This is a genomic window from Variovorax sp. GW460-12-1-14-LB1, assembly GCF_059423605.1.
The window spans coordinates 1-53766 of record NZ_JBWKYF010000046.1 but is presented as its reverse complement, the minus strand read 5'-3'; the positions used below and the strand labels follow the sequence as shown (position 1 = coordinate 53766).

61 protein-coding genes and 2 pseudogenes (1 of these 63 only partly in view) are annotated in these 53766 nt (G+C 62.2%); 32 read left to right on the top strand and 31 right to left on the bottom strand.

What is annotated here, in order from left to right; translation table 11 throughout:
* The 4 genes from AC07Y4_RS21830 to AC07Y4_RS21815 all read right to left on the bottom strand — a co-directional run.
* Positions 1–262 carry the start of a DUF7002 family protein gene (locus AC07Y4_RS21830; protein ID WP_495275074.1) on the bottom strand. Its footprint begins 392 nt before the window's first position, so the window shows 262 of its 654 coding nt (coding positions 1–262); it begins with the start codon at positions 260–262; its stop codon lies beyond the left edge, outside the window.
* A 12-nt stretch (positions 263–274) separates the two neighbouring features.
* A complete protein-coding gene (locus tag AC07Y4_RS21825) occupies positions 275–1834 on the bottom strand; it encodes an adenylosuccinate synthetase (protein WP_495275073.1) in 1560 nt (519 codons plus the stop codon).
* 82 nt (positions 1835–1916) lie between these two features.
* Positions 1917–3224, bottom strand: coding sequence for an ImmA/IrrE family metallo-endopeptidase (locus tag AC07Y4_RS21820; RefSeq protein WP_495275072.1), 1308 nt, complete (start codon positions 3222–3224; stop codon positions 1917–1919).
* Positions 3225–3787: 563 nt separating this feature from the next.
* A complete protein-coding gene (locus AC07Y4_RS21815; protein WP_495275071.1) occupies positions 3788–4189 on the bottom strand; it encodes a glycosyltransferase family protein in 402 nt (133 codons plus the stop codon).
* 187 nt (positions 4190–4376) lie between these two features.
* On the opposite strand from AC07Y4_RS21815, the pseudogene AC07Y4_RS21810 reads away from it, so the two are divergent.
* Positions 4377–4670, top strand: a pseudogene (locus tag AC07Y4_RS21810) (DUF2958 domain-containing protein); the annotation flags it as partial.
* Here the strand turns inward: AC07Y4_RS21810 and AC07Y4_RS21805 are convergent.
* Both AC07Y4_RS21805 and AC07Y4_RS21800 read right to left on the bottom strand, forming a co-directional pair.
* Entirely contained in the window at positions 4591–5082 is a 492-nt protein-coding gene (locus tag AC07Y4_RS21805; protein WP_495275070.1) for a hypothetical protein, read from the bottom strand. The pseudogene AC07Y4_RS21810 and the gene AC07Y4_RS21805 sit on opposite strands and share 80 nt — an antisense overlap.
* Before the next feature lie 288 nt (positions 5083–5370).
* Positions 5371–5745 carry a helix-turn-helix domain-containing protein gene (locus tag AC07Y4_RS21800; RefSeq protein WP_495275069.1) on the bottom strand — a complete coding sequence of 125 codons (375 nt, stop codon included), beginning with the start codon at positions 5743–5745 and terminating at the stop codon, positions 5371–5373.
* 167 nt (positions 5746–5912) lie between these two features.
* Here AC07Y4_RS21800 and AC07Y4_RS21795 point away from each other — a divergent pair, with 167 nt between their 5' ends.
* The 8 genes from AC07Y4_RS21795 to AC07Y4_RS21760 all read left to right on the top strand — a co-directional run bounded on the left by AC07Y4_RS21795 (position 5913) and on the right by AC07Y4_RS21760 (position 12322).
* Positions 5913–6326 carry a hypothetical protein gene (locus tag AC07Y4_RS21795; RefSeq protein ID WP_495275068.1) on the top strand — a complete coding sequence of 138 codons (414 nt, stop codon included), beginning with the start codon at positions 5913–5915 and terminating at the stop codon, positions 6324–6326.
* Positions 6327–6363: 37 nt separating this feature from the next.
* Positions 6364–7410 carry a toxin-antitoxin system YwqK family antitoxin gene (locus tag AC07Y4_RS21790; RefSeq protein ID WP_495275067.1) on the top strand — a complete coding sequence of 349 codons (1047 nt, stop codon included), beginning with the start codon at positions 6364–6366 and terminating at the stop codon, positions 7408–7410.
* Between the two features lie 190 nt (positions 7411–7600).
* Positions 7601–7762: a DUF2958 domain-containing protein gene (locus tag AC07Y4_RS21785; RefSeq protein WP_495275066.1), complete on the top strand. Its 162-nt coding sequence runs from the start codon at positions 7601–7603 to the stop codon at positions 7760–7762.
* 638 nt (positions 7763–8400) lie between these two features.
* Positions 8401–10263, top strand: coding sequence for a reverse transcriptase domain-containing protein (locus tag AC07Y4_RS21780; protein ID WP_064274675.1), 1863 nt, complete (start codon positions 8401–8403; stop codon positions 10261–10263).
* Positions 10263–10550 carry a DUF2958 domain-containing protein gene (locus AC07Y4_RS21775; RefSeq protein ID WP_495275065.1) on the top strand — a complete coding sequence of 96 codons (288 nt, stop codon included), beginning with the start codon at positions 10263–10265 and terminating at the stop codon, positions 10548–10550. The genes AC07Y4_RS21780 and AC07Y4_RS21775 overlap by 1 nt, the downstream gene beginning before the upstream one ends.
* A 108-nt stretch (positions 10551–10658) precedes the next feature.
* Positions 10659–11105, top strand: coding sequence for a hypothetical protein (locus AC07Y4_RS21770; RefSeq protein ID WP_495275064.1), 447 nt, complete (start codon positions 10659–10661; stop codon positions 11103–11105).
* A gap of 97 nt (positions 11106–11202) precedes the next feature.
* A complete protein-coding gene (locus AC07Y4_RS21765; protein WP_495275063.1) occupies positions 11203–11523 on the top strand; it encodes a DUF932 domain-containing protein in 321 nt (106 codons plus the stop codon).
* Between the two features lie 115 nt (positions 11524–11638).
* Positions 11639–12322: a YqaJ viral recombinase family nuclease gene (locus AC07Y4_RS21760; protein WP_495275062.1), complete on the top strand. Its 684-nt coding sequence runs from the start codon at positions 11639–11641 to the stop codon at positions 12320–12322.
* Between the two features lie 22 nt (positions 12323–12344).
* Here AC07Y4_RS21760 and AC07Y4_RS21755 read toward each other — a convergent pair whose 3' ends face one another.
* On the bottom strand, positions 12345–12578 hold the full coding sequence (locus tag AC07Y4_RS21755) for a hypothetical protein (protein WP_101493996.1): 234 nt from the start codon (positions 12576–12578) through the stop codon (positions 12345–12347).
* A gap of 251 nt (positions 12579–12829) precedes the next feature.
* Here AC07Y4_RS21755 and AC07Y4_RS21750 point away from each other — a divergent pair, with 251 nt between their 5' ends.
* The 6 genes from AC07Y4_RS21750 (at position 12830) to AC07Y4_RS21725 (ending at position 15859) form a co-directional block, all read left to right on the top strand.
* A complete protein-coding gene (locus AC07Y4_RS21750; protein ID WP_495275061.1) occupies positions 12830–13354 on the top strand; it encodes a hypothetical protein in 525 nt (174 codons plus the stop codon).
* Complete coding sequence (locus AC07Y4_RS21745; RefSeq protein WP_101493993.1) at positions 13351–13665, top strand: hypothetical protein; 315 nt, start codon at positions 13351–13353, stop codon at positions 13663–13665. The genes AC07Y4_RS21750 and AC07Y4_RS21745 overlap by 4 nt, the downstream gene beginning before the upstream one ends.
* On the top strand, positions 13662–13895 hold the full coding sequence (locus tag AC07Y4_RS21740) for a hypothetical protein (protein ID WP_495275060.1): 234 nt from the start codon (positions 13662–13664) through the stop codon (positions 13893–13895). The genes AC07Y4_RS21745 and AC07Y4_RS21740 overlap by 4 nt, the downstream gene beginning before the upstream one ends.
* Positions 13892–14122: a hypothetical protein gene (locus AC07Y4_RS21735; RefSeq protein ID WP_495275059.1), complete on the top strand. Its 231-nt coding sequence runs from the start codon at positions 13892–13894 to the stop codon at positions 14120–14122. The genes AC07Y4_RS21740 and AC07Y4_RS21735 overlap by 4 nt, the downstream gene beginning before the upstream one ends.
* A 134-nt stretch (positions 14123–14256) precedes the next feature.
* Entirely contained in the window at positions 14257–15003 is a 747-nt protein-coding gene (locus AC07Y4_RS21730; protein ID WP_495275058.1) for a DUF7227 family protein, read from the top strand.
* 415 nt (positions 15004–15418) lie between these two features.
* Positions 15419–15859, top strand: coding sequence for a helix-turn-helix domain-containing protein (locus AC07Y4_RS21725; protein ID WP_495275076.1), 441 nt, complete (start codon positions 15419–15421; stop codon positions 15857–15859).
* Between the two features lie 174 nt (positions 15860–16033).
* Here the strand turns inward: AC07Y4_RS21725 and AC07Y4_RS21720 are convergent, their stop codons facing one another.
* Positions 16034–16450, bottom strand: a complete 417-nt coding sequence (locus tag AC07Y4_RS21720) for a MarR family winged helix-turn-helix transcriptional regulator (protein ID WP_495275057.1) — start codon at positions 16448–16450, stop codon at positions 16034–16036.
* A gap of 228 nt (positions 16451–16678) precedes the next feature.
* Here AC07Y4_RS21720 and AC07Y4_RS21715 point away from each other — a divergent pair, with 228 nt between their 5' ends.
* From AC07Y4_RS21715 to AC07Y4_RS21695, 5 genes are all read left to right on the top strand, one after another.
* Positions 16679–17167 (top strand): tripartite tricarboxylate transporter TctB family protein, encoded by a 489-nt coding sequence (locus tag AC07Y4_RS21715; RefSeq protein ID WP_495275056.1) that lies wholly within the window; start codon positions 16679–16681, stop codon positions 17165–17167.
* Between the two features lie 9 nt (positions 17168–17176).
* On the top strand, positions 17177–18691 hold the full coding sequence (locus tag AC07Y4_RS21710; RefSeq protein ID WP_495275055.1) for a tripartite tricarboxylate transporter permease: 1515 nt from the start codon (positions 17177–17179) through the stop codon (positions 18689–18691).
* A 222-nt stretch (positions 18692–18913) separates the two neighbouring features.
* Complete coding sequence (locus AC07Y4_RS21705) at positions 18914–19315, top strand: murein hydrolase activator EnvC family protein (RefSeq protein WP_495275054.1); 402 nt, start codon at positions 18914–18916, stop codon at positions 19313–19315.
* Positions 19316–19426: 111 nt separating this feature from the next.
* Positions 19427–20353 (top strand): mechanosensitive ion channel family protein, encoded by a 927-nt coding sequence (locus tag AC07Y4_RS21700; protein ID WP_495275053.1) that lies wholly within the window; start codon positions 19427–19429, stop codon positions 20351–20353.
* Between the two features lie 347 nt (positions 20354–20700).
* Positions 20701–21042, top strand: a complete 342-nt coding sequence (locus AC07Y4_RS21695) for a hypothetical protein (protein WP_495275052.1) — start codon at positions 20701–20703, stop codon at positions 21040–21042.
* A 141-nt stretch (positions 21043–21183) separates the two neighbouring features.
* Here AC07Y4_RS21695 and pstS read toward each other — a convergent pair whose 3' ends face one another.
* The 4 genes from pstS to mltA all read right to left on the bottom strand — a co-directional run bounded on the left by pstS (position 21184) and on the right by mltA (position 25541).
* Positions 21184–22179 (bottom strand): phosphate ABC transporter substrate-binding protein PstS, encoded by a 996-nt coding sequence (pstS, locus tag AC07Y4_RS21690; protein WP_495275051.1) that lies wholly within the window; start codon positions 22177–22179, stop codon positions 21184–21186.
* A 525-nt stretch (positions 22180–22704) separates the two neighbouring features.
* Positions 22705–23061 carry a hypothetical protein gene (locus AC07Y4_RS21685; protein ID WP_495275050.1) on the bottom strand — a complete coding sequence of 119 codons (357 nt, stop codon included), beginning with the start codon at positions 23059–23061 and terminating at the stop codon, positions 22705–22707.
* A gap of 244 nt (positions 23062–23305) precedes the next feature.
* On the bottom strand, positions 23306–23647 hold the full coding sequence (locus AC07Y4_RS21680; RefSeq protein ID WP_495275075.1) for an SH3 domain-containing protein: 342 nt from the start codon (positions 23645–23647) through the stop codon (positions 23306–23308).
* 226 nt (positions 23648–23873) lie between these two features.
* Positions 23874–25541, bottom strand: coding sequence for a murein transglycosylase A (mltA, locus tag AC07Y4_RS21675; RefSeq protein WP_495275049.1), 1668 nt, complete (start codon positions 25539–25541; stop codon positions 23874–23876).
* Positions 25542–25889: 348 nt separating this feature from the next.
* On the opposite strand from mltA, the gene AC07Y4_RS21670 reads away from it, so the two are divergent.
* The 3 genes from AC07Y4_RS21670 to AC07Y4_RS21660 all read left to right on the top strand — a co-directional run bounded on the left by AC07Y4_RS21670 (position 25890) and on the right by AC07Y4_RS21660 (position 26891).
* Positions 25890–26165 (top strand): hypothetical protein, encoded by a 276-nt coding sequence (locus tag AC07Y4_RS21670; RefSeq protein WP_495275048.1) that lies wholly within the window; start codon positions 25890–25892, stop codon positions 26163–26165.
* 80 nt (positions 26166–26245) lie between these two features.
* Positions 26246–26545: a hypothetical protein gene (locus AC07Y4_RS21665; protein WP_495275047.1), complete on the top strand. Its 300-nt coding sequence runs from the start codon at positions 26246–26248 to the stop codon at positions 26543–26545.
* A gap of 184 nt (positions 26546–26729) precedes the next feature.
* Positions 26730–26891, top strand: a complete 162-nt coding sequence (locus tag AC07Y4_RS21660) for a hypothetical protein (RefSeq protein WP_495275046.1) — start codon at positions 26730–26732, stop codon at positions 26889–26891.
* A 108-nt stretch (positions 26892–26999) separates the two neighbouring features.
* Here AC07Y4_RS21660 and AC07Y4_RS21655 read toward each other — a convergent pair whose 3' ends face one another.
* From AC07Y4_RS21655 to AC07Y4_RS21640, 4 genes are all read right to left on the bottom strand, one after another.
* Positions 27000–28256: a putative Na+/H+ antiporter gene (locus tag AC07Y4_RS21655; RefSeq protein WP_495275045.1), complete on the bottom strand. Its 1257-nt coding sequence runs from the start codon at positions 28254–28256 to the stop codon at positions 27000–27002.
* Between the two features lie 454 nt (positions 28257–28710).
* Complete coding sequence (locus AC07Y4_RS21650; RefSeq protein WP_495275044.1) at positions 28711–29568, bottom strand: universal stress protein; 858 nt, start codon at positions 29566–29568, stop codon at positions 28711–28713.
* 12 nt (positions 29569–29580) lie between these two features.
* Positions 29581–31059 (bottom strand): SulP family inorganic anion transporter, encoded by a 1479-nt coding sequence (locus AC07Y4_RS21645; RefSeq protein WP_495275043.1) that lies wholly within the window; start codon positions 31057–31059, stop codon positions 29581–29583.
* Between the two features lie 354 nt (positions 31060–31413).
* A complete protein-coding gene (locus AC07Y4_RS21640) occupies positions 31414–31698 on the bottom strand; it encodes a hypothetical protein (protein WP_495275042.1) in 285 nt (94 codons plus the stop codon).
* Between the two features lie 183 nt (positions 31699–31881).
* On the opposite strand from AC07Y4_RS21640, the gene AC07Y4_RS21635 reads away from it, so the two are divergent.
* Complete coding sequence (locus AC07Y4_RS21635) at positions 31882–32247, top strand: response regulator (protein WP_495275041.1); 366 nt, start codon at positions 31882–31884, stop codon at positions 32245–32247.
* Positions 32248–32264: 17 nt separating this feature from the next.
* Here AC07Y4_RS21635 and AC07Y4_RS21630 read toward each other — a convergent pair whose 3' ends face one another.
* Positions 32265–33632: a chloride channel protein gene (locus tag AC07Y4_RS21630; protein ID WP_495275040.1), complete on the bottom strand. Its 1368-nt coding sequence runs from the start codon at positions 33630–33632 to the stop codon at positions 32265–32267.
* 433 nt (positions 33633–34065) lie between these two features.
* On the opposite strand from AC07Y4_RS21630, the gene AC07Y4_RS21625 reads away from it, so the two are divergent.
* On the top strand, positions 34066–34287 hold the full coding sequence (locus tag AC07Y4_RS21625) for a hypothetical protein (protein ID WP_495275039.1): 222 nt from the start codon (positions 34066–34068) through the stop codon (positions 34285–34287).
* Between the two features lie 137 nt (positions 34288–34424).
* Here AC07Y4_RS21625 and AC07Y4_RS21620 read toward each other — a convergent pair whose 3' ends face one another.
* Positions 34425–35066, bottom strand: a complete 642-nt coding sequence (locus AC07Y4_RS21620) for a DUF1109 domain-containing protein (RefSeq protein WP_095950940.1) — start codon at positions 35064–35066, stop codon at positions 34425–34427.
* Positions 35063–35611 (bottom strand): sigma-70 family RNA polymerase sigma factor, encoded by a 549-nt coding sequence (locus AC07Y4_RS21615; RefSeq protein WP_495275038.1) that lies wholly within the window; start codon positions 35609–35611, stop codon positions 35063–35065. The genes AC07Y4_RS21620 and AC07Y4_RS21615 overlap by 4 nt, the downstream gene beginning before the upstream one ends.
* Before the next feature lie 176 nt (positions 35612–35787).
* Here AC07Y4_RS21615 and AC07Y4_RS21610 point away from each other — a divergent pair, with 176 nt between their 5' ends.
* The 4 genes from AC07Y4_RS21610 to AC07Y4_RS21595 are packed head-to-tail and all read left to right on the top strand — an operon-like array spanning position 35788 to position 38221.
* Positions 35788–36075, top strand: coding sequence for a BufA1 family periplasmic bufferin-type metallophore (locus AC07Y4_RS21610; RefSeq protein WP_095743831.1), 288 nt, complete (start codon positions 35788–35790; stop codon positions 36073–36075).
* Between the two features lie 18 nt (positions 36076–36093).
* Positions 36094–36936: an MNIO family bufferin maturase gene (gene bufB, locus AC07Y4_RS21605; RefSeq protein WP_495275037.1), complete on the top strand. Its 843-nt coding sequence runs from the start codon at positions 36094–36096 to the stop codon at positions 36934–36936.
* Positions 36933–37745: an HvfC/BufC family peptide modification chaperone gene (locus AC07Y4_RS21600; protein WP_495275036.1), complete on the top strand. Its 813-nt coding sequence runs from the start codon at positions 36933–36935 to the stop codon at positions 37743–37745. The genes bufB and AC07Y4_RS21600 overlap by 4 nt, the downstream gene beginning before the upstream one ends.
* The gene (locus AC07Y4_RS21595) at positions 37742–38221 is read left to right on the top strand and encodes a DoxX family protein (RefSeq protein ID WP_495275035.1); all 480 of its coding nucleotides are present in this window, start codon (positions 37742–37744) and stop codon (positions 38219–38221) included. The genes AC07Y4_RS21600 and AC07Y4_RS21595 overlap by 4 nt, the downstream gene beginning before the upstream one ends.
* Before the next feature lie 252 nt (positions 38222–38473).
* On the opposite strand, the gene AC07Y4_RS21590 is transcribed toward AC07Y4_RS21595, so the two are convergent.
* The 7 genes from AC07Y4_RS21590 to AC07Y4_RS21560 all read right to left on the bottom strand — a co-directional run bounded on the left by AC07Y4_RS21590 (position 38474) and on the right by AC07Y4_RS21560 (position 45604).
* On the bottom strand, positions 38474–39676 hold the full coding sequence (locus AC07Y4_RS21590) for a YagK/YfjJ domain-containing protein (RefSeq protein WP_495275034.1): 1203 nt from the start codon (positions 39674–39676) through the stop codon (positions 38474–38476).
* Positions 39677–40521: 845 nt separating this feature from the next.
* Positions 40522–41943: a YfjI family protein gene (locus AC07Y4_RS21585; protein WP_495275033.1), complete on the bottom strand. Its 1422-nt coding sequence runs from the start codon at positions 41941–41943 to the stop codon at positions 40522–40524.
* Entirely contained in the window at positions 41940–42287 is a 348-nt protein-coding gene (locus tag AC07Y4_RS21580) for a hypothetical protein (RefSeq protein WP_495275032.1), read from the bottom strand. Before AC07Y4_RS21580 ends, AC07Y4_RS21585 begins: the two co-directional genes overlap by 4 nt.
* Entirely contained in the window at positions 42284–42502 is a 219-nt protein-coding gene (locus AC07Y4_RS21575) for a DNA-binding protein (RefSeq protein WP_495275031.1), read from the bottom strand. The genes AC07Y4_RS21580 and AC07Y4_RS21575 overlap by 4 nt, the downstream gene beginning before the upstream one ends.
* Positions 42503–42670: 168 nt before the next feature.
* Positions 42671–43519: a hypothetical protein gene (locus AC07Y4_RS21570; protein ID WP_495275030.1), complete on the bottom strand. Its 849-nt coding sequence runs from the start codon at positions 43517–43519 to the stop codon at positions 42671–42673.
* A complete protein-coding gene (locus AC07Y4_RS21565; RefSeq protein WP_495275029.1) occupies positions 43467–44885 on the bottom strand; it encodes a tyrosine-type recombinase/integrase in 1419 nt (472 codons plus the stop codon). Before AC07Y4_RS21565 ends, AC07Y4_RS21570 begins: the two co-directional genes overlap by 53 nt.
* Before the next feature lie 290 nt (positions 44886–45175).
* Positions 45176–45604, bottom strand: a complete 429-nt coding sequence (locus AC07Y4_RS21560) for a low affinity iron permease family protein (protein WP_095743449.1) — start codon at positions 45602–45604, stop codon at positions 45176–45178.
* Between the two features lie 266 nt (positions 45605–45870).
* On the opposite strand from AC07Y4_RS21560, the gene AC07Y4_RS21555 reads away from it, so the two are divergent.
* Together AC07Y4_RS21555 and AC07Y4_RS21550 are read left to right on the top strand one after the other, a co-directional pair.
* Positions 45871–46362: a ferritin-like domain-containing protein gene (locus AC07Y4_RS21555; RefSeq protein WP_095949439.1), complete on the top strand. Its 492-nt coding sequence runs from the start codon at positions 45871–45873 to the stop codon at positions 46360–46362.
* Positions 46363–46392: 30 nt separating this feature from the next.
* On the top strand, positions 46393–46719 hold the full coding sequence (locus AC07Y4_RS21550; RefSeq protein ID WP_495275028.1) for a hypothetical protein: 327 nt from the start codon (positions 46393–46395) through the stop codon (positions 46717–46719).
* Here the strand turns inward: AC07Y4_RS21550 and AC07Y4_RS21545 are convergent, their stop codons facing one another.
* Positions 46720–47157: a DUF1810 domain-containing protein gene (locus tag AC07Y4_RS21545; protein WP_495275027.1), complete on the bottom strand. Its 438-nt coding sequence runs from the start codon at positions 47155–47157 to the stop codon at positions 46720–46722.
* Positions 47154–49412: a hypothetical protein gene (locus tag AC07Y4_RS21540; protein ID WP_495275026.1), complete on the bottom strand. Its 2259-nt coding sequence runs from the start codon at positions 49410–49412 to the stop codon at positions 47154–47156. Before AC07Y4_RS21540 ends, AC07Y4_RS21545 begins: the two co-directional genes overlap by 4 nt.
* Positions 49413–49561: 149 nt before the next feature.
* On the opposite strand from AC07Y4_RS21540, the gene AC07Y4_RS21535 reads away from it, so the two are divergent.
* Entirely contained in the window at positions 49562–49924 is a 363-nt protein-coding gene (locus AC07Y4_RS21535) for a hypothetical protein (RefSeq protein ID WP_495275025.1), read from the top strand.
* Positions 49925–50056: 132 nt separating this feature from the next.
* On the opposite strand, the gene AC07Y4_RS21530 is transcribed toward AC07Y4_RS21535, so the two are convergent.
* The 3 genes and pseudogenes from AC07Y4_RS21530 to AC07Y4_RS21520 form a co-directional block, all read right to left on the bottom strand.
* Positions 50057–50710, bottom strand: a complete 654-nt coding sequence (locus AC07Y4_RS21530; RefSeq protein ID WP_492733702.1) for a winged helix-turn-helix domain-containing protein — start codon at positions 50708–50710, stop codon at positions 50057–50059.
* Between the two features lie 418 nt (positions 50711–51128).
* Positions 51129–51413, bottom strand: a pseudogene (locus AC07Y4_RS21525) (response regulator); the annotation flags it as partial.
* Between the two features lie 27 nt (positions 51414–51440).
* The coding region (locus AC07Y4_RS21520; protein WP_495275024.1) for an ATP-binding protein at positions 51441–53766 on the bottom strand (2326 nt) is incomplete at its 5' end.

The following is a 53766-nucleotide window of genomic DNA, read 5'->3' as shown; positions in this document are numbered from 1 at the left end:
CATCGATCAGCGCATCCTGCAAGCGCGATGGAAGCATGGGCTTCTGGTCGCGGATGAGTATCCCGCCAACAGTCGGCCCAACCAGCATTTTGTCTGGGCGATGCCCCTCTTCAAGACTCTGGCGTTCTGCGCCACTGACACTGAAGCGGTCCAAGACGGCCGTCGTGCTCAGCAGGCCACTGGCCTTGATGGAAGGCCATGTGTCTCTCTCCGCCATGTGATAGAGCGTTGGGTAATGCTCAACAAGGTCCTTGATTTCCATATGTGCTCCGCGCTACCACATGCGCCGGTCGATGATGTTTCGTTCGCTGAAATCCGTAGAGATAAGTGATACCGGCACGCCGCTCACCTTTTCCATCTCTTCGATGAACCGCAGGGTCTCCTCCGTCAGCTGCTCATATCTGAATGCCTTTCGGTTGGCCACGCCAAAGTAGTCCGCGAAAGTCAGAGCGATGTCGGTGCCGCCATTCAGCAGCAGAGAGCGCCGAAGTTGTGCCCAGTCGAACTCAGCCACGCGACGCCTTCGGCCAGAGACAGAGCCCACCTCCTTGTTGACCAAATTCTCTGGCGGAATGCCAGAGCGTCTGGCTATCTCTTCGAATGTGATTTCCTGGCTCATATAGCCCGATGTCCTGCCGTCGATTGAATCGCCGACCCGGATGGGATAGGTGCGGCAGACCGTCATGACGCGCCGGACATGTCGCGCGGCGAGACCAGCTTCCGCAAGACAGCCGGCCGCGGTGGTGGAGCGCGATGTGACGTGCGGGTAGTGGCCATGGTGAATGCTGAGCGATGTGCCCTGTGTACCTTCGAGCATGACTTTCTTGCCGCGGGATAGGCAGCTGGCAAAAAATTCGACCGTATCTCCAAGGTATCGCCTCAAGGCAGGCACGTCTCTGGCAAGCTGGACTTCGGAGTTGGGACGGCGGTACAGAATTTTGCGAGCAGTCGCGGCGCCTGTGCCCTGCGCCGTAGAACCGATCGCGCCTTTCAGAGTGCCGACTTCCCACTCAACGTCGGCGGCGTCGATGATCATTGCCTGCGGGTCAATCATGAGTTTGTCGTACGGCACGGCCAGTTCGCCGATCTCCCGAAGAAGAACATCGAGACCGATTACCGCGCCCGCGCCAATGACCAGCATCGCATCACGATTTCCCAGATAGCCTGAGGGAAGCTGGCGGAACGTGTAAGACCCGCTGTCGCCGCCGACGTATACCTGGTGACCCGCGTTGGGACCGCCTACGCGCACGAGAACGTCGTACTCAGGTGCGAGATAGTGGGCAATGTTGCCCTTGCCCTCGCTGCCATACTGGCCGCCGATGAGGATGTCAATATTGGGCTGAGCGATGACAGGGCGTGGCTGGAGGCGAGCGATCACGCGCGCGAACACGTCATCTGCGTTGCAGCGATCTGTGTCGATCACCACATCGGCAAGCTTGGCGAGGTCATTGACATGACGCTCGGACCATTTTGCAGAAAAATCTTGGTAAGAGCTGCCCTTGCTCTCGCGATCGAGCGACCGGTGGCGCTTCTCGAGAGCGGGTGTGCTGGCGTCCAGATGTACGTGCGTGACTGCCCAACCGCTTTGCCGCAGGAAGTGAACCTGCTGGGGAATGCGAACAGCATCGACCACCAAGAGGTCGAATTTCTCGTCGTTCATCAGTCGCCGATTCAATGCATCGGCGAGCCACCGGCCTCCAGTCGCGCGGTCGAGCCGCTGACCGGTACTTTGCAGGTGGCGACTGTCCCCATCCCTGCTTGTCGATTGCTCCTGAATAAGCTCCTTCGCTCTGATAAGCGTTGCGCCTGCCTTGCTTTGCAGTTGCGTCGCCAAAGCCGACTTTCCGGCACAGACCCTTCCTGACAAGACTACAGCTCTTGGTTTCATTGGCTCCTTGCTACTTGTCTACATGCACCTATCCCGGCCAGCGGTACACAGTTGTCGCAATCCCCTTGTCGACAAGCTCCTCGGCGATCAACTCTTTCACGATCTCCCAACTGGCGCCGCCATGGCCGGTCCCCACGCGCGGCATGTGAACTGATGCGCCGAGGTCTTCGGCAGCGCGTCGGACTTCGGTCAAGCACTTAGCCAGCGCTGCGTAACGAAGGCGCTGCGTAGGCGATGCTCCGATCCCTCGCTGCGCCACCATGTGGGCAACACAGATGTTGTCCGTCATCGCGCCAACAAAGACTTCACCCAGCTTCGGCACTCGATGGCGAGCTGTCGTTTCGGCTCTGAAGTCCGCCCAGACATCAGGAAATCGGCGTCGCAGTTGCGAAGCGAAGCCATTGCCTCCCCAAGCCGAGTTGGTGTCCGGAATGACATGTGCAATCAATTGAGGGCCAGTGCCCCTCGGCTTCAAAGCATCACCGTCGACTTCTAGAATTTCTGGTGCCTGATACTTGGTTCCCTCCGAAGCGATCAGAAGCCCGACAACTCGCGGCACAAGTCCGCCAGGGTAGGGTGCCAGCCCGACGCATTCCACACGAAGTGGCTTGCCAGGAACCCACTCTTCAGTGCCAATTGCGGTGAATCCAATCGCATTCGCCTCGGAAACCGCGCTGTCCTCGGGCACGCGCAGACCCACAGACACGGGGCAGTCGTAGCCCAGCGCTGGAATGATGTAGTCAACCTTGTAGCCGCCCTCATGAGCCGACGCGCAGAACGCTGCACAAGGTGTTCTTGCCAGCTTGATGAGGCGGATCAGGCATGCCTCAACCGAGACGTCGTACTGCTTGCGAAGCTCCATGACCTTATGGATCGACAAGCGTTGGTTTGCGAGCTGAGTAAAGCTGCCAGAGGGCATCAGAAGCTCAGCGGCACCAATGTTGCAGAGGACTTCCAACTGCCAGTTGTCGGGTGATGCAGCGGGATCTCCGCCTCGATGGCGAATTTGATCGGCACAGTCACTGAACAGCGTGTGGGCAATCTCGTGGGCGATCGAGAAGCGAAGCCTGCCGCGCGGCCTTGTCGGGTTGTACTCGAGGACCATTTTGCCGTCGGCAGCGGGCAAAAGGCGTGCGTCGGCAATGTCACCTCGAGCTTCAATATTGAGGCCCAAGCGTTGCGCGAGAATCAAAGGATCAAAAGGTGGTCCGGTCCATCCCTCGTCCATGGCCTGAAGAGAAAGCGCGCGCGCTTGGCCCTCCATCGTAGTGACAGGGTCGGCGCCGCCAGCAAATTTAAGTACGGACTGATTAGTCCACTTGTAGTTCCGCAGCATCAAAAAAATATGGGTTGTCCGGTGACCGCCCAGTGCGTGGGACGGCAGAGGTTGTGTCGGTTCGATTGAAGCATACGTCAGTCAGGCTGCCCTCACCAGTGGAGCAAACCGACGACCGTCTTACGTTGAATCCATACGCGTTCCCGGTCGTCAGCTGCGAGCATCAGACTGACCATTCGTGGGGCAGACGTGCACACGAAGAAGCGCTAGAACACGATCTTTGCTACATCTTCCGTTAGACCGATGGCTTGGAACGCACAAGTACGCTGACCTAGCAAAGCGTTGGCACGCAATGCTGAGAAAACGGTAGAAGTTCAGCCTGTCGTCTGTCGTCGCGTGAGGGCAGGCGGCCGACGTCGCACCGCTACGAAACGCGATACGATGATAAGGCCAAGCCGCGCAGAGGGTCTGCGGTCATGCCGCTGCTTCGACGTTGCGTCTTTTCATGGCGTCGGCGTCAGGTTCAGCAGCTCTTCCTTTCTGTTCCGGCATGGACCGGCGCGAGGCGTTCGCGTGTATGGACGACGATGAGGGCGTCCGCGTCCGTCAACGGCACCCGCACTTCAAATCCGCTTGAGCACATCGCGCAGGTGCTTCTGCATGTCGTCGCCGTTGCGTGCCACCAGATGGTCATGTCCCGGCGCGAACAGACCCTCGGCATCCTCCCACGGTCCGCTGACCAGCGGGATGCCGCAGGCGAGCGCCTCGAACATGCGCATTGTGGGAGCGCCCGGCAGGGCATTCGCGAACGGCTGGCGTGGCACATGGGCCGTTACCGCATGGCGCGCGAACACGGTGGGCATCTTAAAGTTGGGCAGCCATCCGGCGAAGTCGGCGCCCGCCGAATCAACGCGAAAGAGCGCGCGATCGGAGTGTCGCAGCGGCAAACGCCCTGGCTGATGCCACCGTCCCCATCTTCCAACCCCTCTCTCAAGCCGCCTTCGGGCGGCTTTTCGCTTCCGCATCCTTGTCTCGCCCAGCCATTCGCCCGGCCGTCTGGCCGGGCGCTATGCCGCCTGCTCATCGGCGCTGCGCGGCCTGACCCCTTCCCAGACACCAGCTTGCCCAACCTCATTCGGGCAAAGATTCTTGGAGACCCTCATGGAACTCATCACTCCAGAACTGCGCCAACTGTAGCTCGCCAACGGCGCGGCCTTGCGCGACAACCCTCACTTCGATCCGCGTCCGGTGGTCAAGTGGTTCAACCCTTGTGGCGCCGCGACCTGGCTCATCGGGACCGACACATCTACTGAGCAGCTTTCCGAGGCCCTCCCGACGGCTCATGGACTGTGGCGTGTACCGATTTCACGGCGGGTGAAACGACCATCCGCTCCTTCGAGAGTCGCACGGTTCTGGCCACCTTGCTCTAGTTCTCGCTTCTCGCGTTCAGCGCCTTGCGCTCAAGAGTCCTACGTGCTGCTCGACACTCTTCAACCATTGTCATGAGGCGCCATTGGGAAATTATCACGAGGACGAGCATTGCGATCTGCATCACAGCAGAGAATGCTGGCCCTGTAGGTTTGCTAGAGCCGAAAAAGTGCGCCATCGGTGAGGCGTCTGGAAAGTGCTTCACCAAGAGTTGGTAGGCCGGAAATGCAAGCGCCGTCGTGGCCACCATCAAGAAGTACAGAAATAGGAAGACGACCCTTACATGTCCGGCAACGAGTAACGCCGGGTCGTGCGTCATGATCCAAATTCGCTGCTGACTCTCTTCGTGCATCTTGATGAGACGCTTTTTGGCGAACACCGAGACAGCTGACATTGATCTGCGAATGAGGGCTCGTCCATGATTGACGACCAGTCCAACGATCACCGCCACAAAAACCGTACTGAACCACCACTCAGGTGTGGTGATCATCTTTGAGATTCCATCCACCGAATCGTTCTCCTACAAGTATTGCTGTTGAGATTCTCGATGATTGATCGCAACGCTCCGGCCCTACGGCGATTGAAATTCCCACCATTTCAGAAGCCCAACTTTCACGGTCGCCGGCAAGAAGGAGAGTGCGGCGATCAGCACCGTAGCAGGAGGGCGGGGAGGCTGGCGATGCAGCGCCGGACGAGGCCTGATGCTGGAAATCTTGCCGAATTCCTGGAATCCAGAAAATTTCAGACCTATATGACTGAGGTGAGCACGTAGGAGAGCTCAGCTCTTCCGTGTTGGCTTGCGCGCGGGCATCGCAGTCTTGTTCAGGACCGCTTGGTTCTTTCTCCGCAGCAACCCGCCTTCCGACGTGGGGGCGTTTGTGGCAACGATCCCATCGAAAAGCGCAGGCAGCGTCGTTCCCAAGCTGTAGCAAAGCGTCGCCAAGGTCATCAGAGAGGGGTTGATGTAGCCCCCTTCGAGCTTGGAGATCCGCGACCGCTCAACCTCGGCGTCGAAAGCCAGTGCGACTTGGGTCTTGCCGGCGGCAAGTCTGAGTTTCTTCAGGTTTTTCCCGAGCGCCAGTGTTACTGCATTGGGCAGTGTGCCGACCGTTGGTTCTGGCGGGGGCGGTGCTTTTCGACTGGCATTTCTCATTGCCGCTGAGGGTCAAGAAATGTGCACCTCAGGGAAACGTCTTAAACGGCACATGTGAGAAAATGTGTTCTATAAGACATATTTCTCGGCATCGAGAGCGAGGCCCATTGCAAGTCGGCAAGCAGGCGGCGCCAAACCCAACCCGATTCAACACAAGGAGATGTCAGATGACCAACTTCGTCCACTGCCGCGGCTGCGGCCACCAGATCCACGAAACCGCCCCGACGTGCCCCAAATGCGGCGCGCCTCAAGCTGTGGCACCGCAGCTTGCATCCACCACCCATGCACCATTGGCTGGAGCTCCTGGTCCCTACGGCTCGATCCCCTGGTTCCGCCAGCGCTGGGCCTTGGTCTGCATGTTCCTGGTCTTCGCTCCAGCAGCCGTGGTCGTCGCCTGGAGCGGCGAGATCTACTACTTGGCGGGCACAGCCATCAAGACCTTCCCGAAGAGCGCCAAGATCATCATGACGGTGATCACCGCACTGCTGCTGATCGCCCTGGCGGGCGATGACGAGGCCTTCCAAGGCTTTGCCGGCATGACTCTCATCGGTGGCGCCATCGGCTTGTCGATCCGTAAGTGAGCCGAGCGGTCAACCACTTCTTTCCTTTCCATACCCCATGAAAACCATCATCAAGGCGCTTCTCACGCCGTGCATGTCCGTGGCCTCCGCACTCCTGCTGGCCGGCTGCGGCCCCTCGACCTTGGATTTCCGTAACGCCGAGGTCGTCAACGGCAAGATCTTCCGGGCTGGTGCCGACAAGCCGTACTCTGGTCATCTCACCAACGCACCCGCACGTGCGGCGATCGTCGGCCGCAAGGACTATGCGGCGTACCAACAGGTTCTCTCCAACGTCTACACATCCTTGGGCATTCAGGCTGGCATCTACACTGGTGCTGCCGTCTGCGACGTCGATGTCGATCAAGGTGTTCTGGATGGCAAGGCAGTCTGCCGCGCCACTGCGGATCAACTGCTGTCCGACGAGATGAGTTTTGACAAGGGAGCGCTGGATGGACGCATCAAGACCTACTTTCCTCGCAACGGCGGCAAGCTCGCAGCAGAAGCGCAGTTCGACAACGGCGTCTTGGATGGCGACATGACGATGTACGGGCCCGAGTCGGGGCGCAAGATCCTGCTGGTGAGTTTCAAGCAGGGGAGGGTGCACGGCAAACAGGAAATCGTCGACGACGAGACCGGCAAGCTGGTCTTCCGCGCCACGTACTCCAAGGGCCTGGTCGACGGCGAGCTCGTACGCTATTCGCGCGGAACCGACCGGCTGGAGTATCGCGTCAGGATGGTCGACGGGGTCAAGGATGGCATCGAGGAAAACTACGACGTCTTCTCCGGCAAGCTCAGCGATCGCCGCGGATGGAAGATGGGCAAGCTGCACGGCGACGTTATCGCTGCGACCCAGGACAGCGACAGGAACACAACGGACGAGCTCAAGGTCGTGGCCAGGTACGACAACGGCGTGGAGGTGCCGCTGGCGCCGACAGCGACGCCGACGGTGATGGTTGTGCCGCCAGGCGCTGCCTCCAATGTGCAGGGCTGCGTGGATACGCAGATCGTCGCCTTCCGCGTTCAGCACGGTGAGGATGAAGTGATTACCGCCGATCAGCTCGGTGAATGGGAGGCCGAGTGCCGCGGCGGTAAACGCCCGGGCTGAAGCAGCTTTTTCTCTTCGATCCTCCAACCCTCCTCAAGCCGCCTTCGGGCGGCTTTTTCGTTTCCGGGTCCCCCGTTTCGCCCGGCCGTTTGGCCGGGCGCTATGCCGCCTGCTCACCTGGGCAGTGTGGCCAGACCCTTCCCATACACCAGATTACCCGCACCGCTCGGGCAAAGACTTGGAGTCTTCCATGGAACTCATCACCCCTGAGCTGCGCGAACGGTTGTTGGCCAACGGCGAAGCCTCGCGCGACAACCCTCGCTTCGATCCGCATCCCGTGGTCAAGTGGTTCAACCCCTGCGGTGCCGCCACCTGGCTCATCACCGTGCGCCGTATCGGCGCTGTTGTTTAGCGCGGGCTCAGGCCGCTCGGAAAACCGGAGAACCATCCGATGCCCACTCGACTTACCTTGGCCAGTAATGGCTGTAACCGGGAAACCGGCAGGGGACCACAGCATGTCGAGAGCAAGGCCCCCAGGGACCGAAACCGTTGTAGGTTGGCCAGGGGTCAGGGCAAGACGTGCAAGGCGAATGCTGAATTGCGTGAATCCCAGGCCAGGGACTTGAGCCAGGTCTTGACGCATCAACGGTTGAAGCGTCACTGCCGCGTGGAAGGCGGGCACCAGCCGGTGCTGCCCTCCGAAGGAAGATGCCGATCAGTGATAGGCAGCTTCGATCCGGTCACGCGGACCACCCCGCATCGCGGGGCCAATGGCCGAACGGGGCGCCTAACCACGTCCGATCTGAACGACAGCGTAAATGCGGGATCGCCTAAATGGGTTGGCTTTGCCTGTCCCACATGGCGACGGAGCCACCATATTAGCCAAACGCCCGGGGTAATGCCCGGGACAGCCGCTCTCGGGCGGACGGTCATGCGTGAAACCGCACGGGCAACCGTGAGGGGAATCGCCGCTGGCCGGGTGAAGGGTGGCGTACTTGCGGAGGCTTGTTCCTTCATGACGGCGCGGGGCTCGTCCCCACGGAGACGCTGATGCGATCCGAAGTCGTGGAGAAGCGGCTTGCCTCAATCCCTGCCTTGTCGCGTCAAGGCAAGCGGATCAACGGACTGTTCCGCCTCCTGGCCTGTCCCTTCATTTGGGAGCGGGCCTACGAGGATATCGCCCCTAACCAAGGCGCACTGACGCCTGGCGTTGATCCCGCCAACACTCTCGACGGCTTCTCGCTGGAGAGGGTTCAGCAGATCATCGGCCGGGTGATGGATGGTTCGTACCGTTTTGCCCCAGCGCGCAGGCAGTACATCCCCAAGCCTGACGGTCGGAAACGACCGCTGGGCATCCCCACGGCAGACGACAAGCTCGTGCAAGCTGCGGTCAAGATCGTGCTCGAGTCCATCTACGAGCCGGTCTTCTCCGCGCGATCACACGGGTTCCGCAAAGGGCGATCCTGTCACAGCGCGCTGGATCAAATCCGGTACGGCTGGAGCGGGACAAAATGGCTGGTCGAGTTCGATGTGTCGGGTTTCTTCGACAACGTTGATCACGACATCCTCCTGGAGTTGCTGCGCAAACGCATTGACGACGATCAGCTCATAAGGCTCATCGGGCGCATGCTGAAGTCTGGCTACATGGAGGACTGGACGTTCCACCGAACGTTCAGTGGCACGCCCCAAGGCGGTGTGATCTCGCCGATCCTTGCCAACATCTATCTCCATGAACTCGATGAGTACATGGAAGCGAAGAAAGCAGGATTCGATCAGGGCAAGCGGCGCCGGACCAATCCGGCCTGGGACGCTCTGAAAAAGCAGATCCAAAATCGGCGCCGGAAGATCGAACGCAGAAAGGCGCGGGGCGACGAAACGGAAGTCCCGCAACTGATGGCAGAGATCGGGGAGCTAGAGCGCCAGCGCAAGAAGGTGCCTTACTCGGACTGGTTCGACCCAGGATTCCGCCGGCTTGTGTATTGCCGCTATGCCGATGACTTCCTCATCGGCGTGATTGGCAGCAAGGATGACGCCAAAGCCATCATGCAGGAGGTTCAGGAATTCCTGGGCCATCGGCTGCGGCTGGAAACGTCGCCGAGCAAGACCGGCATCCGCAAGGCCAGCCAGGGGGCATCCTTCCTCGGCTACAGCGTGAAGACATATACGCACCATCGGCACCACCGCTACAAGCGGCCAGGTCAGAGCACCACGCTCGCCAAGGTGGCCAGTGATCGCGTGCAGCTTCACGCACCCGTCGAACGACTGGCGCGCTTCGCCGAACGCAACCGTCTCGGTTCGTATTACGCGAACAGGGGCACGATGCGGCCGGAGTGGTGTAACCACTCCGACGTGGAGATCATCATGCGGTTCAACGCGCTGATGCGAGGCTTGGCCGAGTACTACAAGCTCGGAACAAGCTGGCGCCGGGAGATCAGCCGCCTCCACCATGTGTGGTGGCGCAGCCTGATCAATACCCTGGGACGCAAGCACAAGTGCTCGGCCGCGAAGGTCTGCCACATGCTTCGGCAGGGGAATGGAGACCAAGGGCTGTGGTACGACAGCCGCCAGGGCAAGCGCTTGATGCGCGTGTTCGCCTTGAAGCACATCGACGATGGGCCCGTGCAGCGCATGGACCTTGATCGCATGCCCGGCATTCTCGGCAATCCTCGAACGGACGTCATCGACCGTTTGAAGGCCGGGGTATGTGAAGCATGTGGTGCTGTCGGTGTGCCGCTGGAGGTGCATCATGCCAAGCGCCTGGATGACGTGAAGCACAGGAGCTTGCAGGTTCGCGTCAAAGCGGCCCGCACGCGCAAGAGGGTTGTCCTCTGCCGAGCCTGTCATCACGCGCATCACGAAGGGCGGCTCGAAGCCAGGCTCAACAGTCTGGATGCAAGTGCAGGAGCCGGATGATGGGAAACTATCAAGTCCGGTTCCGTGGGAGGGGTAGAGGGCAATCCCTCCGGGAACCCTCGCCTCTACCCGACGAGCTGGACCCCAATGATGAAGACACCGCCTATGGGCTCGGCGATCTTGGCACGGGCACCCCTGAACTTGGCCACGTGTCGGTGCGCGAACTGATGTCGATCCGGTTGATGCGCGGCACCCCGGGCATCGAGCGTGACCTGCATTGGAAGGCGAACAAGCCTCTGAGCGCGTACGCGCGCCTGGCGCGGCTCGCAGGTCGCATCGTCGACTGAGATTTCCCTGCCCCAGAACAGCCCGGCACGACCTCGCGGTCGGCCGGGCTTTTTGTCGTCTGTGTTGCGGCTTCACTTCCACCCACTTGCTTCAAAGGATCTTTCCCCTTGTCTTACGTTCAATGTCCCCAGTGCGGCTCGGACCGCATCGAAACCCGAGACGTCGCCCAGCGCACAGGCGGCACCCTGGGCGGTCTCGCTGGCGCGGCCGGCGGCATCGCAGGCGCGCTGCGTGGCGGCCGCGCCGGCTTCACCCTCGGCATGGCCGCAGGTCCCATCGGCGGAAGCGTCGGCACGGTGATTGGTGTCGTCCTCGGCGGCCTGGGCGGCGGTGCCCTCGGCACCGAGGTCGGCGCTATCTTCGGCCGTGTTGTCGACGATCGTGTCTTGAACAACTGCCGCTGCATGAGCTGTGGCCACAGCTTCAGCGGCCGGCGCGGTGCGTCCGAGCCTTCGTTTTCACCATCGCCCCCGATGTCTTCGGAACCGTCCGGCATGGGACCCGAGCATGCGGGCTTCGATGACGATCACGATCCGGATCTCGATCAACTCTGATCCGCGCGCCCGCGCAGCCATGCCGTCTTCACCGCGGCATTGGCCATTGCCTTCTTCCTGAGCCTTCGGCTCGCGTTCTCTTCCCCCTCACACACGCATGCGCCCCGGCGCATCTCCTGCGACTTCATCCGCAGAGGCTTCGTCGCGCGTCTTCTACCCAAGCACCCTATGGCACATCTCATCGAAACAATGGCCTTCACCGGCGACACTCCCTGGCACCTACTCGGCCAGGGGACGAGGCGCCGAACTTGCAGCCGCGAAGGGCACGGTGTGGGGCCTGCTCAACGCCGTGACCGAGTTCGTCGACCACGAACGCCGGGCCCGCAGCCCTGAATACCGGCTCGACAGCGCCTGGTTCGGCCAGGGCGCGGCGATCAAGCAACGCGCCCTTGACCACGCACTTCAACTCACGTCCTGAAGCCCTCTAGCAGGGGTCGCTTTTACCCCCCCGTCCCCCCAAAAAGAAGCCTCTCTCCTTCGCAGGAGAGGGGCTTTTTGCCGGACGGACATCAGAACCTCCCAAGGAGAAAAACATGGTGAATACACGTGCGCAGCGTCTGAGAACACCGCGTTCGACGGCCCGCCCGCTGCTCCAGTTGGTCGAGTCTCCGCCGACGTGCGAGCTCGGCTGTGATCATGGGCCTGGCCTGCATGAGGCCGGCCTTGGCAACCTCGACGCCGCCGCGGCCCTCGGCCAGGATCCCTTCAAGTCCCAGGTCCGCCTCTGGATGGAAAAGACCGGCCGGCAGGACCTGCTACACCCCGTGCGACTGGATAACGACAGCAGCGCGTACTGGAGCCGGTTGCTCGAGCCGATCGTGGCGGCCCACTACACGATGCGGACCGGGCGCAAGGTCCGGTGCGTCAACACCACGCGGCGGCATCCAGAACATCCCTGGATGTCCGCCACCGTCGTTCGCGAAGTCGTCGGATCCTCCGAGGTCCAACTGCTTGAGTGTTTGTCGGTCGGCATGCAGAAGGCCCCTGTGTGGGCCTTGGGCGTTCCCGAGTACATCCGGCTTCGGGTCCTGCATCAACTCGCCGTTACGGGCGCGCAGGCCGCTGATGTGGTTGTGCTGCTAGGCGGTCAGGACCTGCAGGTCTACCGCATCGAGCGCCACGAGTTCGAGATCGCGCGGCTCATCCGGCAGGAGCGGGCTTTCTGGCGACATGTCGAGCGCGACCAGGCGCCTCCCCCATCGGACGGCGACGGATGAGTGCAGCGAGCGCCCCGCGACGTCAGCGTGCCCGTCCAAACGGCCACCAGCGACGGCGCCGCGCGGTCCTCGCCTCGAGCGGCCGCAGGTCCAGGGTGTCGTAGTTCGTGAGCGGCGCACCGGCACGCCGACGCAATTCCGTCTCGAGTTCGTGCGCGATACCACGGGCGTGAAGGTCTCCCGCAAGGGCCTTCCTGCGCCACTCGGTCGCCATCGTGCTCAGCACCTCGTCGGGCAGCTCCTGCTGTGTCGTCATGCCGAGATTGTGCCGTCGGACCTTGCTGCCGGAGGACCATCTGCGCGTGCAGGAGGGCACTGTGGCTCTTTCCTCTCTTTCCCGCTCTTTTCTTCTTCACCAGCCCGCCTTGCGCGGGCTTTTTGACGTCCAACCGATGCATCACCTTCTCTCTCACTCCATCTTCCCGCTCCAGGGCGTCTTCCCTCGACCTCGCGATCTGAGCGGAACTGATTTCGGGCTGGTGCCTGTGTCCGACGCGAAGGCCTGACATGGGCACCATCGTCTACCGCGCTACCAAGGACCAGGCCGTCCATGACGAGTTGGCCAGCGTTGGCTCCCATGGCACGGTGCTGGCGTACCGCGTGATCGGCAACCGGTTGTGGTTCCTGGCCCAGACCCGCACCGGAGACAACGCCGGACGCAAGTGGATCGGCCTCACGCTCATCGATTGCCGGTATGGCGAGGCGGCCGTCAAGAGCATGGACGAGACCGTCGGACCTTGCTACTACGACTGCCCGCTCGCTTTCCTCGAGCATGCGGATGCGCCCATGGGCACGTATGCCGGCGCCTGGCGCGAGCAAGTGCGTGCCTTCCACGCGAACCGGATGGCCAGGCGGGCGGTGATCCGGCCCGGCTTGCGTGTCGCGTACGGCGACCACACCTATGTGCTGCGCCGCAGCCTCGGACGGCGGGGCTGGGACGTCGCGCGCGAGAGCGACGGTCTCGTCTTCCGCCTCAAATCCCGACAACTTGGCCGCGCCACGGTGCTGCCCTCTCTGGAATTCCGACCATGAACAACGATTTCCAGCGGCACGAGACGGTGCCGCCCTACACCCGAAACCTCGCGGCGACCGACCAGCTCAAGTGGTCGGCCGAGTTCGAGGTGCCCGCGATCGGCGCCGACATTCTGATTCGCATCAACAACATCGGCCGCGCCAAGGTTGTGGGCTACGCCACGCTGGACGGCTACCTCGGCGTGATGTCCATGCCCCACGAACCGCCGCCCTGGTGGGTGCGCCAGAACGGACCGCCCAGCCTCGAGAATTCAGCGCTAGCCTTTGGCGCTGAGATCTCTCCTGTCACATCGAAGGAGAAGGTGCCATGAGCGGCCTGTCCCTCGTGTTCACGGCGAGCATCGATGTCTTCGACGAAGAAGCCTTGCGCCGTGCAGCCTGCGCGCAGGCGTCCAAGGAAGGGCTCACCGAAGAGGGCTGGGCGTCCCTGCGCCAAGGCATTGCGAGCGACCTGATCATGCTGCTCGATCCGGGCGCGATCCCCGGTGCAGGCTTCGAAATCCGGCACTCTGTGTGCGAAGCAGATGGCGGTGGCGCATGAAGCGACCGCTACCTCCGACCAACGTCGAGTTCGTCACGGACCTGATGGAGTTCAGCGCCCATGGGGCGTTGATCCAGGCCTTCGTGCTGCAGGCATTGACGTACTACGCGCAGAAGGTGGCTGCAGCGGATCCCGAAGCGCTGGATACCGGAATGGTCAGCGGCCATGCCTGGCACGGCTGTGCCCTCGAAATCCAACTAAAGCTCGAACAGCGCTTCGGTAGCTAGGCCCTTCGTTCCTTCTTGGGCTCCGCGAGCCCGAGCCACCCCTTCCACCCCGCAGGCCCGGACTTCTTCTCGAGCCCATGCAGTGGGCAGGCGAGGGCGGTGCGCTGCGGCATTGATTCTCAAAGGAGAGCACCTTGGTCACCACGATCTCACGAGGTGGTCTGGCGCTGCGCGCTGCGTCGACTGCACCCGCCGAACCATTCACTTATCACTTCACCCGCATCAGCCGCAATGCGAAGACCGGGCCCATGGCGGTCACGACGACGAGCGCGAACACATGTCCTCCGAACTGTGGCCTGCGGCGCAACGGCTGCTATGCCGAGAGCGGGCCGCTGGCGATTCACTGGAGAGCCGTCTCGGAAGGCTTGCGCGGCTCGACCTTCGACGAATTGCTGCAGGAGATCAGCACGCTGCGTCGCCGTGCGTTGTGGCGCCACAACCAGGCAGGGGATCTGACACCATCCTCGCCGGGTGTGATCGATGCTGGGTTGCTTCTCAGGCTCGCGAGGGCGAACAGAGGGCTGCGCGGCTTTACCTACACCCACTACCCGCCCACGCCAACGAACGGCGCAGCCATTCAGCAGGCGAATCAACTCGGCTTCACGGTCAACCTGAGCGCGCAGACGCTGGCTCAGGCCGACAGCCATGCCAGCCTAGGGATCGCACCCGTCGTCGTCGTTCTGCCGCAGGGAACCACCAAGCCTGTGCGCACGCCAGCAGGCCGTCAGGTCTCCGTGTGCCCAGCAAGCCTGGGCAACATTGACTGCCTGAATTGCGGCATCTGTCAGCAGCGTGATCGCTCCGTCATCATGGGTTTCCCAGCCCATAGAGTAGGGGCCAAGCGCGTGGAGGCGATCTTCCTCGAGGAGACACTCCGGTGAGGCAAGTCGATGAGACACGAGCCTCAAGCGCACAGTCTCAAGAAGCGGAGATCTTGTTCGACGAAGAATTCCTTAGCCAGGTGGACCGTGCAATGCTTGCATGCAGGCAAGCTGATCCCTATCGCTTGGAAGAGGTGCGGCGGGCTGTGGAGGCTGAGAGTCAGGTCGCCAACTTGACGAACGCATACGGGATTGATCGGCGAAGCGATCGTGGCCGCTAGGAAATCGGTTGAGAGAAAGTCCGGGCACTCCTTCACGAATTCGTTTCGTGAAGGAGTGCCCAGACCGTCAGTAGCGATTTCTTTTTTTGAGGTTTTCTTATCGTCTTAGAGCGCAAGAGCCCATGGCTCAGAAGGCGCTCGAAGAGCTCATCTTGGCCAACTGCCAACTAACTAAAAAACGGCACAATGCGCTCATGCCAAATATCGCCTCAATTCTGAAAGCCGAAATCTCCCGCGTAGCTCGCAAAGAAGTGCGAGCTGAGATCGAAACGCTGAAGAAAGCATCCGTCGCACATCGGTCGTCCATTGCCGACCTGCGCCGTCAAGTGAGTGCGCTGGAAAAGGAGCTGCGCCGCGTCGCGAAGGGCGCGGTACGTTCTTCCGCAGCTCCTGCTTCGGGTGATGATGCAGGCGAGGTGACGAAGCGTCGCTTCAGTGCTTCCAGGTTAGCGGCACATCGCGCAAAGCTTGGTCTATCTGCTGCGAGCTACGGACAGCTGGTTGGTGTGTCCGGACAAACGATCTATCACTGGGAACAAGGCAAGGCGCGGCCGCGGGCCGCGCAACTCGAGAATCTTGCTGGGGTGCGAGAGCTCGGTGCTCGCGAAATTGCGGAGCGTCTCTCCACGCGATAGCGCCGAATCTCTGCCGGAGCAGCGCTGCGGTATTCGGATCTGCGCGATCCGATCGCCGGTGCGTCGAAAGAGCTGCCGGTTTGCAGCAAGACGCCGGAGCGAGTAACGATACAGTCGTGTTGACCGCTGCCGAAAATTGACCTTTGGGTCCGCCTAGGTTTTTCGACCGTCAGCCTAGTCCTCGATACGACTTGCCAGTCGCACGACCTCCGCCAACTCGGAAAGCTGCCCGGCGTGCTGCGCTGCTAGGCGCGCCAGTTTCTTGCGGCCAAGGGCGAGCAAATGCACCTCAACTTGCCGGCGATCAACAAGGCTTGGTTTTCGTTTCACGAGTCCCGCTTCCTCGCACCTTGAAACCAGGGCGACCACGCCATGTGGTTGAGCTTGCAGACGTTCGGCGAGTTCCCCGATAGTGGCCCATTGGCGATCGGGAAATCCCTGCGTGTGCAGCATCAGCTGGTACTGAAGCACTGTGATGCCCTCGACGCGCGCGGCATCTTCGCTGAATCGCAAGAAGCTGCGCAGCCTGAAACGAAATTCCGACAGTGCTTCGAAGCGCTGTTTCTCTATGGTGCCTTGGTCGTCCGACATGACATTTCTTGGAAGTAGCCGCCGAATGTATCAGCCATCTTCGAAAGGGTAGGGTTATTACTCACAAGGTGACATAGTTAATGTCATACCATGACATATCTGAGCAGAGGCTGACCAAATGCGGTCGCATAGCCGCTTTTCACCTCGGCGCTCGTTGCGAGCGAGCACGGGTGCTCGGCCTCGTTGGGGTCGTGCCTTTCTTTGTCTGAACTTCTCTCCCCCCACTTCATGAAGATCAAGAGTCAGAAGGACTTCCTGTCCGGTGTCATGTTCGTTTGCGTCGGACTTGCCTTCGCGATCGGCGCAACCAACTACACGATAGGAAGCGGCGCGCGCATGGGACCGGGCTACTTCCCGCTAGTGCTTGGTGTCTTGCTTGCTATCGGAGGAGCGGTCGTGATCTTCGGCGCACTCACCTTCCAGATACCTGACGGCGATCCGGTTGGTCGCATCGCATGGAAGCCTCTGTTGTTAATCATCGGTGCCAACCTCGTATTCGGGTTGCTTCTGGGAGGGCTGCCGACGTTAGGCGTTCCCGCCATGGGCCTGCTGATCGCGATCTACGCGCTGGTGGTGATCGCCAGCATCGCAGGAACCAAGTTTTCTTTGAAGACCTCGCTGATTCTCGCGACGATTTTGGCGATCGGGAGCTATCTCACATTCATCGTTGGCCTGAGTCTGCAGTTCCAAGTCTGGCCTACCTTCATCACGGGCTGAGGACTACTCATGGAACTGATAAACAACCTGTCTATTGGCTTCGAAGCGGCGTTCACGCTGCAGAACTTGGTCTATGCATTTGTGGGTTGTCTGCTTGGAACGCTGATCGGTGTGTTACCGGGCATTGGTCCGGTCGCGACGATCGCTATGTTGCTTCCGGCAACCTACGCGCTCCCGCCGGTGGCGGCGTTGATCATGCTGGCCGGCATCTACTACGGATCACAGTACGGCGGTTCAACGACGGCAATCCTGGTCAATCTGCCCGGAGAATCCTCGTCGGTCGTCACTGTGATCGACGGCCACCAGATGGCCAAGCAAGGGCGAGGGGGACCGGCGCTTGCTGCAGCGGGCCTTGGATCCTTCTTCGCTGGCTGCGTCGGCACGCTCGTTCTTGCCGCATTCGCTCCACCTCTGACAGAGCTTGCGTTCAAGTTCGGCCCCGCTGAATATTTTTCATTGATGGTGTTAGGCCTGATTGGAGCAGTGGTTCTGGCGTCCGGGTCCTTAATCAAGGCCATCTGCATGATCATGCTGGGCTTGCTATTGGGCTTGGTTGGAACTGACGTGAACTCGGGCGTAGCACGCTATAGCTTTGACATCCCAGAATTGACCGACGGAATTAGCTTCATCGCAATCGCCATGGGTATCTTCGGGTACGGCGAGATCATCGCGAACCTTTCTCAAAGTGAAGAGGACCGTCAGGTCTTCACCGCAAAGCTGCAAGGCCTGATGCCGACCAAGGAAGACTTTAGGAACATGCTTCCTGCTGTGCTGCGAGGCACCGCCCTTGGCTGCTCTCTCGGCATCCTTCCTGGCGGCGGCTCACTGCTCTCGGCGTTTGCGTCCTACACGTTGGAGAAGAAGCTGAAGCTGCGCGATGGCGAAATCCCATTTGGAAAAGGGAACATCCGCGGCGTGGCAGGTCCAGAGTCGGCCAACAATGCAGGAGCGCAAACCTCCTTCATTCCGCTGCTCACCCTCGGCATACCGGGCAATCCGGTGATGGCATTGATGGTTGGAGCCATGACCATTCACAACATCCAGCCAGGCCCACAGGTCATGACGAGCAATCCGGAGCTCTTCTGGGGCCTGATTGCATCGATGTGGATCGGGAACCTGATGCTGATTGTGCTGAACCTGCCCCTGATCGGGATTTGGATAAAACTCTTGTCGATTCCCTATCGATGGCTGTTTCCCGCCATTGTTCTGTTCTGTGCCATTGGCGTCTATTCAACGAACAACAACACTTTCGATGTCTGGATGGTTGGCTTCTTCGGTGTAGTGGGCTACGCCTTCATCAAGCTAGGCTGCGAGCCCGCCCCTTTGTTGCTCGGCTTGATTCTGGGGCCGATGATGGAGGAAAATCTTCGACGTGCGCTATTGCTTTCACGAGGTGATTGGAGTGTTCTTGTGACGCGCCCGATCTCCGCGAGTTTGCTGGTCTGCGCGATGCTTTTGTTGGTCATCGTGCTCTTGCCCGCGGTCAGAAATAAGCGCGAGGAAGCGTTCGTCGAGGAAGGCTGATTCGTGGTGGTCTTGTATTGGAGAAAGCTCTTTCGAATCGCGAGTTCACTGTTCTCGACATGCACTCGCACATGCGATTGTTCGAGCGATCGAACGAGGCTTGTGATCTTGGTGCTATCGATGGGGCTGACGGCCTGCGCAACTTCCTGCCCGCCGCCGCATGCCGCCCTTGCCCCAAGTACATCCGGAGGGGGCGATGCGTTCGCACGTGGAGACGCGCAAGTGACCGGTCCTTCGGCTGTGCCGACTGAGGAGCCAGAGTTTACGTGGCCAGCTAGAGGCAAGATCGTCGGTCGCTTCGATGGGAAATCAAACCGAGGAATCGACATCGCCGGTCAATATGGTGATGCCGTTGTGGCGGCGCGTGACGGCAAGGTGGTACTAGTGAGCAATGCACTCGCTTCATACGGAAACATGGTCGTTCTCATGCATGATGAGACCTTGTTGACAGCCTACGCCCTTCTCGACCGGACGCTGGTAAAAGAGGGCGAAGTGGTTCGTAAAGGCCAGCGAATCGCTGACATGGGGCATCGTGCCACTGGTGATGCCGCATTGCACTTCGAGGTTCGAAAGCAGGGCGTTCCGGTCGATCCGTTGCCGTATCTGCTCGGCCACGCGAACTGAAACACCCTCTGCCCGGACGTCACCGGCGGATTCGGTGCCGGGCCGGCGAGACGCCATGCATCGATCTGGACCACGCGTACAAGCGAACTCCTAGGAAGGCAGAAATCAGCTGTGCAGTACTTGGAAAGAATTGACTGGGAGCGCTGGAGCGGCCCTGCGTTCGCGGGGCTGCGAATTGTTCTGATCGTTGCAGTCGCATGGATCACCATCAGTTTGCTCCAGCGCATGGTGCGCACAGTGCGCCTACGCATCGAAAGACGAATGGGTGGTGCGGAAGGCGCTCGCCGCGCGGAGACGCTGGGTCGTGTCGTTCGATACCTCATTGCGTTGATCATCAGTGCGATTGCTGTGATGCTCGTGCTCGCAGAAGTCGGCGTCTCGCTCGCTCCCATTCTTGGTGCTGCCGGCGTCGTCGGCCTGGCTATTGGCTTTGGCGCGCAAAGCTTGGTGAAAGACTACTTCACGGGGTTCTTTCTGCTATTTGAAGACCAGATCCGCACTGGTGACGTCGTCAAGATCGCAGGCATTGGCGGGTCCGTCGAAGACATCACGTTGCGGCACGTTCGTCTGAGGGACTATGACGGCAATGTGCATTTCGTCCCGAACGGGTTGATCACTTCGGTCACCAACATGTCGCGCTCTTTCGCCCAGGCAGTGGTCGATGTCGGTGTGTCTTATCGCGAAGACGTCGATGAAGTGATGAAATTGATGTGCAAGGTCGCCAGCCAGTTGCGTGCAGACCCCCAGCACTCGAGCCGTATCCTCGCCGATCTGGAGATGGCCGGTGTCGAACGGCTCGACGACAGCGCCGTGATCTTGCGATGCCGCTTCAAGGTAGCGCCGTTGCAGCAATGGACCGTACGCCGCGAATATCTGCGTCGACTCAAGGCCGCGTTTGACGACCAAGGTATCGAGATTCCGTTCCCTCATATCACCTTGTATGCCGGGGCAGGTAAGGACGGCTTCGCCCCAACATTTCCATTGCGATTCTCAGGCGAGGGCAGTGCATCGGACTCCGGTGACAACCCCTCACCATGATCTTCGCCGATACGAGGCTCTCTTGCCCGTTGCCATGGAGGAGACGCTGCGTTGGAAATTTGGGGCGCATCTTTGGTGCGAGCGCTCTAGAAAGCCTGGATTTTTGGGGAGACAGGCTTGGGTGATTCCGTCACCGGCGGCGTGAATCCATGGCTTCCCAAATGAGACGATTATCGAGAAAGACGTCCCCATCGAGCGGGGATGGTCGCGATGTCAGAACTAGCACTAGATCAATGGGACTCGGCGCAGTGCGGATCGCACTATGTACGATCTTTTCCATCATCCTTGTCGCGTTGCCTGCGTGCGGCGATGGGTATCCTCGCGCCGATGCACTCAGTGACCGGCGCATGAGCGTTTCTGCCCACTTGCGAGTCCTCAATCGCTACCTTGAAGAAGGATCAAAGGAACAAGAACTATCGATCAAGGACGACTGCCACCTGATCTTGTCGAGACGCCAAGCCGCAAGTCGCGAGAGGATTCCGCTACCTCTTTTTTCCACGAATGTCGTGATTGACACCGACCAAGGCACCGGCGATTTCCGTGTCCAACTGATGGGGGAGGGCGATGTGGAGTCGAGGCCGACGTTGCGCCTGATCGTCAAGAAATGGGTGGATGCCGTGGCGTGGCGCTCTCATTTTCAGCAGCTTCAGATGCGCTGCGTTGCATGGCAAGAAACAAAGCCACAGTGAATCGCTCAGCGATTGCCTTTCAAGGGAGCGGATGCATCAAGGGTCCTTGATGCATCCGTCCCATTTCAACCTCTAGCGCTGATGGAGCCAATTGCTGACTACGTGTGAATCATCCTAGAGTCGGCAATGTATGGGTGCGCCCTATTTGATCGCGATGGCCTTGCCCGATGCATCCTTCACTTCACCCCATGCCTTGGCGATGATGGTCTTCACGGCGTCGGGCATCGGCACGTAGTCGAGGTCGTCGGCCGTCTTGTCGCCGCCCTTGTAGGCCCAATCGAAGAACTTCAGCACGGTGGTGGCGCTGGCGGGCTTGTCCTGCACCTTGTGCATCAGGATGAAGGTGGCGCCGGTGATGGGCCACGAATCCTTGCCAGCCTGGTTGGTCAGCACCTGGTAGAAGCTCTTGTTCCAGTCGGCACCGGCGGCAGCGGCCTTGAAGGCGCTGTCGTCAGGCGAGACGAACGAGCCGGCTGCGTTCTGCAGCTGCGCATAGGTCATCTTGTTCTGCTTGACGTAGGCGTACTCGACGTAGCCGATCGAGTTGGGCAGGCGGTTCACGAAAGCGGCGACGCCTTCGTTGCCCTTGCCACCCGCACCGGTGGGCCAGTTCACGGCCGTGCCTTCGCCGACCTTCGACTTCCACTCGGCGTTGACCTTGCTCAGGTAGTTGGTGAACAGGAAGCTGGTGCCCGAACCGTCGGCGCGGCGAACCGGGGCGATGGCAGCGTCAGGCAGGGCCAGCGAACCGTTCAGCGCCTTGATGGCGGGGTCGTTCCACTTGGTGATCTTGCCCAGGTAGATGTCGCCCAGCACCTGGCCGTTGAGCTTCAGCTCGCCCGGCTTGATGCCGGGGATGTTGACCACGGGGATCACGCCGCCGATGACGGTGGGGAACTGCATCAGGCCCTTGGCTTGCAGCTCGTCGTCCTTCAGGGGGGCGTCGGAGGCGCCGAAATCGACGGTCTTGGCTTCGATCTGCTTGAGGCCAGCACCCGAGCCGACCGACTGGTAGTTGATCTTGACGCCAGTGGCCTTGTTGAAATCGGACGCCCACTTGGCGTACAGCGGTGCGGGGAAGCTGGCGCCGGCACCGGTCACGTCTTGGGCGAGCGCCGAGCTTTGTGCAAATGCCATTGCGATCAGACTGGCTGCAGAGATTTGGATGCGGATGTTCATGTTGAGCGAATTCGAGGCAAAACAAAGCCCGATGCTGAGCCTCGGTGGACTCTAGGGGGGCTTTGTGAAAGCTCCATGAACCTGTCGCTTGGTGGCGAATTCGTCGAGATCAGGGCTAGCGCGTCAGCGCAGCCTGGCAGTGTACCGATGACGGCTTTCTGTTTCTCAGAACGTCATGGAATGCATTGCAATAACTGCGCCCCACTCGTTTATGTTCGCCGCGTTCCGTGTGGCAGAGGAGTGGATTCGATTTCACGCTCCTCCAGCCAATGCGTGCCTTGCCCATAGGTTTCGTTTGCTATCCGGCAAATGGTCTCGAGGTCGCGTCGAATACCTGTCGCATCGACGAACCAGTCCCCACGGTGGCGCAACTCGAAATTTTCTCCATGAACCACCGCAGCGTCCCAACGCAGTCGAATCTCTTTCACGCTCTTTGCTCAAAAGTGAGTGATGGTGCAAGCAGTTGAGGCCAAGCCATCGTTGTCATGAGGATCTCGCTCGAGCCTTGCGGCTCAACTTGCGTTCGCGCCCAATCAACAAGCTTCGCAGCTCCTGCTTCCCTTCGAAATCCTCTGCGCGCCAGACTTTGCGCGCAAGGTCGAGGAAGTTATCTTCCGCAGCGCCAGCCGTCGCTCCCTGATTTCTATCCAGCCATCCCATCGGCTTCCCGCATCGACTCTCGATCTTTCGCGCGAGGAGATCTGTGATCGTCCGTGAGTTCTTGATTTGACTCCACATCGACGGATGCATGAGCAGGTGCTTGGCGAATGCAGATTCGGGCGCGCTCTCTAGGCCACCTGCCGCCAATATTCGCTCTTGATACTCCTCGCGCAGCGCCAAGACATTGCTTCGCCTGGTATCGGCGAGATGTTGAGGTGCCGTTGTTCTCAAAGACTGCTTTTGGGATTTTGGAGGTGGCATGAGTCTGGGCAAGGGCTACAAGAGGCCATGTGAAAGACCATCCTGCGTCCTTAAGCCTCGTGTGAAGTACCCATGCTGCGCGGTGGTCGGTTGGCAATCGTTCGACCGCTGTCTTGCGTCGAGTGTGTTGATGCGTTGGCGGCGCACTGTCCGGACCGGGCAACTACCAACCCCAGACGAGGCGGCGGGCCACCCAGCCCGTCGCGCCTCGCTCATGCCGAACCTTGATCCAATCACCGCGGCGCTCTAAGGTCCGCAGCACATCTCCGTAGCGCGCTTTGCCGAGGATTCGTCCACGGGTGCTCGGCGTGCCGCGTAAGTTGGCGACGCCGGCTCTGACGACATGATGAGGCACTCGGTTCGTCAGCGAACGCAGTACCCAACCCTCGTCTTTCTCAAAATCTCTGACCTTGATCCACGCGCCCCTGCGATTCACGACCGAAAGGGGGTAGCCACGGCTCAGCCCCCATAGCGCGTCATACCGCGTGCCGGGGCCCGAACGCATGTTCACTTCGCCCCGCGCCACACTGACCATTTCTCGCGCATGCACAAGCGGAGAGAAAATGGTTGCGAGGAGCGCAGCAAAAAGCAATGCGGATAAACGAGGAAAAAGTAGCATTCGAGGGGACCCTTTGAGGCAAGTCGTGGCAGATATGCCCGCGCACAGGCACGGTCCCCCTCTGGGCGGCATGTGTCGAATAAGTTCCCCTACGTTTACAAAGACCGAGACCTCAGTCGTTGACGCAACTGCCTTCGGCCGGAACCAAGCACTCAGGCAGGTCGGCCCCCACTGCGCCACCTCGGGTCCGGATCGTTGAGTTCGCAGCGGCGGCTACGGCCAGCCCACGAGGCAGCAAGACCCACAGCTGGCCGCGCTCTTTCATCCGGCGTGCCTGCGTCGCAGCCTGCTGTCCATTTCCGAAGAAGTAGTCGGCTCGCACAGCGCCACGGATCGCGCCGCCTGTGTCTTGTGCGATCGTCAAGCGCCGCATCGGCTCGCCGCTTCCGGGCGCGCGCGTCGAAATGAAGACCGGGTATCCCAAAGGCGTGCTGCGCGGATCCACCGCGATCGAGCGCCCCGCGGACAGCGGCACGCCGAATGCGCCAACAGGGCCACCCGCCGTGACGCCTGCCTCCTTGAAGAAAACGTAGCTTGGATCCTTGATTCCGGAGCCTGCCGTTCTTCCCGCGCTACGCCGTCCTGGCACCAGCACTGCGCCACTGCTCTTGGGGAGAGCGAGCGTGAAGCCGCGCGTGCGGATCACGGATGTGTCGGCGTCGTCATCCACACCATCGTCTTCATCGCCATCGTTCAGTTCGAGCTCGATTGAAGAACCACGCACCTTGACCGGGCTGCGTGCCTTGCCCGATGCCGATTGCGCCAGATTGGGCCTGAACGGCTGGCCGTTCTGCTCCGCATAGGCGATGCGGATCACTTCTCCGCTGTTCAGTCGGATACGTCCGGACCCTTGGATCTGCATCTCGTAGAGGGCTGCCGCGCTGCTCACGAACGCGAGCACCTTGGCATTGGGCGCCCCCTTGGTCTCGATCTCTTCGCGGGTGAAATAGGGCAGGAGCCGCTTGCCCTCAATGCGAAGCCGGACTTTGCGGTCCAAGGTATCTCGCGTGATGCTGGATAGGTCGAGCGCGTACAGACCCGCAGCTCCCATGTCGCGCGTGCTCAATCCACTTTGGACCGTGACGTTGCGACCCCGCACACGCGCAGCCACGGTGCCATTTCCCTTGGGGAGCTTGCGCGCATCCGCGAAGAGCATGTCCTGGGGTTGCGCGTATACCGGATAGATATTGGGGGGCTCATAGTGCCGACTGCCTGTGATCTCGGGCTCGAAATAGCCGGTGACCACCCCGTCAGGGCGACGGTCGTCATCTCGGATCTGGTAGGCCGAGAAATCGCGCTCGAAAAAGTTGCGTATCGCCACGTCGTTGTTTCGATCCACCGCGCGTGCGCGATCACATACTTGGCGCCACTCGGTGCCGCGATCAGTCAGCACCTTGCAACTGCCCAGGAATGCTGGCCAGCTCTCCGAAAAATCATCTTGCCGCCATCCGGGAACCGAGTCAAAACCAACGGATGTGTAGGTGGCGAGCCGAGTCGAGAATGTGCGCGCTCTACCAGCAACGTTGCCGCTTGCGGGAGGAGCCGCAGTGGTGGAGGGACTTGAAGACGACTGGCCGGCTTCGGCCGGAACGGCTGACATGGTCGACGATGGCCGTGTAGCAGAAGGCTGCGGCGACGCGCTCGATGCCGCCGAAGATGGAGCATTCGGAGCGCCGAACGGCATCCAAGTTCCCATCGTGCTGCAACTGGCAAGACCGACTGCAAACGCGGCGCTGCAAACTCGCCGATGGGCGAAGAAGAAGCTGAGATGCGATTTCATGGGTGGTCCTTCGCACGGATGTGATCCTCCGCAGCGCCCGCGCTGAAAATGCGGTGCAAGCCAACATCCTGCGGGACGCATGCTCTTGTTGCGATGCAATGATCCGATGCACACAGAATGGCTGGCGCCTGACCGCCGAGGCCGAGAGTCGACACAGGAGCAAGGATATGGGCGACTTGTGCACCTGACTATCTGTGCGATGGTCTAGCGCGAAGGTTCTAGGACGTGACGAGTGCAGCGACGCCTGCGGGCGATGCCCTCGGTCAAGACGGTGATCTCCCCGGTTGAAAGTGTCTGTCGGATTGCGCAATATGCTGGATTGCCAACGGACGCGACCCGAAGCAGACCATGAATCGACTCTTTGCATTGAGCCCGCTTTTTGCGCTGGCCGCCTGCGCAGGTTCCGGGCTGATCGAAGGCAAAGCGCAGGGGCAGCCTCCAGGGATTCGTTCGATCGAGGTGACTGGCAAATCCGTCATCGATCTGAGGACCAGCGCCATCCTTGAAGCATCCCAGCAGTGCCGCGCGGAAAGCAAGCGCGTCCGAATTGTCGAGGTGAACCCCGCCGGCCTCACCCTTTTCAGCCACAAGCCGCAGGCAGAAGCGGTGTTTCGTTGTGAGTAAATGTGCGTTGCACAAGGCTCGCTCCTCATTGGAGAAGGGCTGGATAAACTATCGCTTCCTACTCGCCCCTTTGTTTTTCAATGCTCACTCGTCTGCTCGTTCTGCTCCCCCTTGCCGCGATGGCTTTTTGCGCCTCGTCGGCCTCGGCCGAGGAGATGGATGCGGAAAAGATGGCTGAGCGCTACCTCGACGTTCAGCGCTGCATCGAACGGACCATTGGCAGACAGTGGTCGCAGAAGTACGGTATCGACCTTGCTCGTAACCAGTGGGGAGCCGTCGAAGCGACCGGGCGCTCGATCGACACCGCCCCTCAGGTCGTTCGTATGACCGATTTACGTTGCAGGCGTGAGCTCAGCTTGACAGGCGAACCGCGGCCTTAGGTGGAGATTGGAGATGCCCTCGCAGAGATGCTGGGCCTCGAACTCAGCGCACCGGCGGTTCTCACGCCGCGTGTGGTGATCAGCCCCACGAGCATCGATCACATTCGAGCTTCGCTGGTACAGATGGTCAAGCGCTGACTCTCGAATCTCTTCAGCATTCAGTCCCTGTCTCCACCCCTGCCTCATGCTCAATCACTTCACGCCTGCGCAGTACGTCAAGCCGTTCATCTACGAGACAGCCATATCCAAGAACCTTCATTTCTGCATCAGCGACATTCAAAGCTGCATGCGCATCAGCGACCCCAATGCGCTCGCCCTTGAATACACGCGCACGATGATGGGCTGAAACGCTCGCCGCCGCCCGCAGGGTGGCTCCGACCTGCGGCACTTTCATGAAGCGTGGATTCCATACATAGATCTCTCATCTCGACAGCCCCTGCGTAGGCTGAAGGCCTCACAGAAACATGAACGCGGCCGCAGCGATGCCGGTGGGCAGCAGCGCGCCAAGTAGCAAGCCGCCCGCCCCAATGGTTTCGTCTGCGAATCCATTTTTGAGCAGCGCGACGCCGGCTGGATTCGGAGCATTCGCGATCACAGTCAGACCGCCGCCGGCTACCGCGCCGGCGAGGAGCATGTACTTGGATTGGTCTGAAATACCTGCAATAAGCGATCCGAGATAAGTAAGTGCCGCGTTGTCGGTGATCGCCGTAAGGCCCAGTGCGCCAAAGAACAATGCAAGCGGCTCAAGGCTGGAGACAACCGGTTGCAACCACCAGCGCTGCATTCCGCCTAGTACCACCAAGCCGGCCAGAAAGAAGCCGACAAGAAGAGCTTCCTTGAGGATAAGGGGACTCTGGTGGCGCTCATAGGCTTGCGTGAAGCCCAAGAACATCAGGAACAGCCCGAGGAAGGCGACCGGATGGTGTGCGAACATCACGATCCCTGCGAGCAGCACCAAGTGCGTCATGACTACGGAAACCGGGACGCCTGCTTCGGACGATCCGCCATCGGCCGATGCCACCTGCAAATGCTTGCGAAGTGCGAAGGTGGCGATGGTGGCGTTCGCAAGAACAGCCAATGCAGCCTTCCAGCCAAAGGTGGCGAGCATGAAAGCGCTGTCCCACTGCCAGGTCGAAGCGACCATCAGCACCGGTGGGGCGGCGTAGGAAGTCAGGGTCCCACCGATCGACACGTTGACGAACAGCACGCCCAAGGCGAGGTATTTCACTGCTTCGGGTACTTGCGGTCTGAAGATCTGTGGCGCGAGCATCAGTGCCGCAATGGTCATGGCCGCTGGCTCCGTGATCAACGATCCAAGAAGTGGGACGGCAGCCAGCCCGAGCCACGCGGTCGCGATCGGAGTCGGCAGCGGCACCGTTCGGGCAACGATGTTCACGCTTGCCATGACGGTCCGAAGCACAGGCCGAGAGGCGGCCACCACCATCACGACGAAAACGAAGAGTGGCTCGGTGTAGTTGCGCGACTCCGCATAGGTCAGGGCTTGGTCGCCGCCAACTACCAGTGCCATGGCAAGCACGAGCACGATGGCCCAGAACCCGAAAACGATCTCCACCTCGCCCAGCAGGTGAAAAAGGCCGGCATGCCGCGGAAAACGACGGGACAGTCGCTCGAACTGCTTGACCGTGAAGGTATGGAGAAGCGCCACAGCAAACAGTGCTGCGGCGATATATTGGATTGTGGGTTCTTGCATTGGGTGCCGGCGTGAGGGTTCCGCGTGGCGGCCCGACCAGCGCATGAACCTGCGGGCCGCATACAGCAGCTTCGCACCCTGCATCAAGTGTAACTGGCGCGAATGCCAAACCTTTCAGGCCTTGGCACTTCGCTCGATGAATGCGATCGCGGTGTCGACGCCGCGCTCCGCCGAGACGGGGACTATCGAAAGGGCGGTATGCGTACAGCGCCGCGCTGCTGCGCAAAGCGCGCCTTGTCGGACTGGCGGATCCGAAGGCCCTGCGCTGCCTCGCTCGCAGCAGGCCGCCAAAAAGCAGCGTCGACGAGCGCGCCGTCAGCGTATGGCTCAGCGCGTTCAATGGCCCTAAGTTGGCAAACGGGAGCAGAGGTGTCGGGAATGCCGCTGTGGGCATGAATCCGGGAGGCGGCAAGGCAAGGACGGCGTCAATGCCCAGGCAAATGAACTACGGGCACTAGCGCAAGATGAGAGCCGGTGCCATGCTTGTGCGCAGCAGCGTTGTCGTAGTGCTTCCTACAATCAGTTGCCGAATGCGCGAGTGGCCGTAGGCCCCCATCACGAGCAGCACTGGTGCGTGAGCGGCGACAAGCACCGGCAGTACGTCCTCCGGCTCGCCCGCTGCCAATTCTGTTTCAACATAGAAGCCGGCGGCCGCAAGCACGAGCCGCGCATCTTCAAGTTGGCGTCGAGCTTCCTGGGTGTCGGAGCCGGCCATGGCCAGAAGCGCCGGAAAACCGGCCAGCATCGGGCTGCGCGCAACCGCCTCGACCGTCTTGCGAGCAGTCGCACTGCCATCGAAGGCAATGACAAATCGGGTCGGGGCCACGAAGTACTCGCTCGTGACCACCAGGACTGGACGCTTGACCGAGCGAATGACACGCTCAACGCGGTGGTCGAGATGGATCTTTCCATGCGTCTCGGCGCGACGATGCTCGCCCAGCACAAACAGCCGAGCATCTGCCTCGACGTCGAGCACGCTGTCCAGCAATTCGCCATGGCGAAGTAGCGCATCGTGGCGCGCAATTCCTGCGATCTCGGCACGTTCGCGTGCGGCTGCCAGCATCTGGCGGCCACTCTCCATAGACAGCTTGCTGCGCTTCTCATCCAGTTTGCTGAGCTCCTGCAGCAGCGATTCTTGGGCACCCAGGCCGATGGCTCCGCTGTAGTCGCTGACCGCCGTGTGATCCGAATCTCGTTCCAGCACGTGCAGGAACTCCAGCGGAACATTCAGCCGCAACGCCGACCAGGCGGCCCAGTCGATCACTGCGGAGGTGTTGCCGAACCCGTCAATACAGGCGTAGACCTTGTTCATGGTAGGCCTCCTTCAGTGCATGATTTTTTCGACAGTGCCGGGCTTATCGTGGATGGCGAAGCGGTCCACGAGCGTAGCGCTGGCCTCGTTCAGGCCGATGACCTCGACCTCGGCGCCTTCGCGCTTGAACTTGAGGACAACCTTGTCCAGTGCGCTGACCGCAGTGAGGTCCCAGAAGTGGGCGCGGCTCACGTCGATGCGAACCCTCTCGACCACTTCCTTGAAGTCGAACGCGCCGACAAAAGTCTCGGACGAGGCAAAGAAGACCTGGCCGACCACGTTGTAGCTGCGCACGCGGCGTTCGGCGTCGCTTCCGCGGTCGATGCGCAGCACGCGTCCGACCTTGTGGGCAAAGAAGATGCCTGAAAGCAGCACGCCGACGAACACCCCCTTGGCCAGGTCGTGCGTGGAGACTGTGACGGCAACCGTAGCAATCATCACCAGCGACGAACTCGGCGGGTGTTTGCGCAGCTTGCGGATTGAGTCCCAGCTGAAGGTTCCGATGCTGACCATGATCATCACGGCGACCAGGGCCGCCATCGGGATCAGCTTGACCCAGGGGCCGAGGAACACAATCAGGATCAGGAGAAACAGGCCGGCACAGAAGGTCGAAAGTCGACCGCGACCACCTGATTTCACGTTGATGACCGACTGACCGATCATCGCGCAGCCGGCCATGCCACCGATGAACCCGGTGGCGATGTTGGCTACGCCCTGGCCCACGCATTCGCGGTTCTTGTTGCTGGTCGTATCCGTCAAGTCGTCCACGATGGCGGCAGTCATCATCGACTCCAGCAGACCCACGACGGTCAGCGTCAGCGCATACGGAAAGATGATCTTCAGCGTCTCAAGGTTCAGCGGCACATCCGGCAGCAGGAATACAGGCAGGCTGTCGGGCAACTGGCCCATGTCCCCCACGGCGCGAATGTCCAGCTTCAGCATGATCGCGATGGTGGTCAGCACGATGATGCACACCAGCGGTGAGGGAATCGCTCGCGTGATGTGCGGGAAGCCATAGATGATCGCCAAGCCGGCGGCGGTCATCGCATAGACCACCCAGGTGACGTTCGTCAGTTCGGGCAACTGCGCGAGAAAGATCAGGATAGCCAGCGCGTTGACGAAACCTGTGACGACCGAGCGAGACACGAAGCGCATCAGCGAGCCCAGCTTGAGCAGACCCGCCACGATCTGCAGGACGCCCGTGAGGACGGTGGTTGCAAGGAGGTATTGCAAGCCGTGCTCCTTGACCAGGAGCACCATGACGAGTGCCATGGCTCCCGTGGCTGCGGAGATCATGCCGGGACGCCCGCCCGCGAAGGCGATGACAACGGCGATGCTGAACGAGGCGTAGAGGCCGACCTTGGGGTCGACGCCGGCGATGATGGAAAAGGCAATGGCTTCGGGAATAAGAGCGAGTGCAACCACGAGGCCGGCCAAGAGGTCGCCACGCACGTTGCCAAGCCAGTCCCTGCGAACGGAGGAAAGAGACATAGAAAGATTGGAGACTGCGCCGGGAGTGCCGGTGGCCTCAGCGATTCAAAAGGAGAACGGTCGCAAGCCCGCAGGGCTCACGCAGGTGCGTGCGCTGAAGAGCGCTGTGAGATGAGCGGCGACCTCAGGGCGGGGTGACCGAACAGAAGTAGCCGCGCGGAAGCTCGCTGCCTGGGAATCCCGGTTGGCGCTTCATGGAGATGCGGCTGCACTTGTGCATCGCGCCATTTTAGTGGGCAAAGGTTCAGGGGGGTGATACGCCATCGCAGCATGTCACCGCTGCGCGGAGCTTCAAGCGAAAGCGCACTGTAATCAGTGGGACCCGTTGCAATGCTGCTGCCGGGAGGAAAGAGCCTAGGGGCTGCCTTTGGACAACTCTCGTTCCAGTGACTCGTTGACCCTCTTGAGCTTCTCGCTGGATGCACTAAGTTGCCTTTCGAGCTGACCTGTCTGCTCGACCGCCCGATCAGCATCGGATGAGGCAACCTCTTTGGGCAACTCGCTGTCCAGAACAGCGTGCACAACCGCGAGGTCGTCCACCGCCCTCTCAACTGCTTGAGTCGCCTCCTTGTTTTCCTTCAACGCCTTGGCAAGGCCCTGCGCATCTTCTGGGCCGGAGGATGGCGTCGGTTTGGACATAGGTCTCCTTGAGTCGAGCAACGGCCCTGATGCTGGCCAAAAACCTCAGGTGAGCCGACACACCGCAAACAAGTGGGGCTTTCGGCCTACACGCATGACGAAACTAATCCGTATAAACGGTAACGATTCGATCGACAACTCGAGGCAACAAACTTTGACATGGCGCCAGTGTGCGCGGACTGCATGCCGCTCTCAACTATCTTGGTCGAAGACAGCAAGACCATCAGAGAGAACTTGATTCCGGCGCTGGCGGAGCTTGCTGATGCGGAAGTCGTGGCCACCGCGGAGACGGCAGGTGAGGCTGCTGTTGTCCTGGAAAGTCTTCAGGACAGATGGCAGTTGGTTGTAGTAGATCTCTTCTTGCGCGAAGGATCTGGCCTGACGGTCTTGCGCTCTTGTCAGAGGCGATTGGCGCATCAGCGTGTGGTGGTGTTGACGAACTACCCCACTGAGGAGATGCGACGCCGAAGCCTGAAACTGGGTGCCGACGCGATTTTTGATAAGTCGAGAGAACTCGATCAGTTCTTTGAATGGTGCAACTTGTCCTGAACTTTCCTAGGTCTGCGTCAATCCTTCTTGGCCGCAACCTCTATTAGAGGCAGCGCTGCCGGCTCCGTCTTGCGAAGTGCGTTGGCGCCGTCCACCATGTGCTGCGCCAGGGTTTCGTACAACGGCCGGCTGATCATGCGAGAAATCAGGCTGGCCAGCATGGCGCACGCCATCAGGCTCAGGACCATCGAGTGGCCATCCACCATCTCCATCACGATGATGAAGGCTGTCAGCGGTGCCTGGGTCACGGCGGCCAGGAAGCCCGCCATGCCCATGGCAATCATTGCGGGACCGAGGTCAGCACCAGCGAGTTGAGCGATTCCGTCACCGATGCCGGCGCCGATGGACAGCGAAGGCGCAAAAATGCCTCCTGGTACGCCGCACCAGGCCGTGATCCAGGTGGCAATGAATTTGAGCAGTGTGTAGAGGGGGGTAAGTTCATCGTGGCCGGCCAACATTTGTTTGACGGCCTCGGAACCTGCACCGAAGGTGACGCCGCCTGTTACCAGGCCGATCACTGCCACGACCAGTCCGCCCACTGCAGCAAATCGCACTGGCCAACGATCACGCCAGCGGTTCATGCGCTGCGGCGCCCCGGTGAGCGAGGCAATCAGCAACCTCGCGAAAAGACCGCCCGCCGCACCACTGACCAAGGTCACAAGAAGCCCTGGGCCCAGTGCTTCCCAGCCCAGTTGTGGTGCTCGGATCACACCGAAGTAGCTCAGGTTGCCGAATGCCGACACGGCCACCAAGCCGGCCAACACGATGCCGGTGATGATGACGCCGCTGGTGCGTGCTTCGATACGGCCCGATAGCTCCTCAATGGCGAACACCACGCCCGCGAGCGGAGCATTGAAGGCGGCCGCGATCCCGGCGGCTCCACCGGCCACCAGCAATGCGTGGATGTTGATGGTCGAGCTCGGGGAAAGCCAACGTCGCGCATGCTGCATCACTCCGGCAGCGACTTGCACCGAGGGCCCCTCACGGCCGATCGACAAGCCCGCCAAAAAGCCCACCACTCCCAACGCCATCTTGGCTAAGGTGAGCCTCAACGACGCAAACAGACCGCGCTGTTCGGGAGGCAACGCAGGATGCAAAGCCGCCTTGATCTGGGGGATACCGGAACCAGCTGCACCGGGAAACCAGCGACGGGTGGCCCAGACGATGCCAGCTGTCGCGGCAGGCGTCCACAGCAGCACGACCCAGGCTTGGGATTCGTAGAGCCGATGGAACAAGCCGAAAGCCCAGTCGCTGGCCATCGTGAAGCCAACCACGAATATCCCGGCCGCGACAGCGTAGCCCAGCACGATCGCCCGATCGATCCAGACTCGCCAGCCTGACAGCTCGGAGCGCAGGTTCTCGAAGAAGTTGGGTTCATGGTGCATACACAACATTTTCGATGACAAGACAGAAGGCGCCGGCATGCGGTCGCAACTTCAGGCTGGGTCACGTTTATTGGCAGCAAATTCGAGGCTATTCACATCCATCGACGATGCTTACAACAAGCTCGCCGATCTCGAGGCTGCGCGCAAGGTGTTGACGTCTCTTCTGCACGAGTGCGACACGGGAAAGGCAAGGGGAGCTGCCCGATCCTGCACGCACTGGCCGCAGACCAACGCTGAGTCCTGGTGCGATTCACAGTCGCGTTCAAAGAAAACCCGCCGAAGCGGGTTAAAGGGTAGCCCAGGATAGGGAGGGAGGAGAAATCGGGCTACCGATTGAAATACTAGCAGAGGGCGCGACGATCAGCGTCGATTCAAGGGGCGGTCTTCGGGCCGTCGTCCCCGATGCCTGAGAGGGTTACCGCTCGCCCGCTTCATGGAAGCGCTGATCCAGCTCCCATTGCTCAAGTCGCGCCAACTGCAGCAGCCGCTCCTGATGGGGGCCTACTTTCGCGCGCTGAGTTCCACCAAGCATCGCCAAGCCGCGAGAGACCATTCCCCGCATGAAGCGAAGGCTCGTGATGCGACGCACGGAAGTCACGGCTCGCGGGAGTGGGGTAGCGTTGTTCATGACCATCTTTCAAAAGCGCTCTGGTAACAAGCGTAGCGTAACGATGAACTCGGAGATGTACAGAAGGCGGCGAGATGCGCGCACGAGCCCGGACATTTCGCACATTGCAGTCATGGGCGCATATACGCTCTTCTTGCCGCAGGCCGCCGGGCCCTCAGCACTCGCTACCAGCGCAGAAGCCGCTGTCCCAATGCGGCTCCTGCAATCACGGGCACCATCATGCCGATCACATACCAGACGGCAAGAAATGGTGAGGTGAGCTCAACGCAATGCATTGCGTAGACTGCGGCCCCCATACCACCCGCCAACGCCCCCGCCGCGGCGCCGGCAAGTGCGGGTCGAGTGGGCGCCAATCCTCGCAGCGCCAACAGCGCCGCCGCAAGGACCGGCAGCGCCATGAGGCCGATGCTCAGCGCGCAGGTACGCCACGACTGGCCCAGCAAAGAGGGCATCCGGTCTGCCATCGGCGCGGAGAACCAGGCCATGATGGCCATCGCCCAGACCGCAAGCACCGGTGCCGCCAAACCCATCCAGGCCCGCCGCACCTTGACGCCTGGCCGCGCGAGGCGTTGCACAGACACAAAAGCCCAGACGGCGACGCACAGAGGAAAGAGCAGCTTGACCCAGAACATCGGCAGTGCGATCACCTGCCTCAGGTCGTCGCGCACTCCATAGCCGGTGAACAAGATCAGCAACGAAAGCGCTATCCCGGCCAGTAGCGCCAAACCGATGCGCCGGCTCGGGGTACGCCGACGCACGGCCGTGCTGCCAGTGGCGAGCATGGTCACGAGATCGTCTGTTTTCATGCGCCGCTCCTGAATCTGGCAGCCAGGGCCTTGAGACCGCGATGAATGCCGACCTTCACCGCCGACTCCGACATGCCCGTGAGGCTGGCCGTCTCGGCCACCGAGAGGCCTTCGATCTTCACGTGCACGATGGGCAGGCGCTGGCGTTCGGGCAGGGTCTGCAGCAATCCGCCGAGGTCGCGCTTCGCGTCGCTGGCCTCGGTGGCCGACGCGGCGAACACGGCCAGGTCGTCGTCCAGCGGGTCATGCAGGTCTTCGCGGACCGACTTGGCGCGCAGCAAGTCGATCATCTTGTAGCGCGCAATGGCATGCACCCAGGCCGTCAGCGGCTGGTCGCTCTGATAGGTGTGGCGCTGGTTGTGCACGGCGAGCAGACATTCCTGGACGAGGTCTTCCACTTCATCGGGCCAGCCAAAGAGACGCTTGCCCAGAAAGGCGCGCAGGTGCGCGCTGAGCTTTTGCAGAAACGCCTGGTAGGCGGCAGCATCACCATCGAGGCTGCGCACGAACAGATCGTGCAGCACTGCTTCCGCATCACTCTTCAAATCGTCTCCTCTCCTTGCTATTCGTCATATCGGCTCGACTGGTTACAGGCAGCTCGAAAAAAATAGCTCGAGACGATTGTGCCGGTTGCTGTAACCGCTGCGTCGCAGGCCACGAAATAGCAAGTGACCACGCTTTCCGGCGTGGTTTCCCCTCAACCAACCTTCGGAGTTCACTCATGATCAATCGCCCCCTCGTCATCACCGCCCTTGCGCTGGGCGCGCTGACCGCCGGCGCTGCCATGGCTCAAGACAAACCGATGGCCGACAAGATGGCCAAGATGGAGAAGTGCTATGGCGTCTCGATGGCTGGCAAGAACGACTGCGCTGCCGGCCCCGGCACCACCTGCGCCGGCACGTCGAAAGTCGACTACCAGGGTAACGCCTGGAAGAACGTGCCGGCTGGGACTTGCACCACCATCAAGACTCCGAAGGGCATGGGCTCGCTGACGGCCATCAAGTCCTGATCACAGCGGGTCGCCGCCATGCACACCACGCTCACTGCCGGGCTCGGTCTCAAGCCCGAGCACTACGACGATGCGTTATCGGCTCAAGCCGAAGGCCTGTGGTTCGAAGTGCATCCGGAGAACTACATGGTGGATGGCGGTCCGCGGCTCGGATGGCTGGAGGCCATTCGGGCCTGCCACCCGGTGTCGCTGCATGGGGTGTCGCTCTCGCTCGCTGGCGATGCGCCGCCGGACCCGGCGCACCTGCAGCGACTGGCCGCACTCGCACGGCGGGTCCAGCCTGCACTGATTTCAGAACACCTGGCCTGGTCGACATGGAACGGCCAGTACTTTCCTGATCTCCTGCCCTTCGTGCGCAGCACGCAAGCGCTGCACCGCATCGCCGAAAACATTGCACGCACGCAGGAGGCATTGCGCGCCACCATCGCCATCGAGAACCCGTCCCACTACCTGCGCATCGAGGATCACTCGTGGGGCGAGGTCGATTTCCTCGCGGAGTTGGCGCGGCGCACAGGCTGCACGCTGCTGCTCGACATCAACAACGTGCATGTCTCCGCATGCAACCTCGAATATTCGGCGCAAGACTGGCTCGACTGCTTCCCGCAGGCGCTGGTGAGCGAGATACATCTCGCGGGTCATTCAAGTGACCCGGCGATGGGCGAGGCCTTGTTGATCGACTCGCACGATGCACCCATCGCACCGGTAGTCTGGCAGCTCTATCGCCGCTTCATCGAGCGCGCGGGGTCTCGTCCCACACTGATCGAGCGGGATGGCAATCTGCCGGCCTTTAGTGAGCTGATGGATGAGTGCGACCAGGCCGCCGCCGAACTGCAGCGCGCGACCATGGAGGTTGCGGCATGAACACGTCTCATGCACAGTTCCAGGCGGCCTTTGCCGATGCACTTTTCGCGCCCCGAGAGCGGGTGGACCCGCGCTCGCGGCATCTGGTGGAACAGCCTGCCTTCGCGGTCTACCGCAACACCGTGATGAAGGGGTGCATTGATGCACTCGAAGCGAATTTCCCCGCGGTGGTGCGGCTGGTTGGCCGCGATTGGTTCCGGGCCGCCGCTGCAGTGCATGTGGCCGCCGAAGCGCCGCGCGACGGGCGCATGCTGACCTACGGAGAGCGTTTCGCCGACTTTTTGCGCGACTTCAAGCCGGCGGCGGAACTCCCGTACTTGCCCGGCGTGGCACAGCTTGACGCCCTGTGGCGCGAGTCCCATGCCGCGCAGGATGCACCGGTGCTCGATGCGACCGGGCTCTCGCTTGTCGATCCCGAGGCCATTGCTCGGCTGAAGGTGCCGCCTCATCCGTCGGCACGCTGGGGATGGTTCGATGCGCAGCCTGTCTTCACCATCTGGTCGCGCAACCGACAGGGCGCGAATCACTCGTTCGATGCCGATGCGACGGAGTCCAGCGAGCTTTTCTGGCAAGGCGAAGGAGCACTGCTGACGCGGCCAGCGGACACAGTGTTTTGGCGCGCCATCCCGAAAGCCGGCTGCGTCTTCCTTGACGCTTGTACCGCGGGATTTTCGCTGGCCGACGCGGCCGAGCGTGCGCAAGCCGTCGAACCAGCTGTGGACCTTGCCGCGCTCTTCGCCACCTTGCTGCGAGCTGGCGCATTCGCCGGCGATACCCACACCTTTGCCCAGACCGGAGGAGCATCATGAATTCGCATGTCGGTACATCCACGCCCGTCACCCACGACCAGGGGCTTCGCGCGCGCTGGAACCGGTGGGCCGACCGGCTCACGCGTATCTTTCCACACGACCTGCTCGCGCTGGCGACGAGGGGCGGCATCGCGGCGATCTTCTTCCTGTCAGGGCGCACCAAGGTTGAGGGCTTTCTGACACTGACCGACAGCGCCTACGAACTCTTCCGCACCGAGTACAAGCTACCGCTTTTACCGCCCGAGATCGCGGCACACCTCGCGGCCTATGCGGAGCACCTGTTCCCGGTGCTGCTGGTGCTGGGCCTGTTCACGCGGCTGTCCGCGCTCGCGCTGCTTGGCATGACGCTGGTGATCCAGGTCTTTGTCTATCCCGATGCGTGGCCGACCCATCTGTCCTGGGCGGCGCTCCTGCTGTATCTGGTCGGGCGTGGCGGGGGACGTCTGTCTGCCGATCACGTGCTGGGGTTGCGCTGATTCGGTTGGGCTAGGCCTTGCGAAGTCAATCAGGAGTCAAAGCGCGGGGAGTTCAAGCGGGAGGTCAAGTGCAAGGATGGCATTGGCGCGACGTGGCGCGGGGGCAAAGGTCCACGACACCGGCAGCAGTGCGAAGTTCAGGCGCGCGGGCTCGTGGGGCACGAGTAGACGGGCCGAAGCACGATCACAGGTGTTCCTGTCACCACGACGAGTGCGAACACGTGTCCTCCAGGTTGCAGTTTCCGGTTTGCATCAGCAACTCACCGATGGCTGGGGGGCTTCGATCGGCATCCGTATCGGAAAAAACCGTCGCTTCTTCTCGGAAAACACATGCGTTATCTGTCCCTGCTGCATCGACGGCCTGTTCTCGGGACGGCCACCTCTACTCGGATCCTTCGCCTTGGGCCAGCCTCCTTTGTTCAGCAGGCGGTCCTTGCTCCCCGTCTGGGCCTCGGCGTAGTAGCAGCCCTTCACAGCGTAGCGCGTCACCACGCTGTTCAGAATTTCGCGCATGGCCAAATCGTGTCGATGAACCATGCCCACGCCTGCCTTGTCTCCATACCTGCCTTCCTTCGCAGCGAGATTGCAGTTGTAGTAGCGACCGTAGCCACCAGCGATCTCGTTCTTCCACGTCCAGCAGATCCTTGACGCAATGCCAACATCATTTTGGTGATTGTCGCCGTTCAAGAGCAGCGCGACGTGAAAGTGCCAGCCTGTTTCGATCCCATACTCGGTGCCGATGACGTATCCGGCAATCGGCTCGGACTTCTTCTTGGCATCACGGTCTCTTTTCGACTGAATCACTTTGGGAAGATCGCGATTGAGGAACTTAATCAGCGCCTCGCGGTGGGCGCGTGCTTGAGTCCAGTCATGTGCTGGGGCAAAGCCTTCGACGAACATGCAATCGACTCGAATCACCAGAAGGCGCGAGTGACGATTGAACTGCGCATCGGTGTAGCATCGAGTGCAGGTGAGGTTGCGCCTCACCTTGTCTTGATGCGCTTTCACTGTCTTGCGAAAATCTGGATCGCGCGCTCTCGCGCGCAATGCCGCTAGCATGCGCTGCCTAGCTGCAGCGTACTCCTTGTGCTGCGCCACGTTCAATGCTTTGTCAGGTGCCCTATAGTCGAACAGGCGCTCCTTGGCAGCGCACCGCATGAAGAGCTCGACGTAGGGATGAAGTCGATGTTTGGGGAAATGCTCCTCTAGTTGTGCAGGCCTCAACCACAGCGCATGTTGAAGTCGCTGGTCTAGCAGCGTGCCAAAGCGTTGCACTGGAGACCTGCCTGATGCGCATTGAGATGGTCTCAATGCGAGCAGATCACGGGTGAGATCGACAATGTCCTCGATGTGCTTGGCTGTCTGAAAGCCAAGCGGTATGCGAAGGCGTGACTTCCCGTCGACGGTTTCGCGGCAAAAAAGGCTGATGCTTAACGCTCGCTCGTCGCTAAGCACGGATGAAGTCTGACGCGATGATAGTGCTGCTGCGCATTTAGTCATTAGAAATAGCTTTGATTGCGAGGGGGCCTCGCCGGGCGGGCGGATGGCAACCTAGATACAGGCAGTCTCGAACGAGATGCAATGGATAATCTGGATACAGATAAAGAGATAATCCGAAACCTCTTTCCCTCTATGAAGCGAAGATATCCAGGGACACCTTGGATCTAGTGCCATAAATATGACATCTGACCGATAAAAAGTTATCACGCTCGACGGATATGCCTTGTGAGGCAATGGCCAGCCGATTTCGAGGACGTGATGCCTGGCGCGATGTTGACTTCACCCCCCCCGTGCATGTCCTGTGCTGCGCATTTCGTGCGCTCACATTGGCGGTGCGCGATCCCTGGGCGAGCCAAGGGTGCGCGGAGATGTGGCGGACTGATATCACCGTATTTCTATCGAAGTAAAGGCTTTGCGGCGTCGCGCGAAAGCGCGAGGCGCTTGGTTGTCAAGCTGCTCGCGCAACACTTGCGCGTGATGGAAATGTCCATCGCTATCGCGTTTGAATACAGCTCAGGAGAAGCGCGTATGGTCTTACTGGAAGGGCGGAATGTGCCCAGCGGAATGAGAGCCTCATTCAGGGCGGTCGACGTGCTGTTCGTGCAGCCCTGCCGATCGGGGCGGTGTGGCCGTTTGCTGCCCGCTGTTGAGGCGAGCCGAGGGCCGCTCGGCCCTGAGATCCCTTCAATGGGCAGTCGGGGCTGTCGAGTCCCCGTAAACAATGCGATTCCATGCGACGAATCGCATGGAATCGCACTGCTTGGAAGTAGAGACGGCCAAAACCACTTCCCGCGGGCACTTCAGGGTGCAGTGAAGTTGGGGCCGGGATTGATGAAGCGGCGGCGTCCAATCAAGCTGATCCACACCTTTCCGGAAGCGACCAGGAAGTCCAGGACTTCGTTGAAGCGGGCAACCGGGCGGATCGGACCGTTACGAAGGACTGCGTTGCGAGGGGCCGTCAGAATGCCGCTTTGGTAGAAGTGCGTGTGGAGGTAGAACACCAACGCCTTGGCATCCGACTGAACTTGCGTCACGCCGGGCTGATGCCCGAACAGTCGCTTGAACTCATCGATATGCCAGCCAACGATCGACAATGCGCGCTGCAATCCATCGAAACCGATCGGCCCCTGCTGCCCGGTGAAGAAGTGAAGCAGCGCCGCGATACGGCCCGTGATCTCCATCGCCTTCGATGCGAAATCCTTGATGTCGCTCAAGTAACCGAACGGCTGCAACATCGCCTCGATCTGGTTCGAAATGTCGATCCAGCGCACCACCGCGTCGGGCGAAAACTCCAGCACTTCGCGTTCGATGGGGCCGTCAGCAAGGCGTCGGTCGTATTCCTCGAGCAACTCCTTGCTGCGAGCGTGAAAGCCATGCAGGTAGACCCACTGCTCGTTGTACCAATACACGAAGCGAAATCCCTGTGTGGAGGGCGGAGCCCCCACCAGCATGCGCGCCCAGAAGCCAGAGCCGCGGGCGAGGTCGCCGTGGCGTCGCAGGTAGTCCTTGAGCACGGCCGGTTGGACCATGATGCTCAGGGTCAACCGCGGATTGCGAGCGACGACGTGCACACCGTGTCCGCGATCAAGCGCAATACTCTTGGCTCCGTCCCAGCTGCGGTTAGGCACGCTGAACTTTTCCATCGCTTTAAGCACCGCCTCGCCTTCATCTGTTGTGAGTGCGATGGACTCGCAATCGCCCTCTAGTACGTCGATGAGCGCGCGTTCGGAGATGTCTTGGCGGATGAATTGTCGCAAGCGCGGCTTGAGCGGTTTCTTCTTCTCGTGCGCTTCCAACTGTCGTTCCATTTCATCTGTCGGCTCTTCCTGGTGCACCGCCTTCTTGAGCTTGCTTTGGAGCACTTGCCCCTTTGCTCGCCAGACGCGTACATCGCACATGTACTGGTCGAGATCGTGGTTGTATTTGGCCGCACGCGCCTCGTCACGGGCATAGATCGGGGCCGACACGATGCCATCGACTCCTGACTTGCGTTCGCCAGTCTCCCCGATGCCCATGAAGTTCACCGCGACAGGGCGCAGTTGGCCCGACGGCAGTCGCACATCGACAAGACCTTGACAGGACAGCGAAATGGCAGACAGGACGGACATGGCAACTAAGGCGTGGGGGGCCTGCACCTTGGCCTGGATTTCCTGAACCAGACATGCCAGATCGTGGGGAAGCGCATCGAAGGGATGCGGACGTGCAACGATGGGCGCGATCATTGTTCGCTCCCTTCCTTGAGTTGGCTTTCCGTCTCCGCCGGCGGCGTCATCTGGACTCCACCGCAGGAAGGGCAGCGAATCCCTTCCCCGTTTTCGTTGCGCTGAGCACGCGCGTCGTCGAGCAGCTTCTTGAACTTCGCCGGATGCAGCTTGAGGCCCTCGTGCTCGAGCGCTTCCAAGATGGAGCGCTGCGTCACGCCGCGAGCGAGGGCTCGCTCGATGTTGGAATACAGCGCGGAGAACTTGGCGGCGATGGTACGTTCGGCCGTGGGCTGGAGCGCGTCGATCGACGTCATCAGCGTATCGATGCCTTGAATCCCGATGGTGGCAGTCATGTGGCTCATTGCTGGCTCTCCTCGATCAGCGTGGCGATCGAATCGGCCGGCCACAGCAGGCGGCGGTTCGGCAGGCGCAGCGGCTTGACGCCGAAATACGAGCCGTGGCTGCTCAGGCGCTTGCGGACAGTTTGCGCATCGACCAGATGCTGTGCGGCGAACTGGTCGGTGGTGAAGCGGAAGTTATCCGATGGAGGAGGCTGCGTGCGGATATCGAGTGCCATGATGGCTCCTTCTGAACGGGTTGAAGAAAAACTTCGCGCCGGTAGGAGTCACATGGTCAGCGTCGTACTGCGCGGTTCATCGTGGCTCCATCCCGATGCGTGGAGCCAGTTTCAATCTAAGAACTGCGGGGCACGTCCTCATGAGCGTTCGTGAACGGTCGTGATCGTTCATGAGCGGTCAGTGTCATCTGACGTATTCGCTTCGGATCGGAGATGCTTCTCGTTCCGGTTGAGCCATTGTTGAAGGGCGGTTAAGGTCAACGGCCCCCAAGGACGCTTCGATCCTCCGGGGATCTCGATTGTGTTGGTGCCTTTGAGTCTGAGCGCTGGGGACCGCCCGCTTCCGGCCATCTCGAGCAACTCCTGCCAAATAAGTAGGGGCCGCCAAGGCCCAGTCGAGGATGTTCTGTCGAGCGCCTTGGCGATCTCACTAGCGATGGGCGATCTGATCTTGCCATCCTCAACCAACTTCACCATGCGTTTGGAAAAAAACCCCGGCGTCGGGAGGTCAGCCTGTGGCAACTGAGCCTCAGCTACCGAAGGGTGTCTATTTCGTTCCACGGCGGCATGCTGTTCCAGTTCGAGGAGGCGAGCTACCACGTTTTGCTGCACCGGAGTCGCATTTTCAAATCCTGCGAGGACGAGGAAGTGATCTAGAAACATCGGGCGACGTAGCGAGCCCCTGTATTCTTCTTCGCACCAAATTAGGAAGGAGATTGGCTCTTCCTCAGTTGGTACTTCGGAACTGCAGCCATCCTCGTCCTCGTGACATTCGGACCAATCCTTCATCACGGAACGAGCGCTTTGCAGCTGACTAGGCCGGGCGGGAGAGATGGGATCCGACAGTTGACAAGCTTCGTCTGGGACACTGATAGCCGGCGGCACAGGTTGCACTCCGCTGATCAACATTGCACCGGTCGCGACGGTCCACTTTGGAAGCTTCAAGAAACCGGTGATCGTTGCGTTAAAGCTGTCCAGCTTCTTTAGCTCTTGTATCGTGAAGCTTGTTGATTTCATGGTCATTCGGTGTCTGGGGTGCGTGCCTGGCGGTGAATGCGACGCCGGCCTCGGTCAAAATCCAAGCCTCAATCTGGTCATGCCACTTGCGCAGCAGGTCCAGTGGCCGGCGGCGGTAGTGCTTCTCGGCGATCGCGCTGGGCTTGTGCCCCTGGATCTGCGCAATGGCACCGGCCGGCGCCTCGCACCATTCGGACAATGTGCCGAACGATCGGCGCAGGCCGTGCAGCGTGACGTGCGGCAAGTCGGCCTGTTCGAGCGCCTTGGTGTGGGCACTGCGCGGCTCGGCGAGCCTACCATCTGCTGAGGTCGGGCTTGGAAAAACCCAGGGTGACGGGCTCCAGGTGCGGCCTTGTGCTTCGAGGCGTCTGATTTGTCGCCGAGTCGGCGGTACTTCGTTCAGCCGATTGAGTTTGAGCAGCAGGCTGGACAGATAAGGGGGGAGAGGGATGGTCCGCCCTCCCGTTCCTTCCACTTTGTCGTTGAGCGTCAGGCTGCGCCAGCGGAAATCCACGTCTTCCCAGCGCAGCGCCGCCAACTCTTCGCGCCGGGCGCCAGTGAGGAGCAGGCCTTGTAGGTACGCGCTGATGACCGGGTTGGGTAGTTCGCGCACGCTGGTGAACCAGGAGGCCAACTGTTCGCGCTGCAGGCAGTCGCCCTCTTTGGCTTTCACGCGCGGCACGGCGTCCTTCACGCTGCGCGTTTGATAACTGTCGGCGGGAATGAGCCCCTTGTAGGCCGGCGTGTCCTTGGCCCAGCGAATGAAGCCTCGCAGCAGTCGAAACGACAGGGCGGTCATCGTCGGGCGGGTGGCGGTCTCGGCCGTGAGCCATTGCGCGAGGCGGGCTCCCGTGAGGTCCGGTAGCCGCAGCGGGCGCAGCGCAGCCAGCGGACCAGCCTGGGTGAGGCCCTGTCCCCGCTTCCTGGCCACCCCGCCTTCCGAGGCGTGCTGGACGTGGTCGCTGTAGTGACGTTCGCTCCAAAACGGCTTTCGCTCCTGGATGTAGGCGTCCCACGCCTGACCAAAGAGCACATCCTGGCGTGCGGCCTCTTCTCGGCGGGCCTCCAAGGCCAGGCGCTGCTCGGCCTTCACCTCCCTGGGGTCCTTGCCCTCATTCACGAGCATCTTGAGGCGGCTAGCTTCCGTGCGCGCACGGCCCAGTTCCCAGGCGCGTGCATCGCCGATCGTGACGCGCAGCGTCTTGCCGAACAGGCGGGACTCGAAGACGTAGGCGCGCGCACCGGCCACGGTGACCCGCAAGCCGAACCCGGGGGTCTTGGCGTCCCAATGGATGGTCTGTTGTTTGCCGGGCTCGCAGGGTAGGTTCTCTACCCGTGCAGCGGTCAGAGTCAGTTTGGTCGTCATAGATGCCTACATGATGCCGTGTAGGCATCATGTAGGCAGTCTAGAGCAATTTTGGTCAACACTGATCTATGCGAGGAATTTCCGATGGCGATGTAAGCTGTTGATTTAAAAGAAATTTACCTTCTGTATCACCATCGATCAACACAAAAACATGTCGACTTGTTCAGATTGAAAATCCGCGTGTCGGTGGTTCGATTCCGCCCCAGGCCACCAAATTCAGTCAAAAAGCCCGACCTTCCGAGGTCGGGCTTTTTGCATTCTGGCGCCGTGTTTGGGGAATCTCACTCCCGCTATCCGGCCCGATCCCCGTTGATGTCGTCATGCCCGCGGCGCCTGCGTTCGGCCCGCGTCTTCGCCAGCGTCGCCTGGCTCTGCTTGGCCGCCGCCTCGCAGCGCGCGTGCAGCGCGATCAGCTCCTTGTCCGTGAGCCGCTCGATGCCGATGAAGTCGTCTTCCGCGTCGGAGGTGCGGATCAGTTCGTCGAGCTTGGTCTGCAGGGCGACGCTGTCGCGGTTCTGCGTGTTCTGGATCAGGAACACCATGAGGAAGGTGACGATGGTGGTGCCGGTGTTGATCACCAGCTGCCACGTTTCCGAAAAGCCGAAGAACGGCCCCGCGACCGCCCAGGCCACGACGACGACCACGCAGACCAGGAAGGCCGCCGGGCTGCCCGTCCAGCGTGCGACGGTGTTGGCGAAGGAATCAAAGAGTCGCTCCATGCGCGTGTCCTCCAGTCGGGGCGATGCTGCCGCGGCGGTGCGTGCGAGCGCGTCAGCCGAGGCCCGCCTCGCATGGCATCGCAATTCCCCTGAGGCTGTCGGCGCATGGCGGCGCGCGGCCGTGGCCTCGGACACGGCTTACACGCGTCGTCGGGTCGAGACGACAGGGCGCTTCCCGCACCGTGTCGACCATGAAGGCTCATTGCAGTCTTTCTTTCTCAACCCGGCCCTCGCTTCGGCGACCGGCCTTCAAGGAGCAACCCCCCATGGCCAACGATACCCAGGCAACCACCGCGGACGCGGTGTCCAACGATCAGGTGATCGACGTTCTGAACGACCTTCTGGAGAACACGCGCGACGGCGAGTACGGCTTTCGCGCCTGCGCGAAGGAAGTCGACTCGGCGCAACTGAAGCCGGTGTTCGAAAGCCGCGCTTCGCAATGCGCCAGCGCGGCATCCGAACTCGTCGCACTCATCCGCCAGCTCGGCGGCAAACCCGACGACGGCGGCACGGTCAGCGGTGCGGTGCATCGCGGCTGGGTGCATGTGAAGGGCGCGGTCGGCGCGAACAGCGCGCTGTCGATGCTTGAGGAATGCGAGCGCGGCGAAGACGCGGCACTCGCGCGCTACCGCAAGGCCCTCAAGGCCGACCTGCCGGCCGAGGTGCGCATGCTGGTGCAGCGCCAGGCCGACGGTGCGCAGGCCAACCACGACCAGATCAAGGGCCTGCGCGATCAATTCCGCAGTGCCAAGGGCTGACCGGCCGGCACCCTCGGGATGCCTTCCACCATGACCGGTGACAGCCACGCGCCCGCCATGCCCCGCGCGCCGTCCGCGACGGAAGTTGCGGACGGCGTCGGCGAGCGCCTTCTCACTTTCAGCTACCTCGGCTGGTGGTTTTCGTGCGCCGCGCAGCAGGTGGACGGTCAGACCTTTAGGCCCGTGGTCTTCTGCCGCGCCCATGGGGGCGGCGACGTCGAAGGCGCGGAGCAGCGCCTGCCGCCCGACACGGACAACGTCGCGTACGGCAGCGAAGCCGAGGCGCTGCGCCACGCCGAGCAGCAAGCCATTCGCTGGGCGCATGACCGCACGGGCGACGGCCAGGGCCGGTTCTGATCACGCAGCTCGGATGAGCGCGATCGTCGCGTCGTCCCGCGCGCCGTTGAAGTACTGCGCCAGCACATCGCCGAGCACGGGGGCTTCAGGCGCCACGATCTCGAACAGCGTCATGCAGGAGCGCAGCTTGAGGTCGTCCGGCGAGCCGAAGACCTGATGCGCATCGGTGCCGGGCAGGGCGCGCACCAGCTCCGCGCAGTGGCGCAGTCGCTCACCGAGCACGGGGTGCTGCCAGTACGCCGTCGCTTCGGCGATACCGTCGAGGCCGAAGAACTGCGCGGTCGCACTGCGGCCCAGCGCCTTCAGTTGCGGAAAGACGAACCACATCCAGTGCGTGCGCTTGCGTCCCGCCGCGAGTTCCGCGCAGACCTGGGCGTACACGGGCTCTTGCGCCGCCACGAAGCGTTCGAGGTGCCAGTCGATGGTCATGTGTGTCATGCGCCCGGTGTGGTGGCAGTCGCCCGATCATGCTGCAACCGCGGCGGCAACCGAGGGTCGAGCCAGTCCATGCGCCACGCCAGCAGCAGCACCGCGCCGACCACGCAGGTGACGGCCAGCGCGCCCGCGAGGCCATGTCGCTGGCGGTACGGATCGGGTGCGATGCGCTGGGCGCCCGGCGGCACGCGTGCCGTCTGCGACAGCATGCCGCCCAGGCGCACGTTGACCTTCATGCGGCCGTTGATGGCCCATCCGCTCGCATCGAGGATCGGGCCCAGGCTGCGTTGGCGCAGCTTGAGCCACGCGATCAGCATGCTCGGTCCCGAGATCGCGATCACGATGCCGACGAGCGCCACCGGAATCCATTGCCCCAGGTCGACGAACTTGCCGAAGATGCCGACCAGCACGGCACTGATGCTGCCCAGTGCCACGCCGATGGCGGCTACGGTGCCGACGTCGATGCGGCTGCCGGTGGGCAGGATCGGCCCTGGCTTGGCCGGCGTCTTCGTTGGCGAGGCCGCTGCGTCGGTCGGTTGATCAGCGGTGGCGACGCGTCCGGCCAGCGTCTGCAACGCGCTCTGCGAGCCGGCCTCGCTGGCCGCCGCGCGTTTCGCCACCTGCTCCTCGATCAACCGCACGAACTTCTTGTAGGGCGCGAAGAAGGCCTGCGCCACGCTCGTGGGGTTCTCGATCAGCTTGGTGACGGTGGCGTCCCAGTCGCGGCCCTGGCGGTCGTAGAACACGCCGTTGCGTCCGGCGAAAAGAAAGTCGACGTCGCCGGCCGTGAAGGCGGCGACGATGCTCATCTTTTCTCCCTGGCGCGTGCAGTCGCAGTACGCGAGGCAGGTCTTGGCCAGGCCGGCCAGCGCGGCGTGGCGCGCGGTGTCCTGCACCTGCACCGTGAGCTCGCAGCTGCGCCCGTCGAGGTAGAGCGTGCCCGCCTGGAAGATCGCGCCCTCGCGCCGGTAGAACGCCTTGAACGACACGAAGTTGTGCAGCAGCACGCGCAGGTCGCGCTGCAGCCGCAGCAGCTTCTCGAGGTCGGTCAGCAGCCGGTTGTGGTGCTCGGCGGCCTCGTCTTCGGCAATGAGTGCGAGCAACGCGTCGCGTGTCGCGAGCAGGGCGTCGATGCGTTCACGCGGCAGGCCCGCGAGCGCGTTGTCAGGCCGCGCGGCGATCCACGCGTCGCAAGGCGCGAGCCGCTCGCGCAGCACTTGCCACTGGGCTTCTTCGAGCGTGTCGCGTTCGCCGAGCAACGGCGCCACTGCGTCGCGCGCGAACGCGGCCATGGCCTCGGCCCAGGCAGGATTGAGGCTCGCACCGCCCAGCGGCAACGAGCGATGGGGCGTCACCGGCGCCAGCGGCAGCTCCGCCACCGGCTGCACGCTCGCATCGAAGGTGTGCCCCGCGAGCGCGTCGTAGGCCTCGGGCGAGGGGTTGAGTGCCACCACTGCCTGCACGTCATAGGCGGCCACGCGGCAGCGCGCGAAGAAGTCGTCGACCTTGGCCGCGACCGCGCGCAGGGCCTCGGCCGCAGCCAGTGTGCGTCTGCCCAGCGGTAGCAGCGCCTCTGCGTCACCCTGCGCATGCCAGTCGCGGACCGCTTGCGCTTCGGCCATGAAGGCCTCGGCACGTGCGCGATCGAGGCCGGGCGTCTGTTCGTGCCGGTCGGGCGTGCTGCCGTGGGTGCGCATCGCGTCCTCGATGGTGGCGCGCAGCGCGTCGTCGGTGCCGGCCGTGCCCGGCGTGACCACGCCGTCGCCGTTGAAGCGCATCGCGGCCAGCCATTCGCCGCGGTCGGCGATGTCGGCGAGGGTCAGCGTGTGCGTGTCCTGCTTGCCGAGCAGATCGAGGATGCGTCGGCCTTCCTTCGAGAGGTCGGCACCCGGCGCACGCGTGTCGTCGAGGTCGTCCAGCGACAGCGCGCCGCCGCCCGCGAGCAGCACGTCGGCGCTGCGCAGCCGCTCGCAGGCCCACTGGCAGGCCGCGATGACTTCGGGCGGTCGCACGCGGCCGTCGCCGTCGGTGTCGATGAGGTCGAGCGTGCGCGCATCGAAGTCGATGCCGCGCGTGGGGCAGGCGAGTGCGACCCACAGTTTCTGGTCGAGCTCGGCGATGCGTGCGATGTCCTCGCCGTTGCGAAACACCACCTGGTCCACGCCGCCCGCACGGATGAACTGCCAGCGGTGCGGCGTCGGGCCTGGCGAGTGGGTGCTGGGAAGGCCGGCGGGAACGGGGGCGGTGGCGGTCGTCAACGGGCTGATGTCCTTGGGGTGGTCGTGCGGGGTCGGGAGTGTTTGAAAGAGAGGGCAGCGTGCGTCGTGCACGGCGCGGCGCTTTCGTCTCGTGGCCATCAGCCTAGATCGCGCGACGGGGCGGGCTTGAGGACAGACGGCGCGCGGCGATGTCGGTCGACGCCGACATTGCGCCCGGTGACTGCGGCATCCCACCCATGGCCCGCAGGGTCAATGCCAGGGTATTGAGTGGATGCGCCGCGCCGACTTATCCTCCGGTCGCCATGACCGCCACACGCATCGATCTCGATCTGCCCGAAGGGTGGAGTTGCTGGTTCGAACTGCAGCAATCCGCCGAAGGCGCCTGTTCGGGCAAGGCGGAACTTCGCGAGGGCAACGAGCCGCGGTGCGTGCTGGTCATTGCGCAGCAGCCGACCCGCGAAGCCGTGATCGAACGGCTGAAGTTTCGCGCCGACTACTTCGTCGGAGAGTGGCGCATGCGGCAGCGCGAGGGCGGGACGCCGCGGCCCTGAGCTTGGGCGGTCTTGCGATCTTCTGCGCAGACCTCGGACCCGCAAGAAGTTGCACTCCCCAAAAGAAAAGCGACCGTTCGAAGCGGTCGCTTTTTTCTCTTGATGCGCGAGGGTGCGTTCGCACCCCGGATCTCACATGCGATACGACGGCGCAGGCGAGGAGACAGGCACCAGCTGGTAGCCCTGTCCGTAGACCGCGCGCAGCACGTACCCGTTTTCGCGCTGCAGCGACAGCTTGCGCCGCACGTTCGTGGCGCAGGCGTCGAGCGAGCGCGTGACGGGGCGTTCGGGCGGGAGCTTCCACACCGAACTCATGAGCCAGGAGCGCGTCAGCACGTTGCCGAGGTTGCGGAACAGCTCGAGTGCGAAGGAAAACTGCCGCGGCTGGAGCGCGATTTCGCGGTCGCGGTGCAGCACCGTGTTGTTGCCGTCGACGAAGCGGTACTCGCCCCAGGTCCAACGGTCCGTGGAGGGGGCCTGTCGCGTGGCGGCGCTCGTGTCCTGCTCCGTGTAGAGCGTGTGCATGTGCTGCACCAGCGCCTCGTTCGAGATGCGGCGCAAGTCGAAGTTGGTGCCGCTGCCCAGCAGGGGCATGTCGTCGAAATAGGAAGGCAGTGCGACGACGTCAGGTTCGCCCTGCGCGGTGATGGGCAGCGCGGGCATGCCCAGCACCCAGCACACGGTGAGCAGGCTTTCGCTGCCCATGGCATCGGGCGCGGCCAGCAGCAGGTCGAAGCGGCTGCCGCGGCTCAAGGTGGACAGCAGCTCTCCGATGGTGCTGAACATCACAGGCCGGTGACGGGCTGCCGTGCTGCAGGCTGTGCAGGAAGCCACGCTGGCCCGAAGGCACCGGACCGGTCTGCGGATGGTGCATGAAGCTGTGCTCGATCTCCGGCGCGGGGTTGCGGCGCACGCCTTGCGGCTTGATGGCGCTCCTCATCGCGGATGCGGCGCGGCGGCGCCCCGTGCGGTCTTCCTGCGTGTCCCTCGTCCTGGCATCGAGCACTCCCCTTTGTCTGTGTCTTGTGGCGGTTGCCGGGCCGTCCGGATTCGCGGCAGGCGAACGGTCGGCGCTCAAGACCTATTGGGGCGTAGCTCTGTAAATAAAAAGTAAACAATGCAAAAGCGCAAAGAAACACGCGCAATGCAAACAAGTGTTCTGCGCATGCGGACGCCCGCGGCCGGGGGCGCCCGCTTGGGGAACTCAGGCCGCGTGGGCCGTGGTCGCTGGTGCGTCGGTGCGGTGGTGGGCCAGGGCCTGCGCAATGGCCCGCACCAGGTCGGCCGTGAGGAAGGGCTTGCGCAGGATCCGCGTGCGCGGCGGCACGGCGTAGCGGTGCGCGAGCAGGTCGGAGGGCAGGCCCGAGATCAACACCACGGCAGTGCGCGGGTAGAGGCGCTGCACGTCGCGCATCAGCTGCAGGCCGTCGCCGCCGGGCCCCAGGCTGACGTCCGACAGCACCAGGTCGAAGGCCTGGCGTTCGAGCGCGGCGGTGGCGTGGGGGGGGGGGGGGGCCTACGCCACCGCCTGCACCCGCGCACCGTGCTCCTTGAAAAATTCGAAGGTGGCGTCGCGCACGTCGGTGTCGTCGTCCACCAGCAGCACCTGCAGCGCATCGAGCGACAGCGCGGGCGGTGGCGGTGCGCAGGCCGGCGCGGCCGACGGCGCGGCCTCGGGCAGCACCAGGGTGAACGCGGTGCCCTGGCCGACGGTGCTGCGCACGCGCAGGTCGCCGCCCGACTGCTTGACGAAGCCGTAGACGATGCTCAGGCCCAATCCGCTGCCTTCGTTCTCCTTGGTCGAGAAGAAGGGCTCGAAGATGTGCTCCAGCACGTGCGGCGGCATGCCGTGGCCCGTGTCGCTGATGCGGATCTCGACCACCGGGCCGGGGCTGCCCTGCGCGCCGTTCACGCCATGCGCCGCAGCCGCCGCCGCGTGCCACGCGCTGTGCAGCGTGAGCACGCCGCCGCGCGGCATCGCCGCGCCCCCGTTCAGCGCCAGGTTGAGGATCGCGTTCTCGAGCTGCCCGCCGTCGGCCTGCAGGTCGAGCTCGACGCGGATGCCCTGGCCGAGCGAGTACTCGATCAGGTCCTGCAGTCCAGCCAGCATCTGGTCGACATCGATCACTTCGGCGCGCAGCGTCTGGCGGCGGGCAAAGGCCAGCAGGCGCGTCGTGAGCACGGCGCCGCGCTCCGAGGCCCGGAACGCCCGGTCCACGATCCGGCGCATGTCGGGCGACAGGTCGTCGCGCGACTGCAGCAGCTGCAGGTTGCTGAAGATCGCCGCCAGCAGGTTGTTGAAGTCGTGCGCGACGCCGCCCGTGAGCTGGCCCAGCACTTCCATCTTCTGCGCCTGCCGCACTTGCCGTTCGAGCGCGCGGCTCTCGCTCTGGTCGCTGTACAGCGTGACGAAGCCGCCCGCCGGCATGGGGTGGTTGCGCACGGCCAGCACCTGGCCGTTGTCGAGCAGGTAGTCGTCGCGCCGCCGCTGTGCATCGGGCGGCCCCAGCAGGTCGACGGCGGGGCGGCCGTCGGCCAGCGCCGGCAGCGCCGCGCGCAGCGTGTCGAGCGTCGCGCCGGTATGGATCGCCTGCGCGGGCAGGCGCAGCAGCGCGGCGAAGCGCGGGTTCCAGGCCACCAGGCGGCCTTCGGCGTCGAACGCGCCCAGGCCGTCGTCGATGCTGTCGAGCACCGTGCGCAGCAGGCGTCGTTGCTCCGAAATGTCCGCACCCATCCGCCGCATCGACAGCGTGTTGTCGCGGAACACGTTGAATGCACCGACGAGCGCACCGACCTCGTCGTCGCGCCGTGAGACATCGGGCGGCGCGCTGGCGTTGCCGTGCGACAGCTCGGTGATGGCGGAGGTGACCCGCGTGAGGTCGCGCAGCGATTCGCGCAGGCTCCAGTACCCGAGCACCAGCGCGGCGGCCGCGACCAGCAGCGCGAGCGTGACCGCGATCAGCCCCGAGCGCACGATCAGGCCCACCGAATGTTCGCGCGAGGACACCTCGGCGCTGAGCGCCGCCACATGGCGGTCGACCGAGCGCGTGAGCTCTTCCGAGAGCACGCGCGTGGAGGTCAGCAGCAGGGTCTTGCGATCGCGCAGCGCGAGGTGCTGCCTGCGCAGCGCGAAGATGCTGTCGGCCTGCGCGGCGATCTGGGCGCGGATCGCCGCATCGATGCGCAAGGCGTTGGCTGAGCCGGCGTAGGCGAGATAGACCCGCTCGGCCTCGTCCAGGTCGAGCGTGTTGTGGGCGTACAAGGCAACCCGCAGCAGATGCAGCGTGTGGTCTGCAACGAACCTGGAACGCTCGGGCAGATCGGCGATGCGGTGCTCCATCTGGCTCAGCGCGTGAATGCGCCCGCGGCCTTCTTCCCGCAGCGCGAGGTCCAGGCGCTTGAACTCGATCAGATCGTCCAGCACCACCTGCATGGCGCTCAGCACCTTCGGCACACCGGTGGCCGCGCCGCTCGCCGGCGGCAGTTGCGCCGCGAGCACGCGCACCTCCTCCTGTCGCTTCAGCAGATCGGCCTTTTCCTGGTTGAGCCGCGCCGATATCGACATTTCCGCCACGTACGGCGCTGCCGCCGCCAGGTGCGTGACGCGCTCCGACAGCGCGAGCGACTTCGCCACCGACGGCAGGATGCGCTCATCGAAGCCCTGGATCGCGGCCTTGGCGTTGAACAGCGCCACCATCGCCACGGCGGCCAGCACCAGCGTGGTGATGGCCAGTACGGCGAACGCGGAGAGCCATCGCCCGCGCAGGCTGCACGAGCGCTTGCGCCCGCGCGCTGGCGCGTTCGCGTTCGAGGAGGTGCGGGGGCCTTGCATGGGGCGGGCG

Coding starts and splice junctions, on each gene's coding strand:
- AC07Y4_RS21820 (WP_495275072.1), bottom strand. CDS start 3,224: ATGCTGCGGAACTACAAGTGGACTAATCAGTCCGTACTTAAATTTGCT.
- AC07Y4_RS21815 (WP_495275071.1), bottom strand. CDS start 4,189: ATGCGGAAGCGAAAAGCCGCCCGAAGGCGGCTTGAGAGAGGGGTTGGA.
- AC07Y4_RS21805 (WP_495275070.1), bottom strand. CDS start 5,082: ATGATCACCACACCTGAGTGGTGGTTCAGTACGGTTTTTGTGGCGGTG.
- AC07Y4_RS21800 (WP_495275069.1), bottom strand. CDS start 5,745: ATGAGAAATGCCAGTCGAAAAGCACCGCCCCCGCCAGAACCAACGGTC.
- AC07Y4_RS21795 (WP_495275068.1), top strand. CDS start 5,913: ATGACCAACTTCGTCCACTGCCGCGGCTGCGGCCACCAGATCCACGAA.
- AC07Y4_RS21790 (WP_495275067.1), top strand. CDS start 6,364: ATGAAAACCATCATCAAGGCGCTTCTCACGCCGTGCATGTCCGTGGCC.
- AC07Y4_RS21785 (WP_495275066.1), top strand. CDS start 7,601: ATGGAACTCATCACCCCTGAGCTGCGCGAACGGTTGTTGGCCAACGGC.
- AC07Y4_RS21780 (WP_064274675.1), top strand. CDS start 8,401: ATGCGATCCGAAGTCGTGGAGAAGCGGCTTGCCTCAATCCCTGCCTTG.
- AC07Y4_RS21775 (WP_495275065.1), top strand. CDS start 10,263: ATGGGAAACTATCAAGTCCGGTTCCGTGGGAGGGGTAGAGGGCAATCC.
- AC07Y4_RS21765 (WP_495275063.1), top strand. CDS start 11,203: ATGCGCCCCGGCGCATCTCCTGCGACTTCATCCGCAGAGGCTTCGTCG.
- AC07Y4_RS21760 (WP_495275062.1), top strand. CDS start 11,639: ATGGTGAATACACGTGCGCAGCGTCTGAGAACACCGCGTTCGACGGCC.
- AC07Y4_RS21755 (WP_101493996.1), bottom strand. CDS start 12,578: ATGACGACACAGCAGGAGCTGCCCGACGAGGTGCTGAGCACGATGGCG.
- AC07Y4_RS21750 (WP_495275061.1), top strand. CDS start 12,830: ATGGGCACCATCGTCTACCGCGCTACCAAGGACCAGGCCGTCCATGAC.
- AC07Y4_RS21745 (WP_101493993.1), top strand. CDS start 13,351: ATGAACAACGATTTCCAGCGGCACGAGACGGTGCCGCCCTACACCCGA.
- AC07Y4_RS21740 (WP_495275060.1), top strand. CDS start 13,662: ATGAGCGGCCTGTCCCTCGTGTTCACGGCGAGCATCGATGTCTTCGAC.
- AC07Y4_RS21735 (WP_495275059.1), top strand. CDS start 13,892: ATGAAGCGACCGCTACCTCCGACCAACGTCGAGTTCGTCACGGACCTG.
- AC07Y4_RS21725 (WP_495275076.1), top strand. CDS start 15,419: ATGCCAAATATCGCCTCAATTCTGAAAGCCGAAATCTCCCGCGTAGCT.
- AC07Y4_RS21720 (WP_495275057.1), bottom strand. CDS start 16,450: ATGTCGGACGACCAAGGCACCATAGAGAAACAGCGCTTCGAAGCACTG.
- AC07Y4_RS21715 (WP_495275056.1), top strand. CDS start 16,679: ATGAAGATCAAGAGTCAGAAGGACTTCCTGTCCGGTGTCATGTTCGTT.
- AC07Y4_RS21710 (WP_495275055.1), top strand. CDS start 17,177: ATGGAACTGATAAACAACCTGTCTATTGGCTTCGAAGCGGCGTTCACG.
- AC07Y4_RS21695 (WP_495275052.1), top strand. CDS start 20,701: ATGAGCGTTTCTGCCCACTTGCGAGTCCTCAATCGCTACCTTGAAGAA.
- pstS (WP_495275051.1), bottom strand. CDS start 22,179: ATGGCATTTGCACAAAGCTCGGCGCTCGCCCAAGACGTGACCGGTGCC.
- AC07Y4_RS21680 (WP_495275075.1), bottom strand. CDS start 23,647: ATGCGTTCGGGCCCCGGCACGCGGTATGACGCGCTATGGGGGCTGAGC.
- mltA (WP_495275049.1), bottom strand. CDS start 25,541: ATGAAATCGCATCTCAGCTTCTTCTTCGCCCATCGGCGAGTTTGCAGC.
- AC07Y4_RS21670 (WP_495275048.1), top strand. CDS start 25,890: ATGAATCGACTCTTTGCATTGAGCCCGCTTTTTGCGCTGGCCGCCTGC.
- AC07Y4_RS21665 (WP_495275047.1), top strand. CDS start 26,246: ATGCTCACTCGTCTGCTCGTTCTGCTCCCCCTTGCCGCGATGGCTTTT.
- AC07Y4_RS21660 (WP_495275046.1), top strand. CDS start 26,730: ATGCTCAATCACTTCACGCCTGCGCAGTACGTCAAGCCGTTCATCTAC.
- AC07Y4_RS21655 (WP_495275045.1), bottom strand. CDS start 28,256: ATGCAAGAACCCACAATCCAATATATCGCCGCAGCACTGTTTGCTGTG.
- AC07Y4_RS21650 (WP_495275044.1), bottom strand. CDS start 29,568: ATGAACAAGGTCTACGCCTGTATTGACGGGTTCGGCAACACCTCCGCA.
- AC07Y4_RS21645 (WP_495275043.1), bottom strand. CDS start 31,059: ATGTCTCTTTCCTCCGTTCGCAGGGACTGGCTTGGCAACGTGCGTGGC.
- AC07Y4_RS21640 (WP_495275042.1), bottom strand. CDS start 31,698: ATGTCCAAACCGACGCCATCCTCCGGCCCAGAAGATGCGCAGGGCCTT.
- AC07Y4_RS21635 (WP_495275041.1), top strand. CDS start 31,882: ATGCCGCTCTCAACTATCTTGGTCGAAGACAGCAAGACCATCAGAGAG.
- AC07Y4_RS21630 (WP_495275040.1), bottom strand. CDS start 33,632: ATGCACCATGAACCCAACTTCTTCGAGAACCTGCGCTCCGAGCTGTCA.
- AC07Y4_RS21625 (WP_495275039.1), top strand. CDS start 34,066: ATGGAAGCGCTGATCCAGCTCCCATTGCTCAAGTCGCGCCAACTGCAG.
- AC07Y4_RS21620 (WP_095950940.1), bottom strand. CDS start 35,066: ATGAAAACAGACGATCTCGTGACCATGCTCGCCACTGGCAGCACGGCC.
- AC07Y4_RS21610 (WP_095743831.1), top strand. CDS start 35,788: ATGATCAATCGCCCCCTCGTCATCACCGCCCTTGCGCTGGGCGCGCTG.
- bufB (WP_495275037.1), top strand. CDS start 36,094: ATGCACACCACGCTCACTGCCGGGCTCGGTCTCAAGCCCGAGCACTAC.
- AC07Y4_RS21600 (WP_495275036.1), top strand. CDS start 36,933: ATGAACACGTCTCATGCACAGTTCCAGGCGGCCTTTGCCGATGCACTT.
- AC07Y4_RS21595 (WP_495275035.1), top strand. CDS start 37,742: ATGAATTCGCATGTCGGTACATCCACGCCCGTCACCCACGACCAGGGG.
- AC07Y4_RS21585 (WP_495275033.1), bottom strand. CDS start 41,943: ATGATCGCGCCCATCGTTGCACGTCCGCATCCCTTCGATGCGCTTCCC.
- AC07Y4_RS21580 (WP_495275032.1), bottom strand. CDS start 42,287: ATGAGCCACATGACTGCCACCATCGGGATTCAAGGCATCGATACGCTG.
- AC07Y4_RS21575 (WP_495275031.1), bottom strand. CDS start 42,502: ATGGCACTCGATATCCGCACGCAGCCTCCTCCATCGGATAACTTCCGC.
- AC07Y4_RS21570 (WP_495275030.1), bottom strand. CDS start 43,519: ATGAAATCAACAAGCTTCACGATACAAGAGCTAAAGAAGCTGGACAGC.
- AC07Y4_RS21565 (WP_495275029.1), bottom strand. CDS start 44,885: ATGACGACCAAACTGACTCTGACCGCTGCACGGGTAGAGAACCTACCC.
- AC07Y4_RS21560 (WP_095743449.1), bottom strand. CDS start 45,604: ATGGAGCGACTCTTTGATTCCTTCGCCAACACCGTCGCACGCTGGACG.
- AC07Y4_RS21555 (WP_095949439.1), top strand. CDS start 45,871: ATGGCCAACGATACCCAGGCAACCACCGCGGACGCGGTGTCCAACGAT.
- AC07Y4_RS21550 (WP_495275028.1), top strand. CDS start 46,393: ATGACCGGTGACAGCCACGCGCCCGCCATGCCCCGCGCGCCGTCCGCG.
- AC07Y4_RS21545 (WP_495275027.1), bottom strand. CDS start 47,157: ATGACACACATGACCATCGACTGGCACCTCGAACGCTTCGTGGCGGCG.
- AC07Y4_RS21535 (WP_495275025.1), top strand. CDS start 49,562: ATGTCGGTCGACGCCGACATTGCGCCCGGTGACTGCGGCATCCCACCC.
- AC07Y4_RS21530 (WP_492733702.1), bottom strand. CDS start 50,710: ATGTTCAGCACCATCGGAGAGCTGCTGTCCACCTTGAGCCGCGGCAGC.